The organism is Lacicoccus kunmingensis DSM 17847 (genome assembly GCF_059568765.1).
Genome location: NZ_JCANUC010000007.1, coordinates 57,672 through 115,342, shown reverse-complemented (window position 1 = coordinate 115,342; position 57,671 = coordinate 57,672). Strand labels below are relative to the sequence as shown.

General features: G+C 41.7%; 56 protein-coding genes and 1 riboswitch (2 of these 57 cut by a window edge). Of the genes, 32 read left to right on the top strand and 24 right to left on the bottom strand.

All coding sequences use genetic code 11. The features are described from left to right. On the bottom strand, positions 1 to 867 hold the 5' portion of the coding sequence (locus BO48_RS08930) for a serine hydrolase domain-containing protein (protein ID WP_496367101.1). It extends 894 nt beyond the left edge of the window; only the first 867 of its 1,761 coding nucleotides appear in the window; it begins with the start codon at positions 865 to 867; the stop codon falls past the left edge of the window. 161 nt (positions 868 to 1,028) lie between these two features. On the opposite strand from BO48_RS08930, the gene BO48_RS08925 reads away from it, so the two are divergent. The 3 genes from BO48_RS08925 (at position 1,029) to BO48_RS08915 (ending at position 4,920) form a co-directional block, all read left to right on the top strand. Continuing rightward, positions 1,029 to 2,984, top strand: coding sequence for a fructose-1,6-bisphosphatase (locus BO48_RS08925; RefSeq protein WP_496367100.1), 1,956 nt, complete (start codon positions 1,029 to 1,031; stop codon positions 2,982 to 2,984). Positions 2,985 to 3,007: 23 nt separating this feature from the next. Further along, on the top strand, positions 3,008 to 3,361 hold the full coding sequence (locus BO48_RS08920; RefSeq protein ID WP_496367099.1) for a DUF2200 domain-containing protein: 354 nt from the start codon (positions 3,008 to 3,010) through the stop codon (positions 3,359 to 3,361). 71 nt (positions 3,362 to 3,432) lie between these two features. Then, complete coding sequence (locus BO48_RS08915) at positions 3,433 to 4,920, top strand: NAD(P)H-hydrate dehydratase (protein WP_496367098.1); 1,488 nt, start codon at positions 3,433 to 3,435, stop codon at positions 4,918 to 4,920. A gap of 22 nt (positions 4,921 to 4,942) precedes the next feature. On the opposite strand, the gene BO48_RS08910 is transcribed toward BO48_RS08915, so the two are convergent. The 6 genes from BO48_RS08910 to BO48_RS08885 all read right to left on the bottom strand — a co-directional run bounded on the left by BO48_RS08910 (position 4,943) and on the right by BO48_RS08885 (position 11,211). Beyond that, positions 4,943 to 5,755, bottom strand: coding sequence for a CHAD domain-containing protein (locus BO48_RS08910; protein WP_496367096.1), 813 nt, complete (start codon positions 5,753 to 5,755; stop codon positions 4,943 to 4,945). Between the two features lie 81 nt (positions 5,756 to 5,836). Beyond that, positions 5,837 to 6,802 (bottom strand): hypothetical protein, encoded by a 966-nt coding sequence (locus BO48_RS08905; RefSeq protein ID WP_496367095.1) that lies wholly within the window; start codon positions 6,800 to 6,802, stop codon positions 5,837 to 5,839. Between the two features lie 22 nt (positions 6,803 to 6,824). After that, positions 6,825 to 7,370, bottom strand: coding sequence for a helix-turn-helix domain-containing protein (locus tag BO48_RS08900; RefSeq protein WP_496367094.1), 546 nt, complete (start codon positions 7,368 to 7,370; stop codon positions 6,825 to 6,827). Between the two features lie 526 nt (positions 7,371 to 7,896). Beyond that, entirely contained in the window at positions 7,897 to 8,421 is a 525-nt protein-coding gene (locus BO48_RS08895; RefSeq protein WP_496367093.1) for a GrpB family protein, read from the bottom strand. 21 nt (positions 8,422 to 8,442) lie between these two features. After that, entirely contained in the window at positions 8,443 to 8,829 is a 387-nt protein-coding gene (locus tag BO48_RS08890; RefSeq protein ID WP_496367092.1) for a GNAT family N-acetyltransferase, read from the bottom strand. 117 nt (positions 8,830 to 8,946) lie between these two features. After that, positions 8,947 to 11,211: an ATP-binding cassette domain-containing protein gene (locus BO48_RS08885; protein WP_496367091.1), complete on the bottom strand. Its 2,265-nt coding sequence runs from the start codon at positions 11,209 to 11,211 to the stop codon at positions 8,947 to 8,949. Between the two features lie 131 nt (positions 11,212 to 11,342). On the opposite strand from BO48_RS08885, the gene BO48_RS08880 reads away from it, so the two are divergent. The 7 genes from BO48_RS08880 (at position 11,343) to BO48_RS08850 (ending at position 18,023) form a co-directional block, all read left to right on the top strand. Continuing rightward, positions 11,343 to 11,924 (top strand): protein-L-isoaspartate(D-aspartate) O-methyltransferase, encoded by a 582-nt coding sequence (locus tag BO48_RS08880; RefSeq protein WP_496367090.1) that lies wholly within the window; start codon positions 11,343 to 11,345, stop codon positions 11,922 to 11,924. A gap of 191 nt (positions 11,925 to 12,115) precedes the next feature. Then, a complete protein-coding gene (locus tag BO48_RS08875) occupies positions 12,116 to 13,264 on the top strand; it encodes a hypothetical protein (protein WP_496367089.1) in 1,149 nt (382 codons plus the stop codon). Positions 13,265 to 13,283: 19 nt separating this feature from the next. Then, complete coding sequence (locus BO48_RS08870; protein WP_496367088.1) at positions 13,284 to 14,513, top strand: metal-dependent hydrolase family protein; 1,230 nt, start codon at positions 13,284 to 13,286, stop codon at positions 14,511 to 14,513. A gap of 179 nt (positions 14,514 to 14,692) precedes the next feature. After that, the gene (locus tag BO48_RS08865) at positions 14,693 to 15,370 is read left to right on the top strand and encodes a DUF421 domain-containing protein (protein ID WP_496367087.1); all 678 of its coding nucleotides are present in this window, start codon (positions 14,693 to 14,695) and stop codon (positions 15,368 to 15,370) included. A 98-nt stretch (positions 15,371 to 15,468) separates the two neighbouring features. Further along, entirely contained in the window at positions 15,469 to 16,650 is a 1,182-nt protein-coding gene (locus BO48_RS08860) for a diaminopropionate ammonia-lyase (RefSeq protein ID WP_496367086.1), read from the top strand. Between the two features lie 115 nt (positions 16,651 to 16,765). Then, a riboswitch (PreQ1 riboswitch) is annotated at positions 16,766 to 16,809 on the top strand. A gap of 23 nt (positions 16,810 to 16,832) precedes the next feature. Further along, positions 16,833 to 17,273 carry a QueT transporter family protein gene (locus tag BO48_RS08855; protein WP_496367085.1) on the top strand — a complete coding sequence of 147 codons (441 nt, stop codon included), beginning with the start codon at positions 16,833 to 16,835 and terminating at the stop codon, positions 17,271 to 17,273. A gap of 279 nt (positions 17,274 to 17,552) precedes the next feature. After that, positions 17,553 to 18,023 carry a SprT-like domain-containing protein gene (locus BO48_RS08850; protein WP_496367084.1) on the top strand — a complete coding sequence of 157 codons (471 nt, stop codon included), beginning with the start codon at positions 17,553 to 17,555 and terminating at the stop codon, positions 18,021 to 18,023. A 46-nt stretch (positions 18,024 to 18,069) separates the two neighbouring features. On the opposite strand, the gene BO48_RS08845 is transcribed toward BO48_RS08850, so the two are convergent. Continuing rightward, the gene (locus BO48_RS08845; protein WP_496367083.1) at positions 18,070 to 18,339 is read right to left on the bottom strand and encodes a YbyB family protein; all 270 of its coding nucleotides are present in this window, start codon (positions 18,337 to 18,339) and stop codon (positions 18,070 to 18,072) included. 208 nt (positions 18,340 to 18,547) lie between these two features. Here BO48_RS08845 and solA point away from each other — a divergent pair, with 208 nt between their 5' ends. From solA to BO48_RS08825, 4 genes are all read left to right on the top strand, one after another. Continuing rightward, positions 18,548 to 19,702: an N-methyl-L-tryptophan oxidase gene (gene solA, locus BO48_RS08840; RefSeq protein ID WP_496367082.1), complete on the top strand. Its 1,155-nt coding sequence runs from the start codon at positions 18,548 to 18,550 to the stop codon at positions 19,700 to 19,702. Between the two features lie 132 nt (positions 19,703 to 19,834). Further along, positions 19,835 to 20,782 (top strand): ornithine cyclodeaminase family protein, encoded by a 948-nt coding sequence (locus tag BO48_RS08835; RefSeq protein WP_496367081.1) that lies wholly within the window; start codon positions 19,835 to 19,837, stop codon positions 20,780 to 20,782. Between the two features lie 309 nt (positions 20,783 to 21,091). Continuing rightward, entirely contained in the window at positions 21,092 to 21,508 is a 417-nt protein-coding gene (locus BO48_RS08830; protein WP_496367080.1) for a glycosyl-4,4'-diaponeurosporenoate acyltransferase CrtO family protein, read from the top strand. A 1-nt stretch (position 21,509) separates the two neighbouring features. Further along, a complete protein-coding gene (locus BO48_RS08825; protein ID WP_496367079.1) occupies positions 21,510 to 22,622 on the top strand; it encodes a glycosyltransferase family 2 protein in 1,113 nt (370 codons plus the stop codon). A gap of 45 nt (positions 22,623 to 22,667) precedes the next feature. On the opposite strand, the gene BO48_RS08820 is transcribed toward BO48_RS08825, so the two are convergent. Continuing rightward, on the bottom strand, positions 22,668 to 23,414 hold the full coding sequence (locus BO48_RS08820; RefSeq protein ID WP_496367078.1) for a TspO/MBR family protein: 747 nt from the start codon (positions 23,412 to 23,414) through the stop codon (positions 22,668 to 22,670). A 23-nt stretch (positions 23,415 to 23,437) separates the two neighbouring features. After that, a complete protein-coding gene (locus BO48_RS08815) occupies positions 23,438 to 24,286 on the bottom strand; it encodes an SDR family oxidoreductase (protein ID WP_496367076.1) in 849 nt (282 codons plus the stop codon). Between the two features lie 158 nt (positions 24,287 to 24,444). Here BO48_RS08815 and BO48_RS08810 point away from each other — a divergent pair, with 158 nt between their 5' ends. Then, on the top strand, positions 24,445 to 25,083 hold the full coding sequence (locus BO48_RS08810) for an HD domain-containing protein (RefSeq protein ID WP_496367075.1): 639 nt from the start codon (positions 24,445 to 24,447) through the stop codon (positions 25,081 to 25,083). 44 nt (positions 25,084 to 25,127) lie between these two features. Here the strand turns inward: BO48_RS08810 and BO48_RS08805 are convergent, their stop codons facing one another. The 4 genes from BO48_RS08805 to fni are packed head-to-tail and all read right to left on the bottom strand — an operon-like array spanning position 25,128 to position 30,100. After that, complete coding sequence (locus BO48_RS08805) at positions 25,128 to 26,627, bottom strand: phytoene desaturase family protein (protein ID WP_496367073.1); 1,500 nt, start codon at positions 26,625 to 26,627, stop codon at positions 25,128 to 25,130. Between the two features lie 13 nt (positions 26,628 to 26,640). Continuing rightward, complete coding sequence (locus tag BO48_RS08800) at positions 26,641 to 27,522, bottom strand: phytoene/squalene synthase family protein (RefSeq protein ID WP_496367072.1); 882 nt, start codon at positions 27,520 to 27,522, stop codon at positions 26,641 to 26,643. 11 nt (positions 27,523 to 27,533) lie between these two features. Beyond that, on the bottom strand, positions 27,534 to 29,036 hold the full coding sequence (locus BO48_RS08795) for a phytoene desaturase family protein (protein WP_496367071.1): 1,503 nt from the start codon (positions 29,034 to 29,036) through the stop codon (positions 27,534 to 27,536). Next, on the bottom strand, positions 29,036 to 30,100 hold the full coding sequence (gene fni, locus BO48_RS08790; RefSeq protein ID WP_496367070.1) for a type 2 isopentenyl-diphosphate Delta-isomerase: 1,065 nt from the start codon (positions 30,098 to 30,100) through the stop codon (positions 29,036 to 29,038). Before fni ends, BO48_RS08795 begins: the two co-directional genes overlap by 1 nt. A 203-nt stretch (positions 30,101 to 30,303) precedes the next feature. On the opposite strand from fni, the gene BO48_RS08785 reads away from it, so the two are divergent. After that, positions 30,304 to 30,759 carry a MarR family winged helix-turn-helix transcriptional regulator gene (locus tag BO48_RS08785; protein ID WP_496367069.1) on the top strand — a complete coding sequence of 152 codons (456 nt, stop codon included), beginning with the start codon at positions 30,304 to 30,306 and terminating at the stop codon, positions 30,757 to 30,759. A gap of 61 nt (positions 30,760 to 30,820) precedes the next feature. Here the strand turns inward: BO48_RS08785 and BO48_RS08780 are convergent, their stop codons facing one another. The 3 genes from BO48_RS08780 to BO48_RS08770 form a co-directional block, all read right to left on the bottom strand. Beyond that, positions 30,821 to 31,312: a dihydrofolate reductase gene (locus BO48_RS08780; RefSeq protein ID WP_496367068.1), complete on the bottom strand. Its 492-nt coding sequence runs from the start codon at positions 31,310 to 31,312 to the stop codon at positions 30,821 to 30,823. A gap of 129 nt (positions 31,313 to 31,441) precedes the next feature. Further along, entirely contained in the window at positions 31,442 to 31,861 is a 420-nt protein-coding gene (locus BO48_RS08775) for a pyridoxamine 5'-phosphate oxidase family protein (protein WP_496367067.1), read from the bottom strand. Between the two features lie 281 nt (positions 31,862 to 32,142). Then, on the bottom strand, positions 32,143 to 32,886 hold the full coding sequence (locus BO48_RS08770; RefSeq protein ID WP_496367066.1) for a class I SAM-dependent methyltransferase: 744 nt from the start codon (positions 32,884 to 32,886) through the stop codon (positions 32,143 to 32,145). Between the two features lie 193 nt (positions 32,887 to 33,079). Here BO48_RS08770 and BO48_RS08765 point away from each other — a divergent pair, with 193 nt between their 5' ends. The 9 genes from BO48_RS08765 to BO48_RS08725 all read left to right on the top strand — a co-directional run bounded on the left by BO48_RS08765 (position 33,080) and on the right by BO48_RS08725 (position 40,851). Further along, positions 33,080 to 33,814 (top strand): SDR family NAD(P)-dependent oxidoreductase, encoded by a 735-nt coding sequence (locus BO48_RS08765; RefSeq protein ID WP_496367136.1) that lies wholly within the window; start codon positions 33,080 to 33,082, stop codon positions 33,812 to 33,814. 17 nt (positions 33,815 to 33,831) lie between these two features. Further along, positions 33,832 to 34,590, top strand: coding sequence for an SDR family NAD(P)-dependent oxidoreductase (locus BO48_RS08760; RefSeq protein ID WP_496367065.1), 759 nt, complete (start codon positions 33,832 to 33,834; stop codon positions 34,588 to 34,590). 91 nt (positions 34,591 to 34,681) lie between these two features. Beyond that, a complete protein-coding gene (locus BO48_RS08755) occupies positions 34,682 to 35,266 on the top strand; it encodes a TetR/AcrR family transcriptional regulator (protein ID WP_496367064.1) in 585 nt (194 codons plus the stop codon). Positions 35,267 to 35,394: 128 nt separating this feature from the next. Beyond that, a complete protein-coding gene (locus BO48_RS08750; RefSeq protein ID WP_496367135.1) occupies positions 35,395 to 35,790 on the top strand; it encodes a DUF3021 family protein in 396 nt (131 codons plus the stop codon). A 27-nt stretch (positions 35,791 to 35,817) separates the two neighbouring features. Then, positions 35,818 to 36,498, top strand: coding sequence for a phosphatase PAP2 family protein (locus tag BO48_RS08745; RefSeq protein WP_496367063.1), 681 nt, complete (start codon positions 35,818 to 35,820; stop codon positions 36,496 to 36,498). Positions 36,499 to 36,535: 37 nt separating this feature from the next. After that, complete coding sequence (locus BO48_RS08740; RefSeq protein WP_496367062.1) at positions 36,536 to 37,321, top strand: SDR family NAD(P)-dependent oxidoreductase; 786 nt, start codon at positions 36,536 to 36,538, stop codon at positions 37,319 to 37,321. 192 nt (positions 37,322 to 37,513) lie between these two features. Further along, complete coding sequence (locus BO48_RS08735; RefSeq protein WP_496367061.1) at positions 37,514 to 38,854, top strand: MATE family efflux transporter; 1,341 nt, start codon at positions 37,514 to 37,516, stop codon at positions 38,852 to 38,854. A gap of 249 nt (positions 38,855 to 39,103) precedes the next feature. Continuing rightward, on the top strand, positions 39,104 to 39,334 hold the full coding sequence (locus BO48_RS08730; protein WP_496367060.1) for a hypothetical protein: 231 nt from the start codon (positions 39,104 to 39,106) through the stop codon (positions 39,332 to 39,334). Between the two features lie 2 nt (positions 39,335 to 39,336). Continuing rightward, on the top strand, positions 39,337 to 40,851 hold the full coding sequence (locus tag BO48_RS08725) for a sodium:solute symporter family protein (RefSeq protein ID WP_496367059.1): 1,515 nt from the start codon (positions 39,337 to 39,339) through the stop codon (positions 40,849 to 40,851). A gap of 50 nt (positions 40,852 to 40,901) precedes the next feature. On the opposite strand, the gene BO48_RS08720 is transcribed toward BO48_RS08725, so the two are convergent. Then, positions 40,902 to 42,560, bottom strand: coding sequence for a MutS-related protein (locus tag BO48_RS08720; RefSeq protein WP_496367058.1), 1,659 nt, complete (start codon positions 42,558 to 42,560; stop codon positions 40,902 to 40,904). A gap of 137 nt (positions 42,561 to 42,697) precedes the next feature. Between BO48_RS08720 and BO48_RS08715 the strand changes: the two genes are divergently transcribed. From BO48_RS08715 to BO48_RS08705, 3 genes are all read left to right on the top strand, one after another. Further along, positions 42,698 to 43,888 carry an FAD-dependent oxidoreductase gene (locus BO48_RS08715; protein ID WP_496367057.1) on the top strand — a complete coding sequence of 397 codons (1,191 nt, stop codon included), beginning with the start codon at positions 42,698 to 42,700 and terminating at the stop codon, positions 43,886 to 43,888. 174 nt (positions 43,889 to 44,062) lie between these two features. Beyond that, complete coding sequence (locus tag BO48_RS08710; RefSeq protein WP_496367055.1) at positions 44,063 to 45,064, top strand: MsnO8 family LLM class oxidoreductase; 1,002 nt, start codon at positions 44,063 to 44,065, stop codon at positions 45,062 to 45,064. Further along, complete coding sequence (locus BO48_RS08705) at positions 45,061 to 46,386, top strand: LLM class flavin-dependent oxidoreductase (protein WP_496367054.1); 1,326 nt, start codon at positions 45,061 to 45,063, stop codon at positions 46,384 to 46,386. The genes BO48_RS08710 and BO48_RS08705 overlap by 4 nt, the downstream gene beginning before the upstream one ends. A gap of 46 nt (positions 46,387 to 46,432) precedes the next feature. Here BO48_RS08705 and BO48_RS08700 read toward each other — a convergent pair whose 3' ends face one another. From BO48_RS08700 to BO48_RS08690, 3 genes are all read right to left on the bottom strand, one after another. Beyond that, a complete protein-coding gene (locus BO48_RS08700) occupies positions 46,433 to 46,858 on the bottom strand; it encodes a hypothetical protein (protein WP_496367052.1) in 426 nt (141 codons plus the stop codon). A gap of 93 nt (positions 46,859 to 46,951) precedes the next feature. Further along, positions 46,952 to 47,707, bottom strand: a complete 756-nt coding sequence (locus BO48_RS08695; protein ID WP_496367134.1) for an SDR family NAD(P)-dependent oxidoreductase — start codon at positions 47,705 to 47,707, stop codon at positions 46,952 to 46,954. 179 nt (positions 47,708 to 47,886) lie between these two features. Next, positions 47,887 to 49,548 (bottom strand): Na/Pi cotransporter family protein, encoded by a 1,662-nt coding sequence (locus tag BO48_RS08690; RefSeq protein WP_496367050.1) that lies wholly within the window; start codon positions 49,546 to 49,548, stop codon positions 47,887 to 47,889. Positions 49,549 to 49,820: 272 nt separating this feature from the next. On the opposite strand from BO48_RS08690, the gene BO48_RS08685 reads away from it, so the two are divergent. Then, positions 49,821 to 50,489, top strand: a complete 669-nt coding sequence (locus tag BO48_RS08685) for a hypothetical protein (protein ID WP_496367049.1) — start codon at positions 49,821 to 49,823, stop codon at positions 50,487 to 50,489. Between the two features lie 49 nt (positions 50,490 to 50,538). Here the strand turns inward: BO48_RS08685 and BO48_RS08680 are convergent, their stop codons facing one another. Both BO48_RS08680 and BO48_RS08675 read right to left on the bottom strand, forming a co-directional pair. Continuing rightward, a complete protein-coding gene (locus BO48_RS08680) occupies positions 50,539 to 51,999 on the bottom strand; it encodes a PTS transporter subunit EIIC (protein WP_496367048.1) in 1,461 nt (486 codons plus the stop codon). A gap of 132 nt (positions 52,000 to 52,131) precedes the next feature. Next, positions 52,132 to 53,397 (bottom strand): acyl-CoA thioesterase/bile acid-CoA:amino acid N-acyltransferase family protein, encoded by a 1,266-nt coding sequence (locus BO48_RS08675; RefSeq protein WP_496367047.1) that lies wholly within the window; start codon positions 53,395 to 53,397, stop codon positions 52,132 to 52,134. A gap of 202 nt (positions 53,398 to 53,599) precedes the next feature. Between BO48_RS08675 and isaB the strand changes: the two genes are divergently transcribed. Further along, positions 53,600 to 54,175, top strand: a complete 576-nt coding sequence (gene isaB / locus BO48_RS08670; protein WP_496367046.1) for an immunodominant staphylococcal antigen IsaB family protein — start codon at positions 53,600 to 53,602, stop codon at positions 54,173 to 54,175. Between the two features lie 186 nt (positions 54,176 to 54,361). Continuing rightward, entirely contained in the window at positions 54,362 to 55,309 is a 948-nt protein-coding gene (locus BO48_RS08665; protein WP_496367045.1) for a glycine betaine ABC transporter substrate-binding protein, read from the top strand. A 46-nt stretch (positions 55,310 to 55,355) separates the two neighbouring features. On the opposite strand, the gene BO48_RS08660 is transcribed toward BO48_RS08665, so the two are convergent. Further along, the gene (locus BO48_RS08660) at positions 55,356 to 55,946 is read right to left on the bottom strand and encodes a TetR/AcrR family transcriptional regulator (protein ID WP_496367044.1); all 591 of its coding nucleotides are present in this window, start codon (positions 55,944 to 55,946) and stop codon (positions 55,356 to 55,358) included. A gap of 201 nt (positions 55,947 to 56,147) precedes the next feature. On the opposite strand from BO48_RS08660, the gene BO48_RS08655 reads away from it, so the two are divergent. Further along, positions 56,148 to 57,671, top strand: the start of a protein-coding gene (locus tag BO48_RS08655) for an efflux RND transporter permease subunit (RefSeq protein WP_496367043.1). Its footprint extends 1,713 nt past the window's final position; 1,524 of the gene's 3,237 nt are visible here — the first part of the coding sequence; it begins with the start codon at positions 56,148 to 56,150; its stop codon lies off the right edge, out of view.

The following is a 57,671-nucleotide window of genomic DNA, read 5'->3' as shown; positions in this document are numbered from 1 at the left end:
ACCATCATTGAACAGTGATGATCCACTGTCGCCGGGTAGCAGGGCCTGACCGAACTTTATAAGGTCGCCCATTGTCCCCATTGCAGAACCGGCTGGATAAAGAGGGATATATAATCGGTTTTCTCCTAATTCACTGCCGGACGCAGAATAGGTTTTGACTTCTTCTCTCCCTCTGTGCACCCATTCATTGTCTGAGGCATCAACAGAAATTGAAGTCTCTTCCATTTCAAGCGGCTCAAAAATATGATCTTTCACATAGACATCAAATGACTGGCCAGATATCTCCTCTACAACTAAAGCAGCCAGTGCCACACCATAATTCGAATATGCCGAGACATTACCCGGCTCATATATTTGTGCAGGCTCGGAATCTTTCACTGCCTGATGCAATGTATAATCTTCACTGACTTCTTCCACAAACAAATTCGCTAAGGTTTCCTGGAATCCTGCTTCATGATTCATCAAATGCGTTATTGTGATCGACTGGTCATATACAGTGTCTTCCAGTACATCTGATGGTAAGTAATCTTTAATATCGCGGTTAAGATCTATTTGCCCGTTTTCCCATAGCTGCATCACTGAAACCCATACCAGCAGTTTCGTTATCGATCCCCATTCAAAAACGGTGTCATCATCCACTTCCATTCCGTTCTCAATATCTTTGTAACCATAATTCCCTTGAAATATAACATCATCTGATTCGAAAAGGGAGATGGTCACTCCTGCATTGGTTTCTTCATTCTGCTGCACATATTCGTCGATTTCATCCGGTAGTGTATCAGGCGTGAAGGTTTCATTTGCATTTAAAAGAGGCGTATAGACCAGGCTGGACAATAGTATGACAAAAACGGAGAGACACCACTTCATCTGACTGACCCCCTGAATATTATTAGTCTTATTACCATTATACAAAGCGTCGTTGTAAATTGTAACTCATAATAAGAAAATGCATTCTTTTACATTGAATGGGTTATACTCAGACGAAAATCTAGTATAATAGTATGTAACATTAAATGGGAGTGTCTACTATGCTTGAGACTAATGATACAGGCTTGAAAGAGAAATACTTAGACCTGCTTGCCAATAAATATGATAACGAGGAAAAAGTGGCGACTGAAATTATGAATCTGGAGTCCATATTGGATCTCCCTAAAGGAACTGAGCATTTTGTCAGCGACCTTCACGGAGAATACCAGGCCTTTCAGCATGTACTCCGAAACGGTTCCGGAAACGTCAGACAAAAAATCGCCGAGCTTTTCAAAGATACGCTGTCCGATGATGAAATCAGTAATTTCGCAGCCTTGATCTATTATCCGGAAGAAAAACTTCAGCTCATAAAAAATGAATTTGAAACGAAAGAGGCACTCGATGAGTGGTATATAACGACGATTCATCAGATGATCGATCTGATTGCACATTCATCTACAAAATATACCCGTTCAAAGCTTAGAAAAGCATTACCTCAGCAGTTTGTATTCATCATCGAGGAACTGCTTTATAAAACTGATGAGGATGCGAACAAAAAAACGTATTACGAAAAGCTGGTCAATCAGATTATTTCACTGGGCCAGGCAGATAAGCTCATCATCGGCCTGTCATATTCTACGCAGCGTCTGGTGGTCAACCATCTGCATGTTGTCGGCGATATATATGACCGCGGTCCTGAACCCGATAAAATCATGGATACGCTGATTGATTACCATTCACTCGACATCCAGTGGGGGAATCATGACGTTTTATGGATCGGTGCCTACGCAGGTTCCAAAGTATGTCTTGCCAACATTTTAAGAATCTGTGCAAGATACGACAACTTGAATATTATCGAAGATGCCTACGGCATCAACCTTAGACCTTTGGTCAACCTGGCTGAGAAATACTATGATGACAATTCGGCTTTCCATCCTAAGGTGACCTCGGGAGAAGAGCTTTCAGAGCTTGAAAAGCTGCAGATCACTAAAATCCACCAGGCGATCGCCATCATCCAGTTCAAACTGGAAGCGCCAATCATCAAACGCCGTCCATTTTTCGAAATGGAGGAAAGACTTGTACTTGAAAAGGTTGATTATGATAATAATCAACTGACAGTGTACGACAACACATATACACTTGAAAACACCTGTTTTCAGACGGTCGACAGAGAGGACCCGACAAAACTGTTACCCGAAGAAGAGGAAGTCATCAATAAACTATTACTGTCCATCCAGCAATCTGAAAAACTGAAGAGACATATGAATTTCCTCATGAAAAAAGGAAGTCTTTACTTGAAATATAACGGCAACCTGCTGATTCACGGCTGCATACCGGTCGATGAGAATGGTGAAATGGAATCCATGGAAATCGAAGGGGAAACATTCAAAGGCCGCGAGCTGCTCGATAAATTTGAAGAGTATCTCCGTCAATCATTTTCAAACAAGGAGAATACAGATGATCTCGCAACGGATATTGTCTGGTACTTGTGGACCGGAAAATACTCATCATTATTCGGCAAACGGGCGATGACCACTTTTGAAAGATATTTCATCACGGATAAAACATCACATAAGGAAGAGAAAAACCCATATTACTACTTGAGGGAAGACGTCAATATGTGCCGTAAAATGCTGGAAGAATTCAATCTCGACCCGGAACAGGGCAGAATCATAAACGGGCACACACCAGTCAAAGAAATTGACGGAGAAGATCCGATTAAGGCGAATGGTAAAATGCTGGTCATTGACGGCGGATTTTCAAAGGCATATCAGAAAACAACCGGTATCGCAGGCTATACACTGCTTTACAATTCATTCGGCATGCAGCTTGTTGCCCATCAGCATTTCAACACTAAAGAAAAAGTCTTAAGAAATGGAGCAGACGCATTAAGTGTACGCCGTGTAGTGGATGAAGAACTCGAGCGTAAAAAAGTGCGTGATACGAACATCGGTGTCAAACTGAAAGCGGAGATCAAATCACTTAAAGAACTGCTCGCTTACAGATATATTCAATAAATTAAAATCAGGGAGGCGGGTTTATGGCCGGCCACAAAATATATAAAATGGCATTCTCAAGTGTCTATCCACATTACATTACAAAAGCGGAGAAAAAAGACCGGACTAAAGAAGAGGTCGACGGGATTATCCGCTGGCTGACAGGGTATACACAGACTGAACTTGAAAAACATGTTGAAAATAAAACAGACTTTGAAACTTTCTTTAATGAAGCGCCAAAATTGAATCCTAACCGGGATTTAATAAGAGGTGTGATATGCGGCGTCAGAGTCGAGGAAATCGAAGAGCCGCTGATGCAGGAAATCCGTTACATGGATAAGATGATTGATGAATTGGCAAAAGGCAAGAAGATGGAAAAGATTTTGCGGGAAGCATAGACCGAGACCCCTTGAGTGATAGATCAGCTGTCCTCAAGGGGTTTATTTGATACTTGACAAGGAGGATAAGCATGAGAGTCGTTACAGGTAAAGAGATGAGGGCCATTGATGAATATGCAATCGAAAATATAGGTATCGACGGAAAAATTCTGATGGAAAATGCCGGCCGGGTCGCGGCAAAAAACATTATGAAAAACTTTCACAACCAGACATTCTGTGTACTTATCGGCAGCGGCAATAATGGCGGTGACGGTTTCGTCATCGCAAAAGTATTGAAGGAAAACGGTCATGATGTTGATGTATGTGTCATACCTGACACCAATAAAATCAGCGGAGATGCAGATTATCATAAAAATATCTTTCTCAATTCAGGTTTCACGTTCACACAGTATGACAGTGAAATTATGAAAAAAGCAGATATTATTATTGATACAATGCTCGGCACAGGAGTTAAAGGTGAAATTAAATCACCGTATGCAGAAATTTTTCAGGAATTGAACAGTCTGAACAACACCATAGTCTCCATAGATCTGCCAAGCGGTCTGCCAGCTGATGAATCACCGGTACCGGAAAATACGCTAAAATCAGATTACACATTCACAATCGGTTTACCTAAACTGAGCTATTACACGTATCCTGCACGTAGTTTTTACGGTAAAACGAAAGTCATTCATATAGGCATACCTGAAAAAGCAGTGGAGAAGGCTGTAAAACCAGAGCGGTACCTCTGGACTGAAAAAGATGTAATGAATCATTGGCCGCATAGAGATGACCATTCCCATAAAGGGTCGCATGGAAAGACCGGTATCATCGCAGGCAGCAGTAATATGCCCGGCGCTGCGGTACTGACGACCACAGCTGCGGTCAAGAGCGGGGCAGGGCTTACGGCACTCAATACACATTCTGATATATTTTCCACCATCACTGGATACATTCCTGAGGCAACACTTTTTGACAGAAAAGACGACCTGCTGGCTTTTATTGACGGTAAAGACGTCATTGCCATAGGTCCCGGCCTCGGTGTGAATGATAACACCAGAAGGATGGTAGAACATTTGACAGATCATTTCGAAGGACCGCTGGTCATCGATGCCGACGGACTGACAGATTTACAAAAGTTGAAAAATAAAATCAAAAACAGGAAACACCCTGTCATCATCACCCCACATCCCGGAGAAATGGCAAAACTGATTGATTCTTCAGCAGATGAAGTCAATAAAAACCGAATCAACATTTCCCGGGAAATGTCGGTAGATTATGGGATGTACGTTGTTCTAAAAGGTCCGAACACATTGGTCGCAACGCCTGATGGAGAAGTTTTCATTAACGATACCGGTAATGCCGGGCTTGCCAAGGGCGGGAGCGGTGATGTACTGACTGGAATGATTGCAGCCTTCCTCGGAAGACATGAAAACATTCAGCATGCGATTTCCAGTGCAGTATTCATGCACGGCTTCACTGCAGATTATATTTTAATTCAGAAAGCAGGCATTGAAACGATGACCGCCTCACAAATAACAGAAAACCTGGATAAAACCTTTCATATCGTTAACAATTAACTTGTGGTTCTTGAATGAACGATTAAAAAAAGTAGCTCTGCACCTGGGCAGAGCTACTTTTTTTCGGTAAATCCATCATAGATAAAAATAATTTCTGCAAATCATCATTCTCCGTTGAATCTGCGTATATATGCAGCAGTTGCATATATACGTGATGGTCTGTAATCTCACCCAGTTCCTTCTGGATTTTATTTGCGTCCTTACTGATCCATTTATAGTTGAGCTCGGTCAATTTACCCAGATATCTTGCTCCGAACCTCAGTTTCTTTGCACCTTTTCTAATTTCATGAATCTGAGAATAGTTATTTGTGTCCTTCACTTCATACTCATCCATTAAATTTTGATACTTTCTGGAAAGACGCATATTTAAAAACTGTTTTAATTCTTCATTTTCACTATACTTCTTTTTAAATTTTAATGACGCTACTTTAGATTCAATCTGATCCAGCCTGTACTCTGTTTTTTCTTCTGTAATCTTTTCCAGTGCCTTTTTCATTTCTTCATATCGTGTTTCCTTCAAGTAAAAAAACATTTCCTGATAGTGTTCGCTCATTTCCGGTTCATCTTTTGCGATTTCACCTGCTAATTCACTTAATACATCAATGTCTCTCAAATGACTGACCGTGAGGGCAATATTCTTTAAAGCACTGTTCAATCTAATGTAATCATCTTTATACATCGCTTTTTTCAATATGTTCAAAATTCCTCTGAGTTTCCGAATATTCACACGTAATCTATGAACATGCGCTTCATCAAAAGGGTTGTTTATAAAATCATAATAAGATATCCGTACTTTCTTTGCTCTTTTCAATAAAACCCTTTGTACTTCCTTCATTATCATCACCCTTTTAAACTGTAATCATTGTACATCCAGCTATACCCGGTTATAGAATATTTAACTATTGCGACAGAAGAATCAGAATGCTTCGAGTGCTCTCATAAACACTTTATTTTCACGCTCCATCGGAAAATGTGAACCGTATTTTTTAAAGTATGCCAGATATCCGGCTTCCCCAGTTTTAAAGAACTGATACAGCTTACTGAAAGGTATCGAATAGACACTTGCCTGCTTATTAAAAAGCTCAATCTCATGGGGTTGCAACTCCTGTTCATCTGCGTATTTGTACATCGCCTGCAATGCGTGTATGAGCGGTTGATTGATGATATGCCTTTCTTTCAATTCGGTTGAATAGACATTCTCAAAATTTTTCCTGTCAGTAGAATTCAATTCTATAAAAGCTAAGTTTCTCGCGTAGCTGGCCATATAATCATTTTCATTATCAAGAGTGATATCTTCCTGTATTTTTTCAGCAGATACCTCCATGTCGCATGAATAATTTGCAGATTCAAATACTTCCAACTCATCCAACTTACCGCGCAATAGACTTAATAGACGCCCGCCGTCATTATTTTTAGTTGGAATCGCAGTGGCAATCATTATCAGCCCGTTCATCAGAATGAGGAAATTCAAAATTTCATTTTCGATGTTGAGAGTATATTTGATTCCAAGCAGAATCACGACAGCTGCCAGATTGAATATCATACCGCCTGATATATACCAGATAGCATCACTTTTTGTCATCCTCCCATTGTTCAAAGGCTTATACATACCGCAGACACCCCAGCTGATATAGGCTGGGATTGAAAAATACCATCTGCCGTTCATATACATTCCCACAAATGAGGAGATCATGAATAGCTCCATCTTTCTGACTTTCGCAAAGCACCAGTGGCCGCATTCGTGATAAAACACCGTTCCTATCCAGACACCAATCATAGATAATAAAAACAACCCATCAAAACTCGTAGTAAATTCCAGTACCAGACCCGTTGCAATAATAAATATAATCCAAAACCAGTTCGTGTTTAAAATATTTTTCATATCCGTTCATCCTCATAACTTTTTAGAAAATGATAAGACCGAGAGTTAAGGCAATGACAGACATAATCATGTATAAGAGATAGGGAAGCGCTTTGTGAATTAAACCATCTTTTTTCGGTATTTTATTTCCACCTTCCAAAAATGAAATAATATCGTGATAAGTATTGATATCATACTGCGTTTTCAACCTTTCCACTTTGATGCTTGCCATAAATGACAAAACGATCAAAGCACCTGCAATGATTGTTAAAAATATTAAATCATATCTTATAGCAGGCATTATGAAAAACAATCCGAGCATCGATGCGATTAACATGATATATCCATATCTGTTCCAGCCTTTCCTGTCGATTTCTTTTTTCATTACATCAACATCTGCATTAACCAGTTCATCCAGGGAAACATTGAATAAGACACTCAACAGCATCAAGTTTTGTATATCCGGGTAGCTGCGGTTATTTTCCCAGTTGGAAATCGTCTGTCTGGATACATATATCTTCCCCGCAAGCGCTTCCTGGGAGAGCCGATCCCTTTCTCTGTACCTTCTTATTTGTCTGCCAATTTCCATCAAATTCACCTTCTGATTTAAATTTAGAAGAACACATATTATTAAGCTAGCAAACTTCTTTTACATGCGATACTTTTATCATGTCAAAATGCTTTGACACGTTGATATATCAGCGTTTAGGAATTATAACGCTATGCGTTATAATTCCTGTATGTTTATTTGAAATACCAAGCGGTAATAGCATTTTAAGGCGATGGTTCAATGAAATACTTTTTGATTTTAATTCTGCCGGTTTTATTTGTTGCAGCATGTGGTAATGTTGAGGCAAAGGAATATTATAATCTGGCATCAGAAAAGATAAAAACGGGGAGCTGCTCGGGGAGTATGATGTGGTTATTTTAGGAGAATCCACACACTATTCTTCAGAAATCAGAGTTTGACGAGCTAACATTGCGCTCAATTAATCCAAATCAAGATTTCCAACTGGAGGGATTTCCATGGTGCCGATTGAACAATACGACGGGATTATGTATATCGATTATCTTGAAGAATAGGCAGAAAAAGCACTTTGATTATTGAAGTGCTTTTATTTTGAATTCAAATCATTATACCATTCCACCGCTATCTTCTCTGTTTCTTTTATAAATCGATTTTTGCCATCCATATATCCATTGATGTCATTCGGAAACTTTTCAGCCAGAGCCTCTTTCAATTCTGCATACTGAGCACGGACCTCAGGATATACTCTCAAATAATCTCTGAATGCAGTATGTCGGATGATATCTTCACTGCCTTCTTCAAAAGCGTGAACATGATGGGTCCGACCATTACCGCCTTTTCGAAAATACCGGCGCCCTGTGATGCCATATTCACCAAGACATTCATAACCCAGCTCAGTCATTTCCATCTCATGTTGATCTACATCTTCAATATTCTTCACAACCGGCATAATATCAATGACCGGTTTAGCCTTCAGCCCCGGGACAGATGTGCTGCCGATGTGATGAATTTCTATTAATTCATCTTTGAATACTGCTTCGATTTTTTCTTTTTCCTCTTCAAACTTACGCGGCCAATCAGTATTATAATCAACGACTCTGACATTTCTCATCGGTCAGCACCTCACAAAGTTTTAACCTTCAAATTCGAGTTTCATCTTAAGTTCATCAAAGTATTTTTCACCATCGAACATTGCTTTTGGCTCGGTCCCATACGTTTCAAAACCGAATGATTCATAGAACTTTTTTGCGCGCTGGTTTTCAATAACCACTGCGAGATTCAACTGCTCAACGCCTTCCATTTCTCTCACCTGTCCAATCAGAAAATCGACGACTTTACGTGAGATCCCGCTCCCTCTGTATTCTTTATCACAATACATTGCCTGCAGCTCGCCTTTATGGCCCGATTTCGGGCCGCTTCTTCCAATAAAAGACGCAATGCAAACGAGCTTATCACCATCAAAGCCGCCAGTAACAAACTGAGTTGACTTCTGTTCAAGTCTTTGTTCAAAGGATTCCAATGGGAGCGCACTTTCCAGCTCATAAGTAGAACCGAATGCCCCCCCGGGTCAGTGTTCAAGCTAAGCTGCCTGTATTGTCCTGCATCACTCTCATTGAGTAATCTGACCTGCATCGTCTCATCCTTTACCATCAATATAACGTTTCAGATGTTTACCTGTCACTGACGCTTCCACATCAAATATACCCGCAGGATGCCCGCTGTACAACACCCGTCCGCCATTGTTCCCGGCATCGGGCCCAATATCTATCAGCCAGTCCGCATGAGTCATCATCGTTAAGTTGTGTTCCACGATAATCACTGTATTACCTGCTTTAATCAACGTTTCAAAGCATTCCAAAAGCGTCGGTATATCTTTTTCATGCAGTCCGGTCGTCGGTTCGTCAAATATATACACAGTATCACTTGTGTCACTGTCAAGATGCCAGCTGAGCTTCAGACGCTGCATCTCACCGCCTGACAAAGTATTCAGAGACTGTCCGAGTGTCATGTACTGGAGACCCGTCTGTTCCAGGTGATATAAGCGTTCTCTGACGGTTTTATTTTCTTCGAATAAATTGATTGCATCCTCTACAGTGAGTGCCAGTATGTCTGCGATGGAATATCCATCCACTTTGGCATCCAACACTTCCTCTTTATACCTGGATCCCTGGCACAGCTCACACACCTGCGACAGTTCCGGCATAAATGCGAGCTCTGTTTTTATTACACCTTTGCCGCCGCATTCCGGGCAGGCGCCTTCAGAGTTATAGCTGAACATGCTTTTCTTCAAGCCGGTTTTCTTACTGAAAAAGCTTCGGATATCTTCAAACACATTCATGTAGGTCAGCACATTGGATCTGCTGGAAGCATGTATACTCTTCTGATTGACGAAGATACAATTTTTATCTGACTTCAATCCCTCAGTGAGCAGGGTACTCTTACCAGACCCTGCGACACCCGTGAAAACTGTCGTCATATTCTTCGGTATTTCAACACTTACATTTTCCAGGTTATTTTTAGTGATGTTGTTCAGTCGTATCTTATCATCCGGTACTTTATTGCTTTCCTTCAAAGCATGCTGTTCTCTCAGCACGGTACCTGTCGCCGTAGCCGATTCAAGCAACTCATCATATGTTCCTGTAAACATGATCTCGCCGCCGCTCTTTCCGGCTCCCGGGCCGATATCTATGACATGATCCGCTATTTTTATCACATCCGGATCGTGCTCGACAATCAGTACTGTATTCCCTTTGTCACGTATTGATTTGATAATGTCGTTAATCCTGTCGATATCTTCAGGATGAAGGCCGACACTCGGTTCATCGATGATATAAACAAGATCTGTCAGAGGACTGTTCAAATGCCTGATCAGTTTAATCCTTTGCGATTCACCGCCGGATAAAGTCGGTGTTTCCCTGTCGAGAGTCAAATAGTTCAAGCCGACATGTTTTAAGGCTTTTAATTGTTTTAACAGCGGCTCTATAATGTATTTCGCCTTCTCATCTTCAAGGGATTCCAGAAAAGGAATGGCATCTTCGATTGTCAGAGAAGTGAAATCAGCGATGTTCAAATCGTTGATTTTACATGTCAGTATTTTCTGATTCAGCCTCTGTCCGTGGCAGGCCGGACAGTCTTTGGAAGTGACCACCCGTTCCACATCCTTTAAAAAACGCTTCTTTTCAAAATTATCATTCAGCAGAAAAGACCGTCTGAAACGATGAATCAATCCTTCATACTTCGCAGTCCTCGGCCAGTTATCCGGCGGGTTTTTAAGCTTTTTAGGCTTTGTATATAAAAAGGTGTCCATCTCTTCTTCTGTATAGTCTTTCAGTTTCTTATCATTGTCGAACAACCCCGTATATAAATAACGTTTACCGCGCCAGCTGTCCGGGCGGAAGGACGGGAATTTTATCGCATCTTCATTCAGTGACCTGTCGAAGTCAAGAAGTTCATTCAAGTCGATATCTTCCACGTAGCCAAGGCCCTGGCATGTTTCACACATACCATTCGGGTTGTTGAATGAAAACACACTCGAATAACCGACGAATGGACTGCCGAGCCTCGACCACAACAGTCGCACCGATGCATAAATATCGGAAATAGTACCGACTGTCGAGCGGGAATTTCCACCGAGTCTTTTCTGGTTTATAACCATTGCCACCGGTAAGTTCAGTATTTGATCCACTTCCGGCTTCTCATAATGTGTCAGCTGATTCTGAATATAAGTAGAGTAGGTTTCGTTCAACAGCCTTTCCGATTCAGCTGCGACAGTATTGAAAACAAGTGATGATTTTCCTGAACCCGACCGTCCTGTAAAGACCGTTAATTTATGTTTAGGTATATCAACGCTGATGTTTTTCAAGTTATTCTGGTTTGCCCCTTTAATATGAATCTGGCTCATTACAAATCACCTCTGTTTTTTATTTCGTCTCTGTTTCATATATTAACATTAATCAGTGAAATCAAACTTGGCTGATATGGGTATAGACTGGTAACAGCTTAAATCAAGATTGGAAAGGACGGATGAATCTTATGAATTACAGTGATACAGAAGTCGAAGCATATTTCAAACAGCTTGACCGCAGTAAATTTATAGATGATCAAAAAGAACATGCCGCTCTCGACAGACCGCTTTCAATCGGCCACGGTCAGACAATATCCCAGCCGACGCTGGTACTGAACATGACCCAGAAATTAGATTTAAACAAAGAAGATAAGGTGCTCGAAATAGGAACCGGCTCCGGGTTCCAGACAGCATTGCTTTCTAAATTTTCAAGTTCTGTCTATACAGTGGAACGCATCCGGGCACTGTATGATTCTGCGAAAGAAAGACTGACTGATCTGGGATATTCAAATGTCCACTTCCATTATGGTGACGGACACTCCGGTTGGGAGGAACATGCGCCTTATAACAAAATCATGGTGACCGCCGCAGCCAGAGAAATACCAGAAACACTGATTGATCAACTCGCAGCCGGCGGAAAAATGGTCATCCCTGTCGGAGATTTTCGTATGCAGGAACTCAAGCTTGTAGAAAAAGATGAAAGCGGAAAGATTTCAGAGACGGTCATTGAATATGTGATGTTTGTCGAGTTCAGAAAAGATGTGGAATAGTTCATATTATTTAGCTTTTTTATACCGGTAAAACAAGGTTTAAACTGTTTTTATTTGAAATACAAGTATACAGTATACAATAAAAACGTATTCTTTTGCAGAATAATCATTTTTTTCAGAATACGTCTATTATTCTTATTTTATTGCTAGTATAATGCACTCATTATTATAAATTATTAAGGAGTGTTAATATGTGGCAGGAACCTATTATTGCAACAGTTGGTATATTTGCCTTACTTGCTTTAGGTGAATATATCTCTGTCTTATCAAGAGCAAGGATCCCGACATTAATGACTGCTATGCTGGGATTTCTGATCTTTACGTGGATTGGTGTCTTCCCGGAAGATATTCTTGAATTATCCACACTCCCGGCTTTAGGCGCCATTTTAATCGGTCCGCTGATTGTACATATGGGAACGCTGATGCGTTTTGATATTCTGAAATCACAGTGGAAGGCAGTTGTAATTGCACTTTCGGGACTAATTGGCGCTCTGACACTTGTGCTGACTTTGGTTACTTTGATGTTTGACTTTACGACCGCTGCGAGCGGAGTCGGCCCTTTATCAGGCGGAGTGGTCGCACTTCTGATTACGAATGAGACACTGACTGAACTGGGAATGACTTCTTTAATCGTAGTTCCTGTACTTGTGTATGCATTCCAAGGGGTTGTAGGTATGCCGATTTCCACTTTCTTTATGAAAAGATACGGTCATATGTTCATGACCGGACAGATAGATTCCAAAGACACTGCAAAAGTTTCATTGAAAGAAGAACCTGTAAAGTATAAATTTATGCAGAATAATATTTTAAAGCTGTTTTTTGTGTTCTTTCTGGCTGCAATCGGTGTTTATCTCGGAGATATAACAGGGATTCATTTCACGATTTTCTGTCTGATTCTTGGGGTACTTGCACTCAATTTGGGCTTCTTCCCGAAAAGTGTGCTTGAATCTGCGAACTCATTCAGCTTTATGATGGTTGCCCTGATTTTTGTAATCATCGGTACGATGGCGGATGTTACACCGATGGATGTTGTTAATAATGTTCCAAGCGTTCTTGCGATACTCGCAATCGGTACATTTGGTATACTTGCCGGAGGTTATATCGCTTCCAAGATCGTCGGCTGGCATCCGTATAAAGGGATGCCTGTTGCACTAACCGCTTTACTCGGTTTTCCGGCAGACTATATTATATGCGAAGAAGTTGCACGCAGTGAAACGGATAATCCTGAAGATGAGAATAAATTATTCCAGGAACTTGTGACACCAATGCTGATCGGGGGCTTTGTCACCGTTACCGTCGCCTCGATCTTTATAGCAAGTATCGTGATGAATTTAATTTAAAATATTGGAGGATAATATATTGACTCAGTTATTAGTTAAAAATATAAATCTGATTGATGGTACAGGTTCAGAAAATATAATCAAAACCAATGTACTAATAGAGAATGGATGCTTCAAAACTTTGGATGTTGATGACAATAACAGCAGCGGTGCAGAAGTGATTGATGGTGCCGGGCATTACATGCTTCCCGGAATGATTGATACACACGTCCATATGATGATGGAGCTTAAGCCAATCGAACAGCGTATTACAACGCCATTTTCATACAATTTCTATGAAGCCGCCAAGCATTTGAATACCGTGCTGAATGCAGGGATCACTACAGTACGTGATGCTCTCGGCAGTGATCTGGGATTAAAAAAAGCTATTGAGGACGGGCTCGTTGACGGCCCAAGAATGCAAATCAGCGTGAACGCTTTGACGATTACAGGCGGCCATGGCGATGGGTATAATTACTCAGGGGTTGTCACTGATATGCTACAGGCCCATCCTGGTATGCCATCAGGGGTTTGTGACGGCAAAGAGGAAGTCAGAAAGAAAACCCGGGAAATGTTAAGAGCAGGTGCTGATGTTATTAAAGTACATGCGACTGGGGGCGTCTCCAGTCCGACCGATCATCCAAAATTCACACAGTTTTCACTTGAAGAGCTGAAAGTGATTGTTGAAGAAGCTCAGTTCAGAAATGGTGTGAAAGTGATGGCGCATGCGCAAGGACTGGAAGGGGTCAGACAGTGTGTTGAAGCAGGCATTCATTCAATAGAGCACGGCATTTATCTTGATGATGAAATTTGTGAAAGAATGAAAGAACAAGGAACGTATCTTGTACCGACACTTCTTGCGCCGGTATCAGTTTTGGAGTTTGCCGACGAACTTGGGATGGCACAAACATCTATTGATAAATCGAAAGAAGTCATTGAAATTCATAAAGAGAGCTTTACAAGAGCTTATAAAGCCGGTGTAAAGATTGCAATGGGTACTGATGCCGGAGTATTCAAACATGGGACCAACCTTCGTGAACTTGAGCTGATGGTTGAATGCGGGATGACGCCGATGGATGCCATTTTGGCCTCCACTCAAACGGCTGCTGAATGTATGGGCTACACTGATCTCGGACTGATTAAAGAAGGCTATGTAGCAGATTTCATTTTGACAAAAGAAAATCCTTTGGATGATATCGGTGTTCTGAAAACTAACGAAGAAATTAAAGTGGTCGCCAAAGAAGGTAATGTATTCAAAAATATAATGTAATTGATTTTAAAGAGATGAGCCGTATTTAATACGATTCATCTCTTTTTATATAATTTTAGTGGAGTTACCGAAAGGTTAAGCCGATATGTAAAAGGGTATCTATTCATATTGAATATAATCGTACATAGAAGCACAGTGATTTATTTGTCATTAAAAATACGAAGAAGGGGGAAGGGGCAGTGGAAGATATAATGTCTTATTTCGTAAAGCTGACAGTCGGTCTCATTGGTGTCATGATTGTCATCAGACTTCTTGGTCATAAAGAACTTGCACAGATTACGCCGCTTGATTTCGTCTACGCTCTCATTTTAGGAAGTATCGTCGAAGAGTCTCTGTATGAAACCACTACGCCGGTTTATCATATGGTCCTCATGCTCGCATACTGGGGACTGTTGATTTATGTAATGGAAAGATTCGCCATGAAAAATGAACGCTTCAGAAGACTGACCAAAGGCAGTGCACAGCTGCTGATCAGTGACGGAATTGTCGATCGGAAAGTACTGAACAGACATAACATGGATGTGGACGAGGTCAGGGAACTGCTCAGAATGAACGGTGTCTTTTCCCTACGAGAAGTCAAACATGCAATTATGGAAACCAGCGGCAAACTTTCGGTTGTGAGGTACGCGTCTGAAGAACCGGCGCAACGGAGTGAACTGCTCGATGATTATCAGGAAAATTCAATGGCCTACTTGTTCATCGATGGCGGTCAAGTCGAGCACAGAACACTTCAGGCAGCAGGTTATGATGAAGATTGGCTGGAGCGTACAGTTGAAGAAGAAACAGGTCACAAGGCAGAAGATATATTTTTAGCAGAATGGAGCGAAACGGAAGGTTTCTTTATACAGACGAAATGACGGGTATGAAACCCCGTCATTTTTTTGGAGTTTTTAAATGCTTAACATTCAATTTAAGTTATGATGAATATAATCAATATTTCCAGGAGGCTGAGTAAATGGAATGGATCAGGAACCAATTCAAAGATGAAGATAATGCAAACATGTTCAACCAACATTTCTCAAAAGAAAAAATCAAAAATGCACATCATTTTCATCAGACCATGCCCCAATACGAAAAGACACCTGTCTACGCACTGACGGGTCATTCAAAAGAACTGGGACTGGGCACTTTATTCGTCAAAGATGAATCAGCAAGATTCGGTTTGAATGCTTTTAAAGGACTCGGAGCATCATATGCAATGGCGAGTTATTTTGCAGGTAAATTGAATATGGATATGACTGAAGTCAGCTTTGATGAATTACTTGAAGCTGTCAATAAATACCCTGCAGAAACATTTGCGACAGCAACCGAAGGTAATCATGGCAAAGGCGTGGCGTGGGGGACACAGATTTTCAAACAAAACGGCAAAGTATTTCTGCCAAAAGGCGCTGCGGACGTCCGGGTTGATGCTGTTACTGACCTCGGAGCTGAAGCGAAAGTCACCGATATCAATTATGATGATACCGTTCAGTATGCTGCGGACCTGTCCAGCACCAACGGCTGGATTCTGATGCAGGATACGGCATGGGAGGGGTACGAAGAGATACCGACCCATATTATGCAGGGCTATACGACAATCATTTCTGAACTTACGGAGCAGCTTGAACCGCACAGCCTGAATCAAATCACCCATGTCATTTTACAGGCAGGCGTCGGTTCATTCGCAGGCGCAATGGCCGCAGCCATTTATAATCAAACAGACGGCAACCCGCCAAAAATTATTGTTGTCGAGCCTGCAGAGGCAGATCCGATTTTCCGTTCAGCCGACAGCGAATTCGGAAATGCTGTCAGAGTTGACGGTGATATGAATACGATGATGGCCGGCCTCTCATGCGGTGAACCGAGCCCGATCGGCTGGAATATATTAAAATCCACAGCTGATTATTTCATTTCGTGTGATGATGAGATCAGTGCAAAAGGCATGCGGATGCTCGGAAGACCGGCAGAAGGCGATACAAAAATCACTTCAGGTCCTTCAGGTGCTTTACCCGCCGGTTTTCTGTCTGAAGTGATGACGAATGATTCATATATGGACCTTAAAGAGAATTTAAACCTCCGCAGAGAGTCAAAAGTATTGGTCATTAATACCGAAGGGGACACCGACCCTGACAATTACCAAAAAGTGATGGGTGAATAACGATAACCCCGCTGAAATTCAATATTTCAGGGGGATTTTATCATCAGACTGTCACTTAATAGTCTTCAATTAATATTTTAATCTGATATAATTATATGGCAGTTTGTTATGTTTTAACTCACAGGTTCGCAAACTCCCTGTATAAAAAACTAAGGAGAATGATTATTATCAGTAATAAAATAATGATTTACAATGCAGTCCTTGCTGCCATTTATGTCGCGTTGACAGTGATCAACCCCATCGGGACGATGGCGATACAAATACGAATCAGCGAAATGCTCGCCGTGATTCCGTTTTTCAACCGCAAGTTCATTCCCGGGATGCTGATCGGTCTGGCAGTCGCCAACTTTTTCTCGCCACTCGGCCTGATTGATGTAGCGACGGGTGTCGGCATTGCCGTCATTTCATATACTATCAGCTATTTCATCAAAAACGTCTGGATCAATGCTGTCCAGTACAGTGTACTATGCGGAATTTTCGTCGGTTTGATGCTGCTCATAGTACTTGAAATACCATTCTGGTTCAGCTTTGTAACAATCACCATTTCAACATTGATTACTACCTTCCTTGGAACGATGTTATTTTCTAAAGTCGGACACAGAATTCTTCCCAACCTTAAATAAAATGATGATAACCGGACTTCTCTCCGGATCATATTGGCAATCCTATGGTATTTATCATAGGATTGTTTTGTTATTGAAGAACGATGTTTCTCATGAAACTTTGATTAAAATAAAGAGATCCATTACCGACACATATACGCTAAGCACATCATCCGTTCCATCAGGGGGACATCTTCTCTATGCCGCTTCCAAAATGCATTATACGAAAAAATATTAATATCATAATACAAATTTAATGATATTATTGATTTAACCATTTGAAATTGAGAGTGATCAAATATGAATGCCCAGCAATTACAGAATTATGCTGAAGATTTTCTAAGAAAAAATTTCGATTTATCACTGGATGTACCGCTTCGCATATCCAAACGCATGAAGTCGAAACTTGGCGTCTTCAGCATTAAATATAATAGAAACGAAGTTTTAAGCAGTGAGATAGTTCTCTCTTATAACTTTATAATCAACAACGATAAAGATGCCGTTCTGGATGTCTTGTACCATGAATGCGTCCATTATGCATTGTATAAAAAAAGATTACCTTTCAGGGATGCCGACCCTGAGTTCATACATACTTTGGAACGTCTGGGAATTTCCAGAACACGCAGTTATCAATATAAAGGACAGTCATATTTATATGAATGCAGAAAATGCAGATACCAGTTCAGTAAAAATATGAAGGGGTATGAGAAAAGGTATATGTGCGGCAAATGTCATGAAAAATTCGTTTACAGAGGTACCGTTCAGCGGTGAATATAAACGGGCGGACTCAAATTGATTTGAGTCCGCCCGTTTTTTATTACTTGTTTTTCTGCCGTGCTTCTTCTCTTAAATCATTGTAATATTGAACACTCGTCATTGCACCTTCGTCCACCATATTCGAATCCCTTAAATTCTCAGGTCTGCCCATTTTCTTAACATAAGGATCGCTTGTCCATTTGCCTGCCTGACTGACGACGATATCGATTCCCTGATCGATACCTTTTTTGACCGTCTCTTTATTTTTTGTAAGATACAGCACACCTGCGACTAACCCGACTGCACTGACCAACTTCGTTTTTCTTCCCATGGGTGTCACACTCCTTTTAGCAATAAATCTCCCGATTCATCGCCCAATTATTTACCTTTATTATCTCATGTATCACCATTCTTATCAAAATATTCAGATTAATAGGTGTTTTATTTGCAAATGGATATCATTTTTTATAATTAATAGATTATCACGCAGGGTAGAGTAGAAATGATGTGATATAAACATATCCGATAGGAGTGATCTTATGAATAAAAAACATTATGATGTCGTTATTGTCGGCGCCGGCTCGATGGGATTGTCCGCAGGATACTATCTCTCACAAAAAGACCGCGATGTCCTGATGATTGATGCCAATGACCCGCCGCATCCCTACGGCAGCCACGGCGGTGATACGCGTCTGATCCGCCATGCAGTAGGGGAAGGACTGCAGTACATCCCTCTCGCTTTACGCTCACAGGAAATGTGGAATGAACTGCAGGAACATTCAAATGATGAGATTTTCAGACAGACCGGTATTCTCAACTTCGGGTATAAAGGGTCCGATTTTCTGGAAAAGACTATAGAAGGTGCCAGAGAATATAATCTGGACATTGAAACTATGACAGTTGAAGAGATGCAGGAACGTTGGCCGGGGCTTCATGGTGAAGACCTGGAAATCTGCTACTATGAAAAGAAGGCCGGTGTCATCATGGGCGAGAATGCCATCCGGACTTACCGGCGCCTTGCATTGTCGAACGGTGTCGAACTGCTCGTTGACACACCGGTAAACAGTATTCACCCGCAAGAGACCCATGTCCTTATCGAAACTGAACATGACAGCTTTACAGCAGATAAGCTGATTTTCTCTTCAGGCGGACATAATGGCCAAATGCTCAGAGACCTCGGCCTGAATTTAAAAATCCAGCCATCACGCCGCACTATCGCCTGGTTTGAAGCAGATGAAGGTTTATACAGTTCAGAGCACTTCCCGGGCTTTATCGGACGCTCCAGACACGGATCATACTATGGATTTTCAAGTATAGACGGTACAGGAGTGAAGATTGGCCGTTATGACGGCAGTGATGAAGATGACACAGACCCTGAAGGGATGGACAGAAATTTCGGTTCATTTGAAAAAGATGAAGCTTATTTAAGAGACTTTCTGAATGCGCATATGCGGGGCGCCAATGGTAAGCTGAATAAAGGGCTCGCATGCATATTTACCAATACTCCGGATGAAGATTTTATCATCGACCAGCATCCCGAGCACGATAATATTTATGTTGCCGGCGGCTTTTCCGGTCACGGCTTCAAATATGTACCGGTAGTGGGGGAAATCCTGACCGACCTCGTCACTAAAGGGAAAACTGAGTATGATATTTCTTCGTTCTCCATTACGCGGGATGAACTTTATGAATGAGAGCTTCAAGTCTGACTCATGTTGGTATAAAACGGCATGAGTCTTTTATTGAATGAATAATCTTTTACAATATTGTATGGTGAATAATAAGAGTCACTAAGAACGATTAACTATCGAAAGGAAGATATTTAAATGCAGATTTTGACAGATTCAGATATTCAGGAAGTATACAAAATTAATCACGCCATCGAAGATGTGAAGCTGGTACTGGATGATTTCAGAAATGACAGACTGGTTGAAGCCAAGAGAATCGTCCTTCCGGCAAGTGACAACTCTTCCATGCTCTACATGCCATGTATCAGCACGGCCCAGAAAGTGTCCATTATCAAGACCGTCTCGATTTTCCCTGACAACGCCGATCTTCCGACCACCCAGGGGAATATACTGGTATCAAACCTGAATGACGGCAAACATATTGCCTCATTGGAAGCTTCTTACTTAACGAGACTGCGCACAGGTGCAATGACTGCAATTGCCACCGATAAGCTTGCCAGAAAAGATTCAAAGGTTCTTGGTGTCATCGGCACGGGCAAAATGGCTTTTGAACAGGTTTTAGGTGTGCTTGAAGTGAGAGATATTAACAGAATATTATTGTTTAACAGAACCCGGAGCAAGGCTGAAACCTTTAAAAAAGATTTAGAAGATTTTGGGGTCGATACTGATATCGAAGTGGTCAATGAAGTCGGTGACCTCGTCGGTGAAAGTGATATTTTAAACTGTGCGACACAGTCAAAAACCCCGGTTTTTGATGGTTCAAATTTAAAATCAGGCACACATATCAACGGCGTAGGATCATTCACACCCGAAATGATAGAGATGGATATTGAGACTGTCAAAAGGGCAGACCAGATTTATCTGGATGACATGAACGGTGCGAAAGAGGAGGCCGGTGAAATTATAAAAGCCGTAGAAGACGGTGTCATCACCTGGAACGATATTAAAGGAACGCTCGTCGATATTTTTGAAAAAGATTACTTGAGAAATTCAAATGAAGACATCACGCTATATAAATGTGTCGGTGCAGGATATTTCGATCTCGCTGTGGCAAACGGCGTCATGAAAATAAAGGGATTGAAATAAATATTAAGAAATCAGGACTTAAGTCCCAGCTAAAAGCAAATCCCCTCCTAAAATTCACATTTTAGGAGGGGATTGATTTATATATAAATTAAAGACACTCTTCAAACATACCGGGTTTCAATACCGAAATCGATACATATCCGATAATTATAAATCAATATACAATCCATTTTACATTTACTAACAAAAAATACTATGATAGTGATATAGAAAATTATCAGGGGACGTGGAATATAAATGACACCAGTTAAATTTATACTTTCTAATGCTGTATTATGGGGGATATTCCATCTTCTGATTTCGGCACTCATGTTAAATTTCAATATACATAAACGAGCTCAAATCAATTGGCTGTTCAAAACATACCAATTTGAACAATCAGGAGAAATCTGGAATAAGATTTTCAAAATAAAGAGGTTAAAAGGAAAATTACCCGAAAGTACTCTAATCATGCCAGGAAGCTTTGACTCTTCACAAATGCATGATACCGAACCGAAAACATTAAATAACTATATTTCAGAAACCAACAGGGCTGAACTCACACACTGGCTTTCCATTTTACCTGCACCATTGTTCTTTTTATGGAACCCCCGGAAATATTGGGTTCTGCACCTGATGTATGCAGTATTGAGCAACATGCCCTTCATTCTTGCCCAGCGTTATAACCGTCCGAGATTAAGGAAACTTTATAATATTAAATATAAGCGCGGCATAAAGGAGCAATAATATGATCATCTTCAGTTTGTTATTTATATGGATCGTCATCACCATGGTATGCGGAGCTCTGATTTTCAAACATAAAAATTATATCGACAAAAATGTTGGAAATGATGTCATACCTTCTGTAAGTATAATCATCCCGGCAAGAAATGAATCAGACAATCTGCCGATTCTGTTAAAAAGTATACAAAAGCAAAAAAGCGTTGATACAGAAATTATTATTGCTAATGACGGCTCCACTGATGGTACTGTGGAAATAGCCAAGGATTCTAACGCCCGGATCAAAGATGTACCAAAAACAGATTTACCCGGTAAATACTTTGCCTGCTTTACCGGCAGCCGGTATGCAAAAAAGGATTTATTTATGTTTATGGATGCAGACACCTTTTTCACCAATGAATATTCCTTATACGATTTATGCAGGCAATACATCAAACATGACAGTAAAGGTATTCTGTCTATTCAGCCTTTTCATCAGACTGGCGAAAAATATGAGACTTTATCGGCAATTTTCAACCTGATGACAGTCACCGGAATCAATATTTTTTCTGTCCTTAAAAATAAATATCACGCAGGCACAGTATTTGGTCCAATCCTATTGACTAACAGAACCGACTATGAAAAAACAGGCGGCCACATGGCAGCAAAAGGTCATATCATCGAAGGCAGCGGTATTTACGACAGTTACGTCAGTCAGAACATTCCTGTATTTCATTACTTGGGAAAAGATATTGTTCATTTCAGAATGTACAGCGAAGGATTCCGGGCAATGATCAATGGCTGGAAAAAACACATATCCATCGGAGCGAAACATACATCCGGCATTATAATAGCCTTAATAATGATTTGGCTGTCATCATCCATCGTTCTTCCTGTTCATATCATTTACACTTTAATATATGATATGAATTTAATAATTTTACCGGTTCTCTTATATTTGATCTGCAGTTTTCATTTTTATAACTTATGTAAACCTGTGATTGATATCGGAAAAATTGAAAGTATATTCTATCCGGTCCATCAATACTTTTTCTTCTTTGTCTATACACTTTCTCTATATCAGATTCATATTAAAAAGACTGTGAAATGGAAAGACAGGGAAATAAAATACGAAAAATGATAATAAAAGATTTAACATAAAAAGAGCGGCTTAAAGCCGCTCTTTTTATGTTGCCTTCAGACTTTTCATCTTGTTTACAATAACCATGACTGCAACGACTACAAGAGCTATACTCACTATAAGCAATGTAATGTTGAGACCAGTTGAAACATCTCCGCTTTCGGCATATATTCCGATGAGCGGCCAAATCAATACAAGTGGATACAACCAGTCCTTAAAGAATACTGCAATCGCAATACCGATCATACCTGCAACAATCAATACCAGAATGGTCCAAGTGAGTTCGTCCATTCCAAGAATCGTTTCTATTTCATTTCCAGTCACCCACGTAAATATATTGACGATCGTCGCCAATGTCACCCAGGCAAAATATATGGAAAATGGAAATCTGTCAAACCAGCTGTAATTGGTTTCGCTGATACTGGAAAATATTTCTGCCAATGTGTAGAGCAATGCCGCAATTACAATAACGGACGCAAACAGCCATTCCTGCGTGAATACGAAAATCCATACGCCATTCAACAGGAAATTGATGATTGGCCAGAATTTCAAACGTTCTGTAATAGCAGATTTATCTTTTTTGGAAAAGAAAAGATATATGATCCAGATGAACAGCAGAGTGTAAATCAGCCCCCATATTGAAAATGCAAATCCTGCGGGCTGGATGATCGTTTCGTTATCATTTGCTGTGCCGCCAACATCCGAACCTGTAATTCCCACCGTATAGTTCATCACTATCATAGCGACGAAGGTTACAAAATATCCAATGACCCATTTTCTGTGTGTTGTCATCTGCTCACTCCTAATTGGCTATATTACGCTTTAGTCCCCGGTTTCATTTCATATGACTTGTCAATCATTTCATGTCTCTGTCCAAGTTCATCATCCGTTTGTTTATCCCAGACGGCACCTCTTCTTTTTTTCACTTCGGGAACCATGCCTTCAGGGATGACATTCCTGTAAGTCTTCGTTTCCCCGAGTATGACTTTTACTGCGGGTTCGATCACTTCTTCAGGGTCGAACTGTTCATAGGGGAAAGCTGCATTTTCGTAGTCGAAAACTGTTTCACTGTTGTCTTCATGCCAGTTTTTCCATGCTTCGAACTCACGGTCGTTGAATCCTGTCAAATAAGGCCCCGGATTGATTGTGGCCACTTCTATATTGAACTCCTGCAGCTCTTTGCTCAATGATTCGGAGAATGCTTCCAGCGCGAATTTAGAACCGCAGTAAGGTCCTGACAATGGATCTGCCATAAGTCCCGATACGGATGATACATTGACAATCCGGCCTTTATTTTTCTTAATCATTTTACGCGCAAATTCCTGCGTCAGAAGTACCGGAGCAAATGTATTCACTTCAAATTGATGCCTCAGATTCTCTTCCGGTATATCCACGAGTGAACCGCCTTCTTTCACAGCTGCATTATTGACCAGAACATCCACATCCCAAGCCCATGCCTTTTCACGGTCTTTGGGATTCGTCACGTCCAGCTTCTCAATCTGCATATCCAGTCCACGGTCATTTACTTCTTTCTCCAGCTCTGACACCTGTGACATCACTTCGACACCTGCAATCACAGATTTGCCCTCTTCAGCCAGTTTAAAAACGATGCCTTTACCGAAGCCTGTGCCTGCACCTGTAACGAGAATCTTTCCTTCAGCCATTTAAAGTCCTCCTATAATATTTTGATTTTAAAATCATGCAATTCACATTTACCCTTGATTAGACATAAAAAAACAGTCTTTCACGATTGTTTCTGAAAAACTGTTTGAGTTTTGTATTTTTCGTTTATAGTATGGATATATAAGGAGCTGATTAAGTAATGATAACAGAATTGGATAAAATCATAGTCCCGGACAGTAAGATTATCACTGAAGCACAGGATCTCGTATATGAACACGGTAACGAACTGATTTGGAACCATTCGAACAGAGTCTACCTTTTCGGCGCAGTCAAGGGCGAACAGGACAAGGTAAAATATGATCATGAACTTTTATACATCAGTGCACTTTTCCATGACCTCGGGTTGACTAAACAGTACAGCAGTGACGATCTGCGATTTGAAGTCGACGGCGCGAATGCTGCGCGTCAGTTTTTGGATACCCACAACATTACACCAGACCAGATGCAGCTTGTCTGGGATGCGATCGCTCTCCATACCACACCAGGTGTTGCAGAACATAAGGAAAGTGAAGTGGCGCTGCTTTTCCACGGTGTCGGCATGGATGTCATGGGTGACAATTTTGATCAGTTTTCAGAGGAAATAAGAAAAGCTGTCACTCAGAAATTCCCGAGAAATAATTTCAAAGACGATATTATCGAAGCATTCTACAACGGCATCAAACATAAGCCTGAGACCACTTTCGGCAACATGAAGGAAGATGTCATCAAACATTTCCAGCCTGACTACTCGAATCCGAATTTCTGTACATGTATCATCAATTCCAAATGGGACAGCTGAATGAGATAAGATAAACCGCCTGAGCCGGCGGTTTATTTTATTTATTATCTTCTTGTCTTCTTATCTTCCTCAGCAATCATCTTGCCAACTTGCTGGCCGCTCAAAGTAACCATGGGCATACCGCCGCCAGGATTGACAGTTCCTCCGGTGAAATACAAATTACTTATATGCTTTGATTTTTTTGGATGTTTGAATCCTTTATTTTTTTTACGGTCTGACAAAGTTCCGTATATCGCCCCGTGGTCTGATCGGTACATATTTTGTATATCATGGGGGGTAAGCATACATTCGGTGACAATATGTTTTCGCAAGTCTGTCAGCCCCATTCCCTCAAGCTTGATTAAAACCCTTTCCCGGAATAGAAGATAATCCTCTTTTGTGTATTCTTTTTCCTGAATGGGAGGTATATGGGGTAATATCTTCAGATTCTCATTTCCGGCAGGACTTTGGGCAGCGTCCGTCTTATTGGTATTTACAAGGTAAATTGTCGGATCCTGAGGCAGCACTTTTTTATCAAATACTTCTTTATAGTTCCTTTTTGAATCTTTGGAGAAAAAGAAGTTATGATGCTCCAGCTGCGGATACTTTCTGTTTACGCCCAGGTGAAGAACAAGACCTGAACTTGCCGGTTCAAACCTTCTGCTCTGTTTTTCCATATCCTTCGGTGGTGTATCCAGTACATGTCTGTAGAAAGGCAGAACTTCCATATTAGAGACATAGTAATCCGCAGTCACTTCAGATCCGTCCCCGAGTACTAGATGCCGTATGCTGCCGTTCTGTGTAATCGCTGTTTCAACAGACTGGCTTGTATGGATTATTACCCCGATCTCTTCAGCCAGCCGGGAAATGCCTTCTGCAAGATGATGCAGACCGCCTTTTACATACCAGACACCCTGTTCATATTGCATGTGCGACATCATATTTAAAACGGCAGGAGCATTGTAGGCACTTGATCCGACGTACTTGATGAAATACCCCAGCATATCTCTTAAATAGGGATTGCTTATCCGTTTGTTTATACCTTGCTGCATCGTTGAAAAGTAATCGAATCCCCTGAGTGCAGATAAAGGACCGTAGAACTTGATAATGGACTTGATGTCATCCAGACCTTTTTCAAAATATCCCGGCAGGGTCATACGGTCGATGCCTCCCGCATATTTTAAAAATCGTTCATATTCTTTGATGTCTTTTTTGGTGAAATTCGGATTCTCTTTTTTCATACTGTTAAGGTCATTGTATAAATTGATGATCTGTCCATCCGGAAAGAACGATTTCCACTGGAGTTCCAGTTCTTCGATTTCCACATATTCAGACATTTTCTTACAGCTTCTTTCAAATAACCGTTCAAAAATATAAGGCATTGTGAGCAAGGAAGGGCCGAGATCAAATCCAAAGCCATCCTGCTCCTGTCGGTTCAACTTACCGCCCAGATGGTCATTCTTTTCATAAAGCTCCACATCAAAACCATTTTGTCTAAGAGTGATCGCCGATGAAAGTCCTCCGAGACCGCCTCCGATAACAATCACTTTTTTTGCAGGGGACATGTTCTTCCTCCCATCAATTTTCCAATGTTTTTAAATTTTCACTGACTTCTTTTTTTATTTCCATCTTCCGTTTGACGGATACAAAATTACGCCTGTTAAAACAATCATAATCATTATTTCTGACTTCCGCTAAAATTTCACGGTACACGGACAACGACAGCAGAAGGGGCAGGCGCGCCTCTTTTTTGTAGTGGATGATTTCATTGTGAAAATCATCATACAGTGCTTCTGCTTCCTTGGCCAAATGTTCCCATACATTGATGAAAGCTTCATTCAATTCACTGCTTTTCAGCTGCTCATGGGAATATTCGAATCGCTTCAGTACCGACCTCGGTATGTAGACCCTGTTGTGAATATCAATATCCTCTCCGACATCCCTCAAAATATTGGTAATCTGCATGGCAATCCCAAGATTTTCGGCATTTTTCTGCCTTTCCAATGTCCTATCTTCAGAGATGATCGGCAGGAGGAGCCTGCCGACAGACCCCGCGACTTTACGGCTGTATTCAATCAGATCTTCGAAATTCTCAGGCTGTGTGAAATGAACATCCGACTCCTGGCCGTCGATTTGTGTATACATCATGGAGATATCAAGATCATATCTGTTTCTGACGTCATTCAGAGCACGCCACATCGGTGTATCGGTTATATTACCTTTACAAAATCCATCCAGCTCCACTCTCAATTCATCCAGATTTTTCATCGCTTCTTCCTTACTGTCAGCTTCATCAATCGCGTCATCAGCCATCCTGCAGTATGTATACACTGCATAGACCGCCCTGGCATCATCTTCAGGCAGTGCGGAAAAAGCATAGTAAAAGCTTTTGGAATATTTTTTTATAACCGATTGGCAGAATTTATAGTCACTCTTTAATGTGGGTCCTGAATTATTCATAATCTTAACTCCTATATATTGCTTTCATCTTTTAACACTTCACCGACTGCGATTTTTGAAGACAGCAGTACTATCGGCACCCCGGCACCGGGATGGGTGCTGCTTCCCGTAAAATATAAATTATCGCAGTGCGTGGCCTTACTTTGCGGTCTCAGATGCACGCTTTGGGTCAGCGTCGGCCTGAGCCCGAATGTTGCACCATTGTATGCGTTATATTGATTTTCGAAATCCAGTGGTGTAATCATCGTTTCAGTAACGATTTTCTCCTCAATATCAGCCATTCCCGGCAGATTTTTAAGTTTCGAAAGCATTTTTTTCCTGTACATCGCGGCAACTTCATCGGTCCACTCATACTTCATTGTTTTCAAGTCTGAAATCGGCATCAGGACATAGATTCCGTCCTTGCCTTCAGGTGCCATTGATTGCTCTTTTTTAGATGCGATGTACATATAGAGGGATGGATCTTCGATGGTCTCACCGTTAAAAATCTGTTTGATATTCGTATCCAGATCTTCAGAGAAGACAAAGTTATGGATATTTTCTATTTCAGGATATTTTTTATCCATGCCCAGATAGAGTACGAAGCAGGAACATGAGTAATCCATGCCATCAATTTTTTTATCTGTGTATTTGCCCTTATACTGCGATTCTTTGATCAGGTTTTTCATGGCATACGGAAAATCGGCATTACACATCACCAGGTCTGAATGCCTGATTTCCCCGTCCAATAAAACACCGGTCGCCTTCCCGTCCTCGATGACGATCTGTTCAACTTCGGAGTTGAATTTGATTTCACCGCCGAGTTCCAGGAACAGCCGCTCCATTGCGGACGCCATTGTGTGCATACCGCCTTTGATGAACCAGATGCCGTATAAAAACTCGATCATGGGAATGATTGTATACAACGAGGGGCCTTTGGCAGGGGAAATGCCGATATACAGAGTTTGAAAGCTGATCATCTGCCTCATGCGTTTGTCTTTTATATACTTTTTAAGTAGATTTTCAGCATTATTCAAAGTTTTCAGCTTTAGCCCCTGACTGATGATGAATGGATTGTAGAAATCTTTTGCATTTCTGAAAGGACGCTGGAGGAAGTGATCTTTGGCTATATTGAAGCGATGATACAAGTCACTCAAGTATTTTAAGAAACCGTCTGCATCCTCACTGCTGATACTCTCGAACATTTCAATATTTTTTACCAGGTCGTTGGAAACTTCGTAACGCACTTCTCCTTTGTCAAAATAGCTGCTGTACATCGGATCGAGGCGTTCCATGGGAATATAGTCATCAGGATCTCTTCCCGCTTCTTCAAACACGTCCCGGTAAAGTTCAGGCATCATGACAATTGTCGGTCCCAGGTCGAATTGATAGCCGTCCAACTGAATCCGGTTCATCTTGCCGCCGGGCAGATCATCTTTTTCTATAATAGTGACCGCGTATCCTTTATTTTGCAGACGGATGGCACTTGCCAGGCCTGCTACACCTGCGCCTATGACCGTGACTGTCTTTTTCATCATATCTTCCTCTCATTCAAAACAAGCTGCCGCTGCTCTGCCCATGATAAAAGCTCCTGTCCGAGAACCAGTGGACTTTCCTTTAAATCTTCGATTTTTGCCGCATTGACCATCACGGCAATCCTTTTCATCTGGTTATGGAAACTGTCTACATATTTGATCGTTTCATCGATGCCTTCTTCTTCCACTGATTTCAGCAGCACCCGTGACATTCCGACGCTCTTTGCTCCAAGTGCCAGGCACTTCATGGCATCCAATGGAGTCTCGATTCCACCGCTTGCCATCACTGATATTCCGGACTGAAAACTTTGAGACTCAAGCAAGGACCGTACTGTGGAAATACCCCAGTCTCCAAGATATGACATATCACGGTTTTTTCTGCGTGCATTTTCTATCTTCGCAAAATTTGTACCGCCTTTGCCGCTGATATCAACATGCCGGACACCAAGATTTTTTAATGACTGCAGAGTCTCCCGGCTCATCCCGAAACCAACCTCTTTGACTATGACCGGAACATCCACGTGCTGTATGATACTTTCAATGTTTGTCCTCCAGCTCTTATAATTTCGGTCTCCTTCGGGCATGATCAGTTCCTGAGGCGCATTGATGTGCACCTGCAGTGCATTCGCATCAATCAGTTCCACGGCCCTCACGGCACCTTCCAATGAAACATCCGCTCCGACATTGGCAAAAATGATACCTTCCGGGTTGACTTCCCTAACTATACTGTAGGAATCAATCAGTTCCTCATGCTTGATTGCGGCATGCATGGAACCAACTGCCATGGGAATATTTGCTGCTTGAGCTACTGCACCTAATTTTCTATTGATTGATTTTGTCCACTCACTGCCGCCTGTCATGGCGTTTATATACAATGGAACCGGAACATTCATGTCTGCTATCGTTGTTGAGAGATTAATTTCATCCAAGTTTAAATTGGGGAGGGAATGATGTAGGAGGGTGACCATGTCAAAATCTGAGATGACTTCGCCGGGTGTCTGATTCATTGCATGTTTCACATGTTCATTTTTCCTTTGACTCCGCTGATGAATTTCTTTTTTCATATAGGAAATCTCCTCTGTTAAGAAATTTATTTAAAATAGAAATAAATATGTGAGTATCATAAACTAGTACTGTAATTCATTTTGGATTAATATAGATATATAAAAGATATAGCTTATTTTCCATAATTAGTTATTTATTTTTATTATAAAGATATTTATTTCAAAGTCAATCGTGCAAGACTTAATATAGGGGGGGATGAATAATGTTACCAGCCGAAAGTATTAAAATTGCAGATCAGTTGTGCTTCTCGGCATATAATCTCAGTCGCCTGTTTGCAAAATTTTATGAGAGTGCTCTGTCCAAATATAATCTGACGTTCACCCAATATCTGGTTCTGTCAATTTTATGGGAGGATGAGGAGCCTCAGACGCTGCATTCCATCGGAGAAAAATTAAGCCTGGGCAGCAATACGCTTACGCCTTTACTCAGACGACTGGAAGATTCCGGCTGGATTACGCGTCAGAGACTTGAAACTGACAAACGGCAGCTGGCTGTATATCTGACCGAAAAAGCAGAGAATGAACGCGACCCAATATCTGAAGAAATCGCGAGATGTGTTTCTGATGATGTGAACATAGAAGATTACAAAGCGGTTAAACATGTGTTGGAAATGCTGGAGGTCTCTATTAAAGATATGATAGAAGTAAGCAAGGAATAACATGACATTTCCTTCATCAAAAAAACACACACGTTAGTATAACGTGTGTGTTTTTTAGTTTCTATTTCCTTCGCCACAATTCATATGTGTGTTCGTATTTATTCTTATCGTCTACAGGCCCTTCCTCTGTTTTAACGCGTTCAAACGGTTCATAATCAAAGTCCTTCGGAAAGTATGTGTCGCCTTCGAAAGTGTCATGGATGACTGTCCTGTATAATTCATCCACCTCATCTTCAAATATTCTGAATAAAGACTCACCGCCGATAATATATAAATCCTCACCGTTCTTTTCTTCCAGCTCCAAAATCTCTTCTTTGGAATTGACAACGATGGCACCCGGCGCATCATAGTCCTTTTGAGTGGTCAATACGATATTGCGTCGCCCGGGTAACGGCCTTCTCGGAATCGTCTCGTAGGTTTTCCTTCCTGTTACCAGGTCCCCGCGCATCGTCACCTTTTTAAAGAAGGTAACGTCTGCCGGTAAACGCCATGGCAGTTCATCACCTTTACCAATCAATTTATTTTCATCTTCAGCCCAGACAAATGCCAGCATTCAAATCTCTCCTTGTCTATAAAAGATAGTCATAGTTCTCTTTACCCGAAATCCTCACGATTAATTTCGAACCCGGCCGCGCCTGCATATAAAAAGAAAGCGGGAATGAACCCACTTTCAGCACGGTTTTTACAACGACAGTTCTACATTTTCAAATTCATCGTCATTCATGATTTTGATTGCCGTCGGGTTGATTTTAAGCGCCACCAGATGAGGGTTTTCTTTATTATCGAAAAAGTCCTTGTCCTGATTTTCCCACAGCCAGTTGATTGTCTCCTGATCTCTGATGACTTCAATTTCACCGTAATATTCTACAAACGCGTGATTCTTTTCATCGTGGAAACCGAGCAAAACAAAGCCCTGCGGGTTGTCTTCTATCTCATCAAACTTCGGGGATTCATCACTCGTTTTGGCATAAAGTGTGATGCCGTCATTGTAAAACCACATATAACGAGCGTTCGGAACATTGTCTTTTGCTGTAGATAATATACCAATCTTGGAATCATCCAATATTTCAGTAATACGTTCTATCGCTTTTGATTGATCCATAAATCTCACCTTCTTATATTGATATGTTCAATATATATACCACTAAAGGTGATTCGTAAATCATTTTACAAATAAAGACCGAAGGACCGATTTGTGCGTGTCGAAAGCGGTTTTCAAATCGGATTTTGCAGTCTGAAGCGATTTGCCATTGCCAAAAACGGTACTCAAATCGGAATCGATCCCCGAAAACGATTTGCCACTGTCAACTTCATCAACCAAATCGGAATCGGTCTCGGAAAACGATTTGTGAGCATGAAAACCGGCATTCAAATCGTTTCACGTTATTTCATGATTTTAATACGGTACGACATACATTCTTCCAGTGACGCGTTTTCCGAATATCTCATACTTTCATAGTCCATCGCACCATTAGGAAAGTAAGCCATCACTTTCAGACCCGCCTCTCGGCACATTTCGTGAATCTCTTCCGGCGTGTAGCATCTCAAATACTGGGTCTGCCCAGCTTCACTCTGACCATCCTTCCACCATGTATCCATCATGATGTTCTCTTCATAATCATAGGAATACCTGCGGATGATATCAGGGTTGTTTGACGGGTCGGGACGCATCTCGATGCCATCTGCCTTCTTCCAATGCTCCGGCTGATAAATATCAATCAACGCACAGCCGTCCTCGCCGAGCCACCGCTCAATATTGTTAAGCAGTTTCAATTGATCCCCATCAGTTCCCACCCCGAAACCATCAATATAAATAATCGCATCAAATGTATCTGTGATTTGAACATCATAAAAACTGCCGTGAATCATCTCAATATTTCCCGGGTTATTTTTCTTTGCCGCTTCAGCCATCTCTTTAACGAGTTCCACTGTCGTCATACGGCTGACATTCCGCGACATCACACGTGCCAGGCTGCCGTCCCAGGACCCCAGTTCCAGCATTGAATCAATCGGTTTACCGATCTGTTCCAATATTTCATCTGACTGCATTTCATAATACGACGCATCAATCGCACTCATGCTTCCATATTGCATTTTATAAAATTCATCTGCCCATTTACTTTTCATTTTAAATACTCCCGTTATTTAATATGCGGTAAATCGGTCTGACTTCAGATTCCTCGTCCCCATAAAAAAGCCTCCTAAAAATCAATTCACTTTTCAATCATTATACCATGCATTTTTATATTATTTATCCTGGTTCTATGATATAAATAAAGTAACAACTATTTTACTAAGTGTAAATTAGACAGGAGGAATAATAATGAGGTTAGAGAACAAAGTCGCAGTCGTTACAGGTGCAGCACAAGGTATGGGTGAGTCCCATGCACGAAAACTGTTAAGTGAAGGGGCCAAAGTTGCCATCACAGATTTAAATGAAGAGAAGGGCAGCGCCCTCGCTGAATCTCTTGGTGAAAATGTACTGTTCTTCAAGCACGACGTAACGAATGAAGATGACTGGAAAAAAGTCATCGAAAAAACTGAAGAAAAATTCGGTCCGGTGAGCATTTTGATCAACAATGCCGGAATCAGCAGAAATAAATCCATCGCTGAAACAACAATGGACGATTATATGAGCATAGTGAACATCAACCAGGTATCCGTATTCCTCGGTATGAAATATGTTCACCCCTCAATGATTAAAGCCAAAGGCGGATCTATCGTCAACATTTCATCCATCAACGGAATCGTCGGCGGAGCGATCGGCTACACAGATACTAAATTTGCGGTCCGCGGCATGACTAAAGCTGCTGCCCTGGAATTCTCAAAAGATAATATCCGTGTAAACTCCGTCCACCCGGGCGTAATTGAAACGCCGATGGTCAGAGAAGGAGATTCATACGAACTGATCAAAGAGTTTGCGAAATCAATCCCGGCAAAAAGGATGGGACAGTCTGAAGATGTTACCAACCTGGTACTGTTCCTCGCTTCAGATGAATCCAACTACTCGACAGGTTCTGAGTTCATCGTCGATGGCGGATTGACTGCACAGTAAAATCAAAGGAGAAAACTATGAGACTAAAAGATAAAGTAGCGATTATTACAGGCGCAGCAGGCGGACAGGGCGCTGTCGAAGCGAAACTATTCGCACAAGAAGGCGCAAAAGTTGTAGCAACAGACATGAATGCTGAAGGTGTCGAAGCCATCGTCAATGAAATCAAGAACAATGGCGGGGAAGCAATCGCTGTTAAACACAACGTCACTTCTCATGAAGATTGGGATAACGTTGTGAAACAGGCAGTTGAGCATTTCAGCGCCATTCACATTTTAGTGAATAATGCAGGCATCACGGGAGAAATCCAGCAAAACATCGAGAATATGACGATTGATGATTTTGAAAAGATTATGGAAATAAACGCCAAAGGCCCATTCCTTGGCACTAAAGCAGTAATAGAGGAAATGAATAAAACTGATGGGGCAAGTATCGTAAACATCTCTTCTTTATCCGGTATTTACGGCATTGGAAATCCGGGATACAACGCTTCCAAAGGTGCTCTCAGGGCAATGACAAAAAACATTGCACTCGACTATGCGAAACATAATATCAGAGTGAACTCTGTGCACCCCGGATCCATTGAGACGCCGATGATTTCACATATGCTCGATGCAAATGACGGTGCCGGCCGCAAAGCCGCACTTACGGGCATCCCTTTAAATTTCATCGGTGAATCGGAAGACGTCGCTTATGCTGTCCTCTTCCTTGCCAGTGATGAATCACGTTATATCACCGGTACAGAGATGGTCATTGACGGCGGTTCTTTACTTCAGTAACTTAATATAAAATAATCAGCCCGGTCCAATTCTTACAAAGGTCCGGGCTGTGTTATGATTATAGTTATTAATTTTAAAAAGAGGGATAATCATGGCCAAACTTGACCCGAGACAACATCGTTCAAAAGAAAGTATGTATGATGCGTATCTGGATTTGCTTGCTGACAATGAAGCCATCATATCTGTCCGGCAGTTATGTACAAAGGCAGGCATTACTCGCCCGACCTTTTATAAACAGTACAGTGATTTAGAAGCTCTGCGCCTCGATATCCACAATAACCTGCTGTCCAAACTGAAAAAGGCGCTCACGATTAACAACCCCATCCCGATGGCTGACTATGAAGCTTCAAACGACCTTCCGGAAAATATGGTTTTATTATTCAAACACATATATCAGCACCGCTATGCCTATGAAATACTGCTGGTTGATCATCCCGATGCATTATTCATCAACGATGTTAAATCCATCATCAGACAATTTATCATTGAAGGGATACGGTATTCAAAAGCACAGGACCGGCTCGTACAGGTTGATCGCGACTTCCTCATTTCATACATAACCGGCGCCTATACCGAAACAATTTTATGGTGGATAAAGAATAATTACAGCATGACGGCCGAAAAAGTTGCAGAAAGTTTATTCAAAATGGCTTTAAAAGGGCCGTCTACGAGTTAATACGACGCATCTTTTAATACAATCTTCCGGTAGCCTTTTAAATTATGGGCTACTTTTTTTATGTATTGATGGTTATAATATAAGACAAATACAAAATTGTTATATTATTCAAATAAAGGAGGGGTCTTATCAGTTTATTCGTACGGGGGTTTGTCAGAGGCGCTGCACTGTTCTCTATTTTTGTGCTTTTGTCAGTATGGAGCCTCTTTATAGGCCCCGCTGAATATGTAAGAATCTTTCTTTATTACGGATTTATCACTTTATTTTTAGGATTTGGCAGTGTGATCTTCCTCATTCCTGATTGGAATCTTCTAAAACAAACCGTCATACATTATATCGCTATGCTGCTCACGGTTTTCCCGCTTCTTCTGATCATTAATTATGATACCTTAACGTTTACAACAGACATACCGGGTTCTTTTATCATCTTTAACATACTAATGGGGGGCGTCCTTCTGTTTACATACTCACTTTCCAAAGCCCTTAAAATGTTCAGCGGTAATCTATATAATAAAGAGAGATAAGCTCATTCAAGTTAAAGGAGCGGAATAATGGCTAAAAAATTTGGTTTTACAGGGATGATCTTCTTAATATTGTATTCCGTCATCACCTGGAGTGTCATTGCAGATTTTGAATGGGTGCAAAGATTTGATTACGCACTCATTGCCCTCATTCAGGATCAGGTTACAGAGAGCGGGGCAGGGTTTGTATCCGTTACAACAGATATTGCCGGCTTCTTTGCTGTCTTCATACTGACTTTGGCTGTTGTTTTGATGCTGTTGATTAAAAGAATGTACATCGCAGCTTTATGGTTCGGGCTCACAGTTTTAATATTCGCTTCATTTTTTATGGATGCCATGAAAGCAATTATCGGCCGTGAACGGCCTGACCTGATGGTCATCACCACCGAAACTTCAATGAGTTATCCAAGCGGTCATTCGATTGCTTCAGTCATACTCTACGGCTTTGTCGGACTGGTACTCATACTGCTTGTAAAAAAGCTCTGGCAGAAAATCGTCATCGGCGGTATTGCAGGCATAATCATACTATTTGTCATGGCTTCAAGAATATATTTAGGCGTTCACTATCCGTCCGATACAATCGGGGGACTCACATTCGGTATGGCGGGGATATTTATTTCAATCAGCCTTTACCAGCTGGCACTGCCAAGAATTAGAAACTGGATGCGTCGTAAAAATTGGCATGATCACAGTCCTGATCTACTAAAATAAACACCCATATTATTTAAATATCAGAAGGGATGAAATTATGAGATTAAAAAACAAAGTAGCCATCGTCACCGGCGGTGCCCAAGGTATCGGCAGAGGGATCGTTAAATTATTTGCTGAAGAAGGTGCAAAAGTCGTCATAGCAGATGTTAACAGCGAGTCCGGTGAACAGGCAGAAATAGAATTTACTGACGAAAAACTTAAAGTCGCATTTCATAAAACAGATGTCGGCAATGAAGATGATGTAAGAAGTCTGATGAAGTTTACTGCTGATAAGTTTGGCAGTATCGATATACTTGTTAATAATGCTGCGGTCAATTATCGCAAAGCAGTACATGAGACGTCATTGGAAGAGTGGAACAATCTGATGAACGTCAACTTGACCGGTGCTTTCTTATGCAGCAAATATGCGATTCCTGAAATGCAGAAACTGAACAGCGCCTCAATTATAAACATTGTTTCCTGGCATGCTGAAACGACGATTACAAGACTTGCTGCATATGCCAGTGCCAAAGGCGGACTGACTGCACTGACACGCCAGATGGCGCTTGATTACGGCAAGGATCAGATTCGTGTGAACGCTGTCGGCCCGAGCACTGTCGATACACCCATGCTTGAAAAGACATTTGCAAACCTGGATAACCCGGAAGAAGCCATGGAACAGTCACTTGCATTCAATCCCATGGGCCGTTTCGGCAAGGTGGACGATATTGCCAAAGCCTGTCTGTTCTTCGCTTCGGATGATTCTGCATTCGTAAGCGGCCAGACGATGATGGTGGACGGCGGCCAGATCAACAAAGTGTCCCGACCGATTTCGTTCGACTAAAATTTAATATTTATTGTTGAAACCTCATAATAGTCATTTTGACTGTTATGAGGCTTTTTATTCTATCTATAAAACCGTCCGTGAATGAAGACAATGAGTTGATATATGACTCCGCTGTAATCTCCAATCTAGTAATAAACATTCATCATCTTTATAATATATATTAATGATTATTGATTGGAAGGTGACGAAGTGGCTAAAAATACGCAGGATTTCACTCGGGGACCTATTCTGAAACCTTTAATACTGTTTTCAGGACCGATCATGCTGACCAACTTGCTGCAGACATCATTCCAAATCGTCGACAGCTTATGGGTCGGTAATATTCTCGGGGCAGAAGCCCTGGCTGCAGTCAATATTTCAACAACGATTCTCGTCACTGTACTGTCCTTTGTACTCGGGCTGAACAATGCCGCTTTAACAATCCTTTCCCAGCAGTACGGGAGACGTGATGAAGCGGGGCTGAAAAGTTATTTAAACGCTTTTATCGTTGTTATGACGGTGATGGCTGTCGGCTTTGGCATTCTCGGTTACATATTCTCTGCCGAACTCCTCATGTTGCTCGGAACACCTGAGGCAATTTTGGATCAGTCACTGATATATCTCCAAATCAGTTTTTTAGGCATGTTTTTCCTGTTCGCCTATAACTTCATCAATACCGTTTTAAGGGCGCTCGGTGACAGTAAAACACCGATGAGAATCGTTCTGATTGCTGTTGTGCTGAACGCAATTTTAGCACCGGTACTGATGATTATTTTTGAACTTGGAATTGTCGGTGCGGCGTTCGCGACGGTCGCTTCTCAGGGAATCGCATTCTTATACAGTGTTTATCATTCCATGAGATACAAGCTGATTCCTTTCACTTATCCGGCATTGCCGAAGTTCTCTGAAGTATCACTGATCTTAAAACTGGGGGTGCCTGCCGGTCTGCAGATGGGTGTCATCGCCGCAGGTTCCGCTGCCATTTTAAGTGTGGTCACAGCTTTCGGCGGGCAGACGGTCGCTGGATTCAGTGCTGCACAGAGACTTACCAGTCTGATTACGCTGCCGGCAATGGCACTCGGAACGGCGGTGAACAGTATGGCCGGACAGAATATCGGTCTGAACTACTGGATCCGTGTAAAAAGCATTGCGAAATATGCGGTAATATATAATCTGTCCATCATGGTCGCTGTTGCCGTCGTCATAATGATTTTTGCAGAAACCGGCATACGGCTGTTCATAGAGGAACCGGAAGCTGTAGAATTTGGCGCAACCTATTTAAGAATCGTCGCACTATGTTTTCCGTTTCTCGGCATCAATTTTGTACTGAATGGTATCGTCCGTGCATCAGGTGCAATGTTCCAGGTGCTTGTACTCAACATTATTTACTTCTGGGTACTGAGATTCCCCCTGACCGAGCTATTTTCATCATGGTTCGGCCCGGACGGCATTGGTATGGGCATGGGCGCGAGCTTCATTTTAAGCAGTGCCTTTGCCTACGGCTACTACAGGTTTGGCAAATGGGACAAAAAGGTGCTTTTCAACGATTGAGGACATGTTGTACGACAATATTGACATCACAACTAAAACTTCACGGTCTATCTTTAATTAATAAAATAAAAACCGCTGTCTCTTATAAAACAACTGAGAGACGGCGGTTTTTCAATTTTTAAATTGTGTAAACGAATTCTTATGCTAAATATTCAGAAAGTATAGAAAGTTGAGTTAAATAGTGGTAATGTATCGATAATTGTCTTTTATTCAACAATAGTTTCGACATTAAAGAGTAGGAGTGAGAAAATGAAAGAACCGATTAAAAATTATAAAGTATGGCTTGGATTTCTTGTTATCTTCATAATGCTGACGCCCTGGTATTTTCCATCCGGAGGAGCGGCTGTACTTATCTTTGGTGTCCCGCTCTGGGCACTGATCATTCTTGTAATGAGTGTTGTGTTGTCGCTTTATATCACATATGTCATCAGATATCACTGGGAAACAGATGATGAAGAAGACATTCAGGAGGAGGAATAGCTATGGAGATGGATCTTGCTTTTTCCGGGATGTCAGGCATTCTGATCATGTTGTTTTACGGCCTGATCATGCTCAGCATCGGTATCATTACATATATGAGGAATAAGAACGTACACAGCAGCCTCGACGAATATTATCTGGGCGGACGCGGTCTGGGTACAATGGTGCTGTTTTTCACTTTCTTCGCCACCCAGTACAGCGGTAATACCGTTATCGGCTATTCTGCGGAAGCATACCGCGTAGGATACGCAAACCTGGTTACAATACCGTTTTTTATTATGATCATATTAGTTTATTTGAGCTTTGCGCCGCGTATGTACAAGCTGGGTAAAAAACATAATATCGTTACACCTGTTGACTGGCTGGAAATGAAATTCAAATCCAAGGCGGTGTCGGTGCTTGCTGCGATACTTATGCTGTATGCACTGGCCAACTTCCTATTGGAACAGCTGGTGGCCATCGGGCAGGGGGTCGCCGGACTTACCGGCGGGACCATTCCTTACCAGGCAGGCGTTATCTTTTTTATAATTATTATGGTGGCTTACGGCTGGCTTGGCGGTATGCGCTCTGTCGCCTATACGGACACGATGCAGGGCATCGCTTTACTGGTCGGGGTATTCATGTTGTTTATCGGAACGATTGTTTACTTTGGCGGCGTGCCTGCTGCGGGGGATTACATGCAGACTTATTCCCCGGAAAACCTCGGGGTGCCTGAAGGCGGAGGACTGGTCAGGTGGAGCAACTTTCTGATTCTTGTGGGAATTGGTGCTGCCGTCTATCCCAACGCCATCCAGAGAATATTTTCCGCTAAAAATGAACGTGCATTGAAACGTTCATTCACACAGATGGCATGGATGCCATTTCTGACAGCAGGTATTGTGTTCTTTATCGGTATTATGGCATACACTGCCTATCCGGACCTTTCTGTCGCCGAATCAGAGCAGCTGGTCGGCATTATGGCAAGCACCATTGCCAACCAGAATATTATTTTCTATATCGCTATGGTTCTTCTGTTCGGAGGAATTATTGCTGCGATCGTTTCAACAGCTGATTCCGTATTGCTGACATTCTCATCCATTATTTCAAAGGATATATACGGCAGATACATCAATCCGGAAGCTTCTGATAAAAAGAAAATACATGTGGGTAAAATCATCGGCGTCATCGCAGTTGCATTCCTGCTGATTATCGCATGGAACCCGCCGGGCACACTGTACCAGATCTTTGTGCTCAAACTGGAAATACTCGTACAGGTCGCACCGGCAATCATACTCGGCCTCTACTGGGAACGCAGTCATCCGAAATCCGTTTTTGCCGGTATGCTGGTCGGAGCAGTCGTTGCAGCGGCCTTCACTTTCCTCGGTCTTACACCGCTTGGCATATTCAGCGGCGTCTGGGGGCTGATGATCAACCTTATCATCTACGTCGGCGGCAGTCTGATATTCGGCACTGTACCGGCTAAAAAGAAAGAGACTGCGTTAACAAGCAATGAAGCTGCTGAGCCAACGAGAATGTAATCATAAACCAGCCATTACTTCTGAGCACCAGAATGTAATGGCTGGTTTTTTTATTTAATAGAATTTGCAGCACCCGTAGCTGTTTTACTTTTCGCCTCTTTATACACTTCTTCAGGGAACTCATACAATCTCAGCAGTTCTATCGCATTCGTAGTGGAAGAGACGCCCTGACGGATTTTATAGTCAAAATAAATTTCATCATCAATCAGATTTTCCCTGAAATGATAGAACTCAAGCTCATCCGCCATCAGTCCGGTTAATTCCAGGTCATGGGTCGCAGCAATCAAGAAGACTTTCTCACTGCCATTCAAATACCTGAGCAGAGATTCCGCCGCTGCAACGCGCTCCACAGTATTCGTCCCTTTGAATACCTCGTCAATGATGCAGTACAGATTGCCTTCGAAATCTTCCGTTTCATCAATAATCCGCTTCAAAGATTTCACTTCACTGATGAAATAACTGTCTCCTTCTATCACACTGTCTGTAATATCCATAGAAGAAATCACTTTACCCGGCTGATATTCAAAATGCGTACTCGTCGAAGTGTCCAAACCATTGCTGAGAACGACATTGATTCCCAGCGCCTTCATAAACGTCGATTTCCCGGAGGCATTCGATCCCGTGAGCAGTATATCTTTATTGAAATCCAGGTCATTCTCAACCGCTTCTGTCACCAATGGATGATAGAGATCTTCCACCTTGATGAATGAGTCATCCGCCTTTTTTGGAAAACAGTAGTAGGGGAGCGTTTCCCGCCACATTGCGACACTGTAATTCACATCAAGCGCCGAAACATAGCGCCAGCCGGCTTTATACAAGTCATGGTTTTTATTCAACGATTTAATAATCGCATGGTATATATGGTAATCAATCAGGAGAAGACTCTTCATCATGACAAACAGCTGAATCGCTATATTCATCTCGCGTGCACTGTCATCATTGACGAATAAAGGACTGAGTAAAGACAGCCGCCTCAACCCTTTACGGTTGTATTCCGGCTTCAGCCGGCCTGCAGTAACAATGATGTTCAGCGCGTAAAATATATCCGTGTAATCAAACCCGGTGGAGCTTTTATGCTTCTGCGAAATATACACGTTTGCAGCAAGCCCGGTGATTATCGCCAAAAGCGCAATCATCGGATTAAATATAAAAAGAAAAACACCGATGACCGGCAGCAGTGACAACACTATGTATAAAGGTTTATATTTTTGTCCGGGCGAAAATTCATACATGAATTTGCTCGTATCTGAATTTTTATATTTCCCCAGCATTGCGAGCCGGTAGGACAGCTGCTCCCGGAAACTGACATCATGCTTGATATCTTCTATTAAACCTTCATCGATAACGTCATCTTCAGTCGAATTACGCAGTGAAGCATACAGCAGCTCATCACCGATGGTCGTAAAAGTGAAATTCGTCTTATCAATCAACTGTCCCAGGTCCAAATCGCTCCATGTTTCATCGTCTACGATATTTCTGTCATCTGTATCTTCGTTTTCCAAAATGTTGACGAAGTAATTATGATAGTAAACAAAAGAGTCCTTTTCTCCTTGAAACGATACTTTTCTGTCCCATAAGGTTTTGATACTTTTTCTTGTTCTGTAAATTTCATTGAGCTTTAATCCGAGTGAAATGAATATCATTAAACCCAGTACAATGAACAGTAGATATTGTGTCTCGATATGAACCACCTGTTTCTTCAGAGTCATTGATGCATTTATATTTATTATACATAAATATGGGGTTGTCACCTACACGATATTATTTAAATTTGTATTGGAAGGGAATAACCCCATTGATATTTACATGTGAATCGTATCTTTTTTAAATGGAGTGAAGTGATTATATGGAGGATAAAATCATCATAATCGGTGGCGGCACAGGCGGACTTGCCATGGCTCTTTTCCTCAACAGGGCAGGAATCAAAAGTGAAATATATGAAAAAGCTTCAGAATTCAAAAATGTCGGTGCCAGTTACGGGCTGCACCGCAACGGTGTCCATGTCATGCAGACGCTTGGACTGGAAAAACAGCTGAAAGAAAACAGCCACGAGCTTTCCCGTTACGTCTTCAAAGATACATCCGGTGAAATCGTTTTGGACAGTGAAACACTTGATATCGACTCCTCGATTTTTGACGATATGATCTATATCTCCCGTCACCACATGATTGATATTCTGTATCAGGAAGTACAGCGGCAGGGGATTGAAGTTCATTTTTCAAAAGAACTTTCTTCACTGGAACAGGATGAGAGTTCCGTTACGGCTTTTTTCACTGATGATAGTGAAGCCACCGGGAGTCTGCTGATTGGAGCGGATGGTACAAACTCCAAAACGAGGCCGCTCATTTTTCCTTATGAACCGTTGAGATACAACGGCATATGGGCTGTGTTCGGCATGGGTGTTTCAGGAGAGATTGGCGACGCAGAAAAATTTCTGGAACATGATTATATCGCAGGTTATTTCAAAGATGATTTCAACATGACAATTTCCAAACACCATCCGACCGACGGGGAAAGGCTTTCTTGGATTTTTATACAAAACCAGGACAGAAAAGTGCCTAAAAAATACTTCGAAGAAAAACCTGAGGATGCGTTCAGAAAAGAACTGGCTGAGAAATTTAACGATTTTAAAGAGCCGATTAAAGAACTGATTTTAAAAAGCAGCACTTTCTCTCCTCAGCACGTATTTAATGTTGGAATGCTTCCCACATTTTCTTTCGGCAGAGTCGCATTAATCGGCGATGCCCTTCAGACTACCGATCCATATTCAGGCATGGGGACGACACTCAGTCTCGAGGATGGCATGTATCTGGCCAGAATGCTGAGAGACCATTCGGATTACGAAGATGCTTTCTATTATTATGAATATGATAGAAAGGATATCGTACGTCAGGTTCACAAGGAAACAGAAAGAATGAAAAACCTCGGGCTCGATGACTATGAACCCTTCCTGAAAGGGGAGTACTCAGATAAGGAGGATCCGATGGACAACTTTATGGCGGATATGACTAAAGTATATTGGGAAGAATACGAGTAATCCAAATGCATGCGCTAAAAACAATATTGACCCCGTCGGCACGTTGGCCGGTGGGGTTTTTATTCTTGAAATTTTCAGTCTCTTTAACCTAAAAGGTTTGATTCTTTTTCCGACTATGTTACTATGGTTTTAATTCATACTTACATAGTAGGCTATATATTGAGGATGGTGTATATGGAATTCAGTCTTTTAAATCAAAGTCCCATTTTAAAAAATCATACAGTTAAAGAATCACTGCAGAATACTATAAACTTTGCGGTGAAAGCTGAGCGTCTAGGCTACAAAAGGTTTTTCGTTTCTGAACACCACAACTTGAAAACATTGATCGGCACGGCACCTGAAGTGCTCGTCTCGCATCTTGCTGCCCATACTTCCAAGATGCATATCGGGGCAGGCGGCATCATGCTGTCCCATCATAATCCATTTCATGTCGCCGAGCAGTTCCAGCTGATCAACCATCTGGCTGATGGCCGCATCGATCTTGGAATCGGTAAGGCACCCGGCGGTACACCTGATGCAACAAAGGCGCTCCAACATGAACTGAAAGATGATATTGCACCGTTCAATGACCGTTTCGTTCAGTTGAAAAAATACCTTCATGGCAAACATTTAAACGCCGACGAATTGAAAATATCTCCGGATACCGATCATCCGCCTGATCTTTATCTGCTGGGCGGCAGTGTGAGTTCTGCCTTGTTTGCAGCCGAAGAAAACGTCAATTATATGTTTGCCCACTTTATAAACAATGATGTAGAACTGTTAAAAGAAGTCGCGCAGAATTATAAGGAAAATGTAAGAAGAGGCAAGTTCATCGTTGCCTTATCCGTACTGGTCATTGAAGACGAAGAGAGTAAAGAAGCGATGATTAAAGAAAATGAATACTATCAATTGCTGTATAAAGACGGCAGAAAATACAGAGTGATTACAGAGGAACAGGCCGAGACCTTCGTGAAAAATTCAGATGAAGAGATCGAAGTCGCTAAAAAGCAGCCGGACATCATAATGGGCAGCCCGGATGAGGTTCTGGCGCAATTGACTGACCTTAACAAAGATAACTATATTGATGAGTTCATGTTCCATCTGCCAACGACCGACCCGGAAATTCGTGAACATACACTTGAAGCACTGGCACCGGCCAATACGATTCATAATTCAGAGAAAGCAGGGATAGTATGAGCAGTAAAAAAGTACAGTTCGGCGTAATGCTTCATGGCCCGGGCGGGCATATGAACGCATGGCGCAGTGATGATGTACCCTCTGACGCCAGTACGAACTTCGACCACTACCTGAACGTGACTAAAAAGGCGGAGGAGGCAGGATTTTCCTTTGTTTTCGTGGCAGACGGCCTGTATATAAATGAAAAATCCATCCCCCATTTCCTAAGCCGTTTCGAACCGCTCACTATACTTGCGGCGCTCGCACCGATAACGAGCAGAATCGGTCTTGTAGGGACGATTTCAAGCTCTTACAGTGAACCTTTCACTGTAGCCAGGCAGCTCGCCTCCATCGATAAGATCAGCGGCGGACGTGCAGGGTGGAACGTCGTTACATCACCTCTTGAAGGCAGTGCCGACAACTTCAGTAAAGACAAACATCCCGAGCATAGTCTCCGCTATGATATTGCCGAAGAACACCTGCAGGTCGTTCAGGGGCTTTGGGATTCGTGGGAAGACGATGCTTTCGTCCGCGACGCAGAAAATAACCAATACTTCGATAAAGAGAAGATGCATGAGCTCAACTATGAGGGGGAGTACTTCCAGGTTAAAGGGCCGCTCAATATCGACCGGTCAAAACAGGGTCAGCCGATCATCTTTCAGGCAGGTGCCTCCAAAAAGGGCTCCGGTTTTGCTGCAAAGTATGCAGATGCAGTGTTCACAATCGGCGGTACGCTGAAACAGGCGCAGAATGCCTATAAAGATGTGAAGCAAAAGGCTGTTGATGCCGGCAGAAGTACGGACGACATTAAAGTGTTTCCTGTATTATCACCGATTACCGGAGATACAGAAGAAGAGGTTCAGGAGAAATATAAGGAAATACAGAACCTGGTGACGACAGAAGAAGCTCTCGCATATCTCGGAAGATATTTCGATCACCATGATTTTTCACAGTACGACTTGGATGCACCGTTCCCAGAACTCGGGGAGGTCGGTAAAAACAGTTTTCAGTCTACGACGGATGAAATCAAACGAAGAGCGAAAGAAGAAAATCTCACATTGCGTGAAGTTGCCCTCGAAGAGACCACACGTCAAACACCGTTTATGGGTACACCTGAACAAGTGGCAGAGAAAATCATCGAGTGGGTGGACGAACAGGCGGCGGACGGTTTTGTTCTTACACCGCACGTGCTTGGAGAATTATATGATGATTTCTTAAATAAAGTCATTCCGATCCTTGTTGAAAAAGGCTATTACGATACAACTTATGAAAGTGATACTTTGCGCGGAGAGCTCGGATTGAAATTCAAAGAGAACAGATATTCACAAAGAGTGAATGTATGACAATGAAAAAGGGTGAAGCATTTGCTTCACCCTTTTTGTATTCGATTCATGATTTAATATTCAATTCCAACACCAGTTCTCTATCATCAAATTCACTCTTCATCGCCACTATGTCCTCATCGGAAGTGTCGATGACATATTCACCTGACAGGTTGTGCTCATCTTTATAGAACAGCTTGATTCTGTCGATACTGTTGAAGTCATATTCAAGCATGACAATCATACTGTTCATATGGTCGAATTCCGGATAGTTTTCGTATTCCAGCAAGATGTCATTACGTCCCTCCATAAATTTGGCCAGAGACGCCCTGTTGATGATGAGCGCCACTTTATCAGATTCAAGATTCACGCCGCTGAAATGTTTAATATCAAGTGCAATCTTCTTCTCGCCGAGTCCGACAATATCATCGATGAATGACACACCTGTAAATTTCACATTATTAACATCAGATACATCCAATAATTGATTCATTTGCATATCCTCACATCATTTAAATAATATACTGATTGTATCATACAACCTGTAATGGCTCAGCCGGAGTGCTTAAATTGAATGCCTTGTGCCTCAGTCCAATACATCAGGTGTTTCAGGGACAATCTGTCCGCCGTCTACAACCAAGGACTGTGCAGTGATGTACTGTGCTTCTTTTGAGGCGAAGAATGCAACGGCTGCCCCGATGTCCTCCGGCTCACCCAATCTTTTCATAGGCACTGCTTCTGCACCTTTGTCATACAGAACGCCAAGTTCTTTTTTCAATGTTTCTGTACCGATCATTCCCGGCTGTACTGCGTTGACCGTTACACCATACTGTGCATACTCCATTGCAGCATTTCTCATATAACCTAATATACCCGCTTTCGTTGCACCATAAATGGAACCCCCGGGGTAACCGGTAATGTCTCCGGTGATGGATGAAGTGAGAATCAAGCGGCCATATTTTTGCTTTTTCATTGCCTTTAAAACAGGTTTCGCTGTAAAGAAAAGCCCCTTCAGGTTGATGTTCTGAATTTTATCCCAGTCTGCTTCTGTCATATCTTCAATCATCACTTCAGGATAAATTCCCGTGTTCGCCGCCAGAATATCAATTCTTTCATACTTATCAAGAATTTGTTCTGCGACCTGTTCAGCATTGGCCGAATCTGTAACATCCAACTTGAAAAAATCACCATTTATTTCTTCAGCTGTACTTCTTCCAGCTTCCTCATCAATGTCACAGATCATCACTTTGGCGCCTGCTTTGGTCAACGTTTCTGCAATCCCTTTGCCGATACCGTTTGCGCCGCCTGTTACCATTGCGATATTATTTTTCAGATCAAATATTTTGAACATCTCCTTTAACGATTATTGTGAAAATCGAGTGTTATTCTCTTATTATTTGAATACCCTAAGTCTTTAAAATTATTCAAATCGGCAGGTTAGAGAAGGAGAAGAAAAAACATTATCATGGCTGGAATATAAATAAAACACCCTGCAGCTCAAACTGCAGAGTGTTATTATCTTTAATCAAAAATGACTTGATCTTCTTCTGTACCGTCATCTTCTTCAAGACTCAGTTCTATGATGTTTCTTGTGTTATAGCCAATTCTCTCAAGAGTACTGATTAAATCCACATACAAATGACCGCCGTCTGTAGAACAGATTCCTTTGTTCATACGTTTCACGTGCTGTTTTCTAAGTTTCTTCTCGATATTCGTCGCTTTCTGGCTCATCGTTAAAATGTGTTCTATTTCCTGCGGATTGTAGATATCAATCGCATCCACAGCTTTTCTGTATGATTTCCCAACGTGTTTCAGGAAATCTTTCAACCCTTTTTCTGCCGATTCCGACAGTTCAATATCTTTATGATATTTTTTGACATTCAAATCAGTGAAGTAGACAACCTGCTCACTGACTTTATACAGTATCCTGTTGACTTCAAGAAGTGTGGTCTGTCTGATTGCATCATCAGTGGAAATATCATACTTCGATAAGTTCTGTAAGTACTTTCTGATACTCTCATTCAAACCATCTACGACATTTTCTTTTTCCCGGATCTGCTTTTCTATTTTCGGATCATTCGATTCGCTGAAATCTCTGGCATCTTCAAGCATAGTGAGTGTCAATTTCCCAAGCTGCTGGATTTCTTTTTGAGAAGCCTGAAGGGCAAGTGATGAAGACTGCAGCATCAGAGATTCATCAAGATGAACCGGTTTGTAATCTTCCGAGAAATCTTTACCTGGTACAATTTTCGTAACAAGCCATGCAAGAAAACCAATTAGCGGTAAATGAATGATCAAATTTGCCAGGTTGTATGAACCGTGGGCAAAAGCGATGGTCATACGGCCGTTTAACCCCAGAGTGGTTTCAAGATAACCGACAAAAATTGTAAAGAGCGGCAGAATCAACATAAAGATGACTGCACCGATCAAGTTGAACACTACATGGACTGCCGCTGCGCGTTTTGCTGCGATCGTACCTACAAGCCCTGCCAGCAGAGCTGTAATCGTTGTACCGACGTTGTCACCCAGAAGAACAGGCAGCGCCGCATTCAAATCAATCAGATCATTCATGTAGAAATTCTGTAAAATTGCGATTGTCGCACTTGAACTCTGAACGATTATCGTAAGTACTGTACCTACTGCAAAACCGAGCAGTGAATTATCAGATAGTTGAAGCATAAGGTCTGAGAACCATGCGAGGTCAGCAAGCGGTCCAACACCGTCTCCCATTAATTCCAAACCGTAAAATAATGCACCAAAACCAAAAAATACACGGCCGAAGTTATTGACTTTCGGTGACTTGAAGAAAAAGAGCAACACTACACCAAAGGCCAGGATAGGAAGCGCATATGCACCGATATCAAGACCGATGACAAAAGCTGTAACAGTTGTACCGACGTTCGCACCCATAATGACGCCGATTGCCTGCCTTAAAGTCATAAAACCTGCCGAAACGAGACCGATTGTAATTGCCGTAGTTCCGGAACTGCTTTGAATCAATATTGTGATTATAATACCTGCCAAAATACCCAGAAACGGGTTTGTCGTCATGCGGTTAAGTATTTCACGTAACCGGTCTCCTGCTGCTGCCTGCAAACCGTCTCCCATGCTTTTAATACCGTAAAGAAAAATACCGAGTCCACCTAAAAAAGTGAACAGCACTTCCATCGGGCTGAGTTCCATTTAAATACCTCCACTTTGGTACTTGAGAAGCTTTACTCTATATTTACTAATTTAATATAACATTTACAAACTTCACTTCAAATTTATTATATACACTCCATTTATAAAATGCATTAAAATAAATTAATTAACCCTCTAAATTCCATTACTCGAAATATTAGTACTTTGCCTAATAATTAGTTAATTTCAGAGATCAGTTGAATTTAATTTTATATACCTATTTAAAGGTATGTTAAAATACTGGCAATGATATTAAACAGAGGAGAATTTCAATGGACAGTTATAAAAAAACAAAGGCACAATTGCTTGAAGCTGAGGACTATAAAAGTTTTGTCATGCGTTCCCGGCATCTTCCCGGCATGATGGACAAAGAAGCTGACCATTTCGAAGAGATTCAGACAACTTTTAAAGACGAAGGATTTAATCATCTGTCTATCGTCGAACTGTGCCGGACTTTTATTAAAGTGGAATTATTAAAATTATCTTTGATACAAAGTACACACGGTGTTTATATAGAGGCTGACAAACTTCAATATCCGATGGAACAGGAAGTATTGGATAAATTCACCTTGAACAAAAATGAGATTGATTTTTACGAATTGCAGCTGCCTGAGGAAATGGAGAGTGTTAATATTTCAGTCAGAAATAAAATCATCGAATTCACAAAAGGTATGGAGCCATTCCTTCAGCAGATTGAGAAAAATACAGGTGAATTCAACGACACGTTTAAAATCGTTATAAGTATACTCATAAGTGACAACCCCCATATTTTAAGCAAAGTGTACGATTCCACCTACTACGGGACTGTTTTAAATTATATTATTGACAATGCGTTTGAGAAAGCATGGAAAGACGAGCTCACACAGACCCCTTTAGTACCATATTACGCCGCGTTCACACTGGCGCATTATGATAACACATTCAAACAGCATCTGACATGACTAAAAACAGGTGGACCTTCCTAAAGCAGGGTCCGCCTGTTTTTTAATTTTATTCAGATGAATTCACTTTAGCAGGGTTTTTCGGCTTTTCACGTTTCTTTTCCATGACCATTTTATCGTTGTATCCCCAAATATAAGTCAATATAAACGCTGAAAACAAAGTAAAGAACGTGACAAAGACTGCATACCAGAAATTTGCTGTCATACCGTTTTCCGGATCGATGAATGAGGGCAGACCGATAATCGATCCTATAATGCTCCACATATTTATACCGAACAGGCCTGTCAGCAATCCTCCAGCGGCACTGGCAATACTGGCACATATGAATGGTCTCCTGAACCTGAGGTTGATTCCATAGATTGCCGGCTCTGTAATACCGCAAAACGCTGAGAAAGCTCCTGCATATCCAATCTCTTTAATTTCAGTCTTTTTGGATTTTACAGCGACAGCAAGTGCCGCACCGCCCTGTCCCACAATCGTCATGCTGACTATTGCGGACAGGTAACTGTATCCAAGCGTGGCAAAGTCATTGACATAGACCGGGATGATCCCCCAGTGCAGTCCGAACACTACCAGAATTTGATAAAATCCATTGATGACCGCGCCAAAGACCGGTGCATTTACATTCAGCAGAGTTTCAAGCCCGTTCGCAAGACCCGATGACAGGCCGACCAGCACAGGACCTGTAATAATGATTGTGATTGAGGAAACAACTCCAATGACGACCATCGGTATGAAGATCGACTGAATATAGGATGAAACCCAAGTCTTCAGCCAATCCTCAAGTTTTTTAATCATCCAGGCTGCCAGAATCATCGGAAATATCGAATATGTATAGGCGACGAAAGGAAATTCGAACGTTCCGATTGAGAATACACCCGCATCAGCATTTGCCGCTTCCAATATGGAAGGGTGGATGATGACCCCGCCGATGACAGCTGTTAAAAGTGGGTTGCCATTCAGTCTTTTCGCTGCGTTAAAACCGACAAGAATAGGCAGGAAGTAGAACACCGCATCTGTCATAGCACTGATTATCAAATGGACATTGCTTGTTTCTGTAATCAGATCAAAGCTTGTAAGCACTGCTAGAAGACCTTTTATAATGCCCGCAGCAGCCAGAATATTGATTACAGGCATGACTGACGCTGTAATCAGACCGATGAATTTATTAAAATTATTTTTGATACTGCCGTAAAAAGTTGCCTGACCGATTGCACCCAAATCTGATTCCCTGTCTGACCCGTCAGTTTCTGCTTTAGGCAATCTTGCTGACACCTCTTTATAAATATCATCAACAGCGGGACCGACGACCACCTGGTATTGCCCGCTGGCTTCAGCCACACCCATTATTCCGTCCAGTGCCTCCATCTTTACAGTATTTGCCCTGGAAGGATTTTTCAGATAAAAGCGGAGACGGGTCACACAGTGAATCACACTGTCGATATTCTCTTTTCCGCCAACCAGTTCAATAATTTCAGCAGCCAGCGTTGCATAATCTTTCTTTGTCATAGACAGCATCACCTGATTTCCGTATGGTATAAAACTGATTAAAAAGATGGTTTCAGTTTACCATATGCCAGGTGCTTATATGCGTATTGTATATAAACACAGTGAAGTTCATATGATTTAAATTAAAATATCTTAAATATTATTTTGGTCGAGGAATGCAAGTATTTTTGTCAGCGAGTCTTCCGCAGCCTTGGCGTTTTCTTGCTTTGTACCGCCAAAATCTATAATCATGCCATCAAGATCCATAAGAACATTGGCAGGCAGTTGATAGAAATTGTATGGGAAAGAAATAAAATGTCCTGCCTTTTTATATGAAAGATAACAATCATTTTCATTATTTCTTTCCGCTTGAATTTCATTATTGAAATTCTCTGATGGCCATAACTTGTCATCCCCTCCTGAAATTATCAGGAGAGGTGCATCTATTTTATCCAAATTGATTTTATATTCAGATACATTCTTTCTGCTTAAGGATTTTTTCCAAATTTCAAGAAAGTACATCGGGCGTTTCCTTATATAATTTTTAATTGTGGAAAACATGAAGCTGACGGGGAATTTCATTTTCAGATAAGGAAGAGCTTCACCCTTATGTGACCACCCCGGAACAGGTGCAAATATGCCACCTTTCATGCCGGAAGTGACATAATTCGAAGCCGCACCCGCCACAATGGACTGAAAACAATTAAATGTGCTCCCAAGCAGCAATGCAAGCTCTGCGCCTTTGGAGTAGCCGGCCAGATTGACTTTACCGTTGCTATTATCGTGGTTGGATAAATAATCGGCAGCCGTTTTAAAATAAGCAAGATCGATATTTTCCAGATGTTCATTCAACCCTTCATCATTAAAGTAGGATAATGCGAGTACAAGGTAGCCTTTACCCGCAAGAAATGATGCAGCATGGGCTTCATTGCCGCCGTCGGATCCGCTTAAAATCATGACAGCCGGATATTGACCCGGTTCTGTGGGTGCATACAGACTGCCCTTTATAACAGAGTTTTCCAACTCAAGCTCTTCAATCGAATCGTTTTTGAACTGGAGTGTGACAACTTCTGTCGCCTGGATCTTATCGTCGGCAGTCACGTACAGCGTCGCTTCCAGATCTTTGTCTGTTTTCTTAACGAAATAATCGTCTTTATTTCTTTTTTTGCCGATCATCGACCAAAGCAGACCCGCCCCATCAGCCTGTTGATAAGTGCCATTTACAGGAACTGCTGTATTTAAATCTATTTCATAACTTTCATCTGATGTGAAATCGCCGTATGAATGAAAGGTCTTTTGTTCATCGTCATCAACTTCCATCCGGACGGTGACCTGTTGTTCCTGTTCCGAAGTGTATACTTTAATATTCAGTGGCTCGTCAATCATCAGTTTATTTTTTCTGAGCCTGATCTCAGTCATATCCTCACCTGCCGTTTAAAATAAAAATACTGGTTTGTTCAATTGTACTTGTAAATTATGAGATTTTCATTGGGAACAGATTAAATTCAGAAAATAATTGAATTGTTATGACAGTTCACAGTTATTCATTGCACGCCCGCTTCATAATATGTAATACTCTTGTTGAAAATTGAATATAGATTAAATACAGGAGATGTTCCATATGAATAAACACGCACTGTTAAAAGTACTGACTTCAGCAGGTGTGGCAGCTTCCTTAGTCGTTGGTACAGATGCTGTTCACCAGGAAAATGAAACGAATACAGCAGAAGCATCGGAAACTGAATCCCACAACTATAATTATAAAGGTGACACAGGACAAGGGGACGGCAGTTTTGTCCTCGATTCTGATTTTAAAAAAACATTGGAAACAAACGGCAAGTTAAATTTTAACGGATATAATATTGAAGCTTCAGAAAGAGATTACATCGAAAGTTCAGAAGATGGCGGATTAGTTGAGACAAAAGAAGTTTATGACCAGAAAATCACTTTACACGGGGATGCCATCAGTTCCACAAAAGTTGATTTCCCTATAAAGCCGGATGAGCTCCCGGTTGAAGATGTTATAGACGTTTACGGAAATGATTATGAAGTACACGAGGGCCACGACGGCACTTATGACACCTACGTATATCTTTTAGGCGGGCAGGAAAACGACGCCGACAAAAACGAACTTGCATTGAAAGTTGAAGACGGCCATGTGACAAAGGGAATTATCGGATACAATTCATCATACTGATTTTATGCCAGGACCGGGACGTTTGTTCCGGTCTTTTTCATAACAAACCGGATGCCGGTACAAATAGGCTCGGACCGTTCATCAACCCCATACTGAAACAAAAGATGGGCCCTCCCCATGACCTTGACACCAATACCTACTGTGATAAGGTTAATAACGCATATAAATTTCTGTATTTTCAAAATTATGGAGGGATTTCTCATTAAGAAGTTTTTAGGTCTGTTTACAGTGTTTACTTTAGTTTTAGTACTCGCAGCATGCGGCGGAGAAGGCAGTGATGGCAGTGATGGCAGTGATGACAGTTCTGCAGACGCAGAAGGCGATGGAGAAGATGTGAACTACAGTGAAGCAGTCGATTACACCATCTACGGCATTGAACCGGGTGCAGGCATCACTGAACTCGCTCATAACACTTTGGACACTTACGATAATCTTGACGGCTGGACTCTGGAAGAGAGTTCCACAGGCGGTATGATGACAGAACTGAGAGATGCGATTGACAACGAAGAGCCTATATTTATCACTGGCTGGTCACCGCATTATAAATTTGTTGAATTTGATTTGAAATATCTTGATGATCCTGAAGGCGGAATGGGTGAAACAGAAGATGTACATACGATCGCCCGTCTTGGACTCGAGGAAGATAAACCTGAAGCATACCAGATGCTTGACGCTTTCTCCTGGGATCTCGAAGATATGGAACAGGTCATGTATGAAGGAGAAGACAGCTCATACCCTGAAGCCGCAGAAGAATGGGTGGACAATAACCAGAATAAAGTAGACGAGTGGGTGGATGGTATTGAACCAGTGGACGGTGAACCATTCGAACTTGTATCCATGTCCTGGGAATCGGAAGTTGCTTCCGCTCAAGTTGTGCGCACAGTACTGGAAGAACTGGGTTATGAAGTGACTGTCACTGATGTCGACCCTGCAATCGTATTCCAGGCCATCGCAAACGGCGAAGCAGATGCAACCGTTGCGCCGTGGCTGCCTGTAACACAAGGCCATCACTATGAAGAGCATGAAGGAAACTTTGAGGACTTAGGTCCTAACTCTACAGATACGAGAAATGGTATTGTGGTTCCTGAGTATATGGATATCGAATCCATTGAAGAACTCGAGCCGGCTGAATAAAATAATAAAGCACCTCTTACCTTTTTTGGTAAAGAGGTGCTTTATTTTATGCTTTATCATTCAGCATGGATTCCATCATGGATGTGACACCGCTGTTTGAAACCTCTTCCATCAGCTCAGCCAGTGCATATTCATCCATATCTTCATTTTTTTCCATCCATAACTGGAATATGCCGATCAGCGCGGATATCTCGTATTCGATAATATACTCAAACTTCCCGGGTTCTTTAATACCGATTTCGTAAACATAACTCATGATAATCTCTCTTATCTCTTTCTTAAATTCATGAACAAAACTCGGATCACCTTCAGGACCAATCATAACAGCTATCTTTTCGCTATTCTCCTGTATATAAGCGTTCGTTTTCTCAAATGATTCAAATATTTTACCCCCGCTTTTCTCCAGTGACATCAGAGGATCCAATATCATATCTTTTTCTGGTATTAGAGATTTTTTTAGTATATCCTGAATTTGATACACATCAGAGAAATAAGTATAAAATGTGCCGCGGTTGTAGCCCGCTTTATCTGTAATTTCTTTGACTGTTATTTTCATTAGTCGTTTTTCCTTGTATAACTCCCAGAATGCCTCAATCAAGTTTTTTCTTGTCTCTTCTGTCTGACTCATTTTCGACATAATTCCCTCTTTTCAACACTTTGCCAAAGATTGTTTGTTGATAGAATAGCGTAATATCGGTAGTATTTAATATTGTACAACACGGTGTTGGGTTAAAACAAATAAACGATTACAAATAATAAACACATAAAAATAAGGAGCGAAAATAATTTGAAATTATCGGATTTTTCCATAAGACGGCCTAAATTCACAATCGTAATTATGATTATTCTGATGTTACTTGGAGGTGTGTCAGTGACACAACTGCCTCTGCAGCTGATGCCGAACATCCAGCCGCCAATCGCAGCTGTAGCCACAACATACCAGGGCGCTGGTCCTGAAGAAGTTATGGAAGATGTTACTAAGCCCATGGAAACAGAACTGTCTTCGCTGAACGGCTTAACCAATATCCAATCTCAATCACAGGAAAGTTCTTCCATCGTCATTTTGGAATTTGGTTACGACATGTCTATCGAGGATGTTGAAAATGATATAACAAAAGCGATGGACAGTGCTGACTTACCTGAACAGGCAGGTGCGCCGTCTTTTCTTGAATTCGATATATCGATGATGCCAAGTATACAGATGGCTGTATCATCGAGCGGGGAAGAAGTCGTTGAATATCAGGATCAGGTGAATGACCTGATTTCAGAACTTGAAAATATTGAAGGCGTCGCTTCAATCACTCTGAACGGCGATGTCGTCGAAGAGATTCAGGTGAATCTGGACACTGACGCACTTTCAGAATATGGACTCAGTCAATCCGATGTTGCTTCCATAATAGAAGCCAATAATATTTCTATCCCCAACGCTACCATTGTGGATGAAGAGGCGGGCGAATCCATTTCCACCCGCACCATCAGTGCCATCGACGGTGTCGAACAACTCAGGGAGCTTGTCATTACTGACCTGCCTGACGGAGGGACATTGGCACTGAGCGATATCGCAGACGTTTCAATCGAAAGTGAGGATGACAATTCCATTACGCGTCTGAATCAGGAAGATGCGCTTTCCATTGATGTCATGCTCGCTTCCGACGCGAATGCTTCAAATGTCAATAAGGAATTTAATGAAGTTTTAGATGAAAAGCTGGATGAAGATGAATTCAGCAACCTGAACGTGGAAACTTTATATGATGAAGGTGAATTCATCGATATCTCCATCAACAGTGTTTACACCGCCCTGATTCTGGGTGCAGTGCTCGCGATGGTCATACTCTTTGCGTTTCTTAGAAACCTGAAGGCGCCTTTAATTATAGGTCTCGCCATACCGTTCTCTGTCATTACCACATTCGCACTGCTTTTCTTTACGGATATCAGTATAAACTTAATGACACTCGGGGGACTGACGCTCGGTATCGGTCTCCTGGTCGATAACTCGGTCGTTGTGATTGAGAATATATACAGACATCTGTCCATGGGCAAAGATCCCAAACGCGCAGCAAGTGAAGGAGCCAGGGAAGTCGCTTCTGCAATCATTGCGGCGACACTGACTACAGGTGCTGTATTTCTTCCTGTAGTATTTGTCAGCGGTCTGGTCGGCCAGCTGTTCACACCACTGGCAATCACAGTCGTGTTCAGTTTATTCGCTTCACTATTCATTGCTTTGACTGTTGTTCCGATGCTTGCGAGTCGCATACTCAAAGCGCCTAAGGAAAATCTTGAAGCACTCAGAAGTGAACGGCCATACATGAAAGTCTTGAGAAAATTCTCCCGCTGGACTTTGAACCACCGGGTCATTGTACTG

Coding starts and splice junctions, on each gene's coding strand:
- BO48_RS08925 (WP_496367100.1), top strand. CDS start 1,029: ATGCTTGAGACTAATGATACAGGCTTGAAAGAGAAATACTTAGACCTG.
- BO48_RS08920 (WP_496367099.1), top strand. CDS start 3,008: ATGGCCGGCCACAAAATATATAAAATGGCATTCTCAAGTGTCTATCCA.
- BO48_RS08915 (WP_496367098.1), top strand. CDS start 3,433: ATGAGAGTCGTTACAGGTAAAGAGATGAGGGCCATTGATGAATATGCA.
- BO48_RS08910 (WP_496367096.1), bottom strand. CDS start 5,755: ATGAAGGAAGTACAAAGGGTTTTATTGAAAAGAGCAAAGAAAGTACGG.
- BO48_RS08905 (WP_496367095.1), bottom strand. CDS start 6,802: ATGAAAAATATTTTAAACACGAACTGGTTTTGGATTATATTTATTATT.
- BO48_RS08900 (WP_496367094.1), bottom strand. CDS start 7,370: ATGGAAATTGGCAGACAAATAAGAAGGTACAGAGAAAGGGATCGGCTC.
- BO48_RS08895 (WP_496367093.1), bottom strand. CDS start 8,421: ATGAGAAATGTCAGAGTCGTTGATTATAATACTGATTGGCCGCGTAAG.
- BO48_RS08885 (WP_496367091.1), bottom strand. CDS start 11,211: ATGAGCCAGATTCATATTAAAGGGGCAAACCAGAATAACTTGAAAAAC.
- BO48_RS08880 (WP_496367090.1), top strand. CDS start 11,343: ATGAATTACAGTGATACAGAAGTCGAAGCATATTTCAAACAGCTTGAC.
- BO48_RS08875 (WP_496367089.1), top strand. CDS start 12,116: ATGTGGCAGGAACCTATTATTGCAACAGTTGGTATATTTGCCTTACTT.
- BO48_RS08860 (WP_496367086.1), top strand. CDS start 15,469: ATGGAATGGATCAGGAACCAATTCAAAGATGAAGATAATGCAAACATG.
- BO48_RS08855 (WP_496367085.1), top strand. CDS start 16,833: ATGATTTACAATGCAGTCCTTGCTGCCATTTATGTCGCGTTGACAGTG.
- BO48_RS08850 (WP_496367084.1), top strand. CDS start 17,553: ATGAATGCCCAGCAATTACAGAATTATGCTGAAGATTTTCTAAGAAAA.
- BO48_RS08845 (WP_496367083.1), bottom strand. CDS start 18,339: ATGGGAAGAAAAACGAAGTTGGTCAGTGCAGTCGGGTTAGTCGCAGGT.
- solA (WP_496367082.1), top strand. CDS start 18,548: ATGAATAAAAAACATTATGATGTCGTTATTGTCGGCGCCGGCTCGATG.
- BO48_RS08835 (WP_496367081.1), top strand. CDS start 19,835: ATGCAGATTTTGACAGATTCAGATATTCAGGAAGTATACAAAATTAAT.
- BO48_RS08830 (WP_496367080.1), top strand. CDS start 21,092: ATGTTAAATTTCAATATACATAAACGAGCTCAAATCAATTGGCTGTTC.
- BO48_RS08825 (WP_496367079.1), top strand. CDS start 21,510: ATGATCATCTTCAGTTTGTTATTTATATGGATCGTCATCACCATGGTA.
- BO48_RS08820 (WP_496367078.1), bottom strand. CDS start 23,414: ATGACAACACACAGAAAATGGGTCATTGGATATTTTGTAACCTTCGTC.
- BO48_RS08815 (WP_496367076.1), bottom strand. CDS start 24,286: ATGGCTGAAGGAAAGATTCTCGTTACAGGTGCAGGCACAGGCTTCGGT.
- BO48_RS08810 (WP_496367075.1), top strand. CDS start 24,445: ATGATAACAGAATTGGATAAAATCATAGTCCCGGACAGTAAGATTATC.
- BO48_RS08805 (WP_496367073.1), bottom strand. CDS start 26,627: ATGTCCCCTGCAAAAAAAGTGATTGTTATCGGAGGCGGTCTCGGAGGA.
- BO48_RS08800 (WP_496367072.1), bottom strand. CDS start 27,522: ATGAATAATTCAGGACCCACATTAAAGAGTGACTATAAATTCTGCCAA.
- BO48_RS08795 (WP_496367071.1), bottom strand. CDS start 29,036: ATGAAAAAGACAGTCACGGTCATAGGCGCAGGTGTAGCAGGCCTGGCA.
- fni (WP_496367070.1), bottom strand. CDS start 30,100: ATGAAAAAAGAAATTCATCAGCGGAGTCAAAGGAAAAATGAACATGTG.
- BO48_RS08785 (WP_496367069.1), top strand. CDS start 30,304: ATGTTACCAGCCGAAAGTATTAAAATTGCAGATCAGTTGTGCTTCTCG.
- BO48_RS08780 (WP_496367068.1), bottom strand. CDS start 31,312: ATGCTGGCATTTGTCTGGGCTGAAGATGAAAATAAATTGATTGGTAAA.
- BO48_RS08775 (WP_496367067.1), bottom strand. CDS start 31,861: ATGGATCAATCAAAAGCGATAGAACGTATTACTGAAATATTGGATGAT.
- BO48_RS08770 (WP_496367066.1), bottom strand. CDS start 32,886: ATGAAAAGTAAATGGGCAGATGAATTTTATAAAATGCAATATGGAAGC.
- BO48_RS08760 (WP_496367065.1), top strand. CDS start 33,832: ATGAGACTAAAAGATAAAGTAGCGATTATTACAGGCGCAGCAGGCGGA.
- BO48_RS08755 (WP_496367064.1), top strand. CDS start 34,682: ATGGCCAAACTTGACCCGAGACAACATCGTTCAAAAGAAAGTATGTAT.
- BO48_RS08745 (WP_496367063.1), top strand. CDS start 35,818: ATGGCTAAAAAATTTGGTTTTACAGGGATGATCTTCTTAATATTGTAT.
- BO48_RS08740 (WP_496367062.1), top strand. CDS start 36,536: ATGAGATTAAAAAACAAAGTAGCCATCGTCACCGGCGGTGCCCAAGGT.
- BO48_RS08730 (WP_496367060.1), top strand. CDS start 39,104: ATGAAAGAACCGATTAAAAATTATAAAGTATGGCTTGGATTTCTTGTT.
- BO48_RS08725 (WP_496367059.1), top strand. CDS start 39,337: ATGGAGATGGATCTTGCTTTTTCCGGGATGTCAGGCATTCTGATCATG.
- BO48_RS08720 (WP_496367058.1), bottom strand. CDS start 42,560: ATGACTCTGAAGAAACAGGTGGTTCATATCGAGACACAATATCTACTG.
- BO48_RS08715 (WP_496367057.1), top strand. CDS start 42,698: ATGGAGGATAAAATCATCATAATCGGTGGCGGCACAGGCGGACTTGCC.
- BO48_RS08710 (WP_496367055.1), top strand. CDS start 44,063: ATGGAATTCAGTCTTTTAAATCAAAGTCCCATTTTAAAAAATCATACA.
- BO48_RS08705 (WP_496367054.1), top strand. CDS start 45,061: ATGAGCAGTAAAAAAGTACAGTTCGGCGTAATGCTTCATGGCCCGGGC.
- BO48_RS08700 (WP_496367052.1), bottom strand. CDS start 46,858: ATGAATCAATTATTGGATGTATCTGATGTTAATAATGTGAAATTTACA.
- BO48_RS08690 (WP_496367050.1), bottom strand. CDS start 49,548: ATGGAACTCAGCCCGATGGAAGTGCTGTTCACTTTTTTAGGTGGACTC.
- BO48_RS08685 (WP_496367049.1), top strand. CDS start 49,821: ATGGACAGTTATAAAAAAACAAAGGCACAATTGCTTGAAGCTGAGGAC.
- BO48_RS08680 (WP_496367048.1), bottom strand. CDS start 51,999: ATGACAAAGAAAGATTATGCAACGCTGGCTGCTGAAATTATTGAACTG.
- BO48_RS08675 (WP_496367047.1), bottom strand. CDS start 53,397: ATGACTGAGATCAGGCTCAGAAAAAATAAACTGATGATTGACGAGCCA.
- isaB (WP_496367046.1), top strand. CDS start 53,600: ATGAATAAACACGCACTGTTAAAAGTACTGACTTCAGCAGGTGTGGCA.
- BO48_RS08665 (WP_496367045.1), top strand. CDS start 54,362: ATGGAGGGATTTCTCATTAAGAAGTTTTTAGGTCTGTTTACAGTGTTT.
- BO48_RS08660 (WP_496367044.1), bottom strand. CDS start 55,946: ATGTCGAAAATGAGTCAGACAGAAGAGACAAGAAAAAACTTGATTGAG.